Source organism: Corynebacterium lipophiloflavum DSM 44291 (assembly GCF_000159635.1).
Taxonomy (GTDB): Bacteria; Actinomycetota; Actinomycetes; order Mycobacteriales; family Mycobacteriaceae; genus Corynebacterium; species Corynebacterium lipophiloflavum.
The window spans coordinates 569,621-622,497 of sequence record NZ_GG667192.1 but is presented as its reverse complement, the minus strand read 5'-3'; the positions used below and the strand labels follow the sequence as shown (position 1 = coordinate 622,497).

The window sequence follows — 52,877 nt, the reverse complement described above, 5'->3', positions numbered from 1 at the left end:
GCACGACCCGCAGGCCAGTGCCTGCACGTACCCGCTGCGCGGCACCTGGAAGAGCACCGGCGCCCCTCGCTCCAGGGCCTTCGTTGCTGCCGCGAAAGCCACCGAGGGCAGTCGCGCCTGGCGGGCGCGGGGGTCGCGCTCGAGGGCGAAGTCCGAATCGCCGGCGGCGTGGATCAGTGGCGAACGCGTGCGCAGGGTGCTTCTCGACGCCACCAGCTCGTGCATCCACCCCGTGGACACCAGCAGCTGCGTCTCGGCGGTCCGCGAGTGGCCGCCAATGACGAGGCACGCCTTTTGCTGCGCGGCGCGGGTGGTCAGGACTTCGCGCGCGTGCACGTAAGGCGCTCGCGGGTCGACCAGCGAGTCATCGCCGTCGTGCATGAGAACGATCAGGCGCAGGTCGTTGACCGGGGCGAACGCAGCCGAGCGAGTGCCGACGACCAACCTGGCCTGGCCGTGGAGGATCGACAGGTAGCGCGAGTAGCGCGCCTGCGGGCCCTGCGCCGCCGTGAGCGTTGTCACCTGCCGCGCCCCGACGTGTTCGCGCAGGGCCGTCTCGCACGCATCGACATCACGCTGGTCGGGAACGACGATGAGTACGCCGCCGCCGGTCGCGGCGACCTTGGCGGCCAAGGCACTGACCGGGTTGGCCCACCTTTCCCCGGGCGCAATCTGCCACGCCGCGCGGGCGACGCGTCCTTCGAGGACTGCGTCCACGAACGATTGGCCGTGCTCGTAGGTACTCCAGGCCGAGAGGTCGGGCTCAGTGACCTCGCCGAGCTCATCCCAGGCGGTGGTGGTGTCGGTTTCCTCGGCCTTTGCGTGGCGGGCGGGGATGGCGGCCCGGTAGATGTCGGAGCGCACGCCCGCGTAGCGGGCGCTGAGGGCGTCGACAAGCGTGCGAAGCTCCTCGGGGGCGACGAGTTCGCCGCTGATGACGCGCTCGATGAAACGCAACTCGCCGCCGTGTTCCGACTCTGTGCTGCGATTCGTGACGATGGCGTCGACCAGCCGGCCGGCAAACCGCACGCGCACGCGCACGCCGGGCACCGCGGCGAGCGCGTCGGCCTCGGTGACAAGGTAGTCGAACTCCCTGTCCAGGTGCGCCAGCCCGAGGAGCGGAAGCACCCGCACCACCGGCAGGTCGGCGGCGCCGGGTGAGTCAGTCATGGGGCTTGATTCTAGTGTGGGTGCGCTTGGGTGCACAGCAGTGCACAGCAGTGCACAGAAGTGCACAGAATCGCCGACGCGACCTGCCGAGGCGGACTAGAGCGCGGCGCGCGCGGCCTCGGTCAGGGCGTCGACCTTGTCCAGGCGCTCCCACGGCAGGTCGATATCGGTGCGGCCGAAGTGGCCGTAGGCGGCGGTTTGCGCGTAAATCGGGCGCTTCAGGTCGAGTTCCCTGATAATCGCGTCGGGGCGCAGGTCGAAGACCTCCTGCACCGCCTGCTGAATGCTCAGATCGGTGTGGCCGTCTTCGGCCGTGCCGAAGCTCTCCACGTACAACCCGACCGGGTTGGCCCGGCCGATCGCGTACGCCACCTGTACCTCAACTCGGTCGGCGAGGCCCGCGGCGACGATGTTCTTGGCCACCCAGCGCATCGCGTAGGCTCCGGAGCGATCCACCTTTGAGGGGTCCTTGCCGGAAAACGCGCCGCCGCCGTGGCGTGCCATGCCGCCGTAGGTGTCGACGATGATCTTGCGCCCGGTCAGGCCCGCATCGCCCATCGGACCGCCGACCTCAAACGTGCCGGAGGGGTTGACCAACAGCGTCGTGTCCGAGTTGTAGAACCGCCCCAGTCCGGCGTCCTCGATGACCCACTCGACCACCTTGGTGCGCACGGCCTGTTCGAGTTCGGGGCGGAGGAACTTCGGGTCGTGCTGGGTGGAGATCACGATAGTGTCCAGGTGCACGGGGGTGTCGTCGTCGTAGGCGAAGGTGACCTGGGTCTTGCCGTCCGGGCGAAGGCCCACGACCTCGCCCATTTTGCGCACCTGCGCCAGGCGGCGGGACAGCCGGTGAGCCGTCGAGATCGGCAGCGGCATGTACTCGGGCGTTTCGTTGGTTGCGTAGCCGAACATCAGGCCCTGGTCACCGGCGCCGGATTGCTCGGATTGCTCAGTGGCGCGGTTCTCGCGGACCTCCTGGGAGTTGGTCACGCCGTGGGAAATTTCCTCCGACTGCTCGCCGATGGCGATGTTGACGCCGCAGGTACGGCCGTCGAAGCCGACCTCGGAGGAGGTAAACCCGATGCCGACGAGCTTCTCGCGGACGATTTTCGCGATGTTGGAGTACGCGTCGGTGCTGACTTCGCCGACGACATGGACCTGCCCGGTGGTCACGAGCGTCTCGACGGCGACGCGTGCGTCCGGGTCCTGGGCGAGCATGTCATCCAGGATGGCGTCGGAGATCGCGTCGCAAATCTTGTCGGGGTGGCCCTCAGTGACCGACTCGCTGGTAAAGAGGCGGTGGAAGGTCTTCTTCTGCTCGCGCTGGGTGCTGGAGGGTGTAGACAAGGCGGTCTTTCCTTTGGTTTGGGAAGTAACTCCGACCAATATAGACCAAGCTGTCTAATTTGCCAAACTACTTGTTCCCGCGCTCGATGACGTCCCACATCCGCGCCGCCACGACCTGCTTCGGCCCGTCCGGGATCTCCACCTCGGAACCGTCGGCACCCAGCAGCCAGCCGCTGTTGCGGGGCTGGCCGAACACTGCTCCCCCGGCGACGGAATTGACCATCAGCATGTCCGCCCCCTTGCGCTTGAGCTTTGCCCTGCCGTTGTCGAGCACGTTGTCGGTCTCGGCGGCGAAGCCCACGATCCTCGCCGCGGTCTGCCCAGCCTCCCGCTTGTCGACGAGCCCCCGCAGCACATCCGGATTCTCCACCAGGTCGATCCTGGAAAGCGCGTCGGAGTCGCTACCCTTCTTCAGCTTCGAGTCCGACGCGGCTTGCGGCCGGAAATCCGCGACCGCGGCGGCCATGATGATGATGTCGGCCGCAGCAGCGCGCTCGTTCATCGCGGTCTCGAGTTCGCGCGTCGAGCTCACGCGCACCACCTCGGCCCCTGGCGGGGTGTAGAGCTCGTCGGTGTCGCCGGCGACCAAGGTCACCTGAGCGCCCTTTTGCGCGGCGATTTCGGCAAGAGCGAATCCCTGCCGACCCGAGGAATGGTTGCCGATAAACCGCACCGGGTCGATGTTCTCCTGCGTCCCGCCCGCGCTGATCAGGACGCGCTGGCCCTCGAGGGCGCGGCCAAACGGACCCGTTTGCGCCACGGTGCGCGACAGCTCAGCGATCTGCGCAGGCTCCAGCATCCGCCCCGGACCGCTGTCCGCCCCGGTGAGGCGGCCGTGGGCCGGCTCGAGCACCGTGATGCCACGATCGCGCAGAGTTTTCACGTTGGCCTGGGTGGCGGGGTTTAGCCACATCTCCGTGTGCATCGCCGGGGCAAGCACGATGGGGCATGTGGCCACCAGGATGGTGGAGGTCAGCAGGTCGTCGGCGCGCCCGGCGGCGATGCGGGCCATGACGTCTGCCGTCGCCGGGGCGACGACGATGAGATCCGCCTCTTGGCCGACGCGGACGTGCTGGACCTCGTCGACACGCGTGAACACGCCGGAGTCGACCGGGTTGCCGGAGAGGGCTTCGAACGTCGCCGCGCCGACGAAGTTCAACGCGTTGTGCGTGGGCACCACCCGCACGTCGTCGCCGCCTTCCTTGAAATCCCGGATCAGGTGGCAGGCCTTATACGCGGCGATGCCGCCGGCCACACCGACGACGACGTTGCGGGGTTGTGTCATGAGTCCGAAGTCTAGCCCACAGGCAACGCACAACGAGGCCGCACCCTTGTAAAAAGGCACGGCCGCTGTGTCAGGCTCCTAGTGGCCTTCTTCGTGCTCCAAAAGACCGGTCTGGATCTCGCGCAGGGCGATCGAGAGGGGCTTTTCGCCCGCCTGGGGGGTCACCAGGGGGCCGATGAACTCGAAAACTCCCTCGTCCTGCTCCTGGTAGTAGCTGTTGATCTGGCGTGCGCGCTTCGCGGCGAAGATCACCAGCGCGTACTTCGACGACACCTTGCCCAGAAGCTCATCGATCGGGGGCGCGGTGATGCCCTCCGGGGTGTCGTAGACGAGGCTGTCGTCGCGCTGCGCGCTGTCGGCAGTGGCGGAGTCTGTCTCCGCCGTCAGGTCGTTGCTTACGTTGCTCAAAATGAACCTACTCGTTGTTGTTGTTGGGTGTGCTCAGCAGAATGTCCGCTATCGCCGACACTGCGTCGTCGACGTTGTCGTTGACCACGACACGGTCGAACTCTCCTCGAGCCTCCAGCTCCCCGCGCGCCGTAGCGAGACGGCGCTCGATGACCTCAGGCGACTCGGTGCCACGGCCCGTCAGCCGCTCGACCAAGACCTCCCACGACGGCGGCGCAAGGAACACGGTGTGCGCCTCCGGAAGCAGGGCCTTGATGTTGCGGGCGCCGACCAAGTCAACCTCGATCAACACGGGGCGACCCCCATCGAGCGCGTCGCGCACCGGGCCCGCGGGCGTACCGGAGCGCTGCAACCCGCCATGGATATCCGCCCACTCAAGCATCGCTCCGGCGTCGATGTGGCGCTGGAACTCCTCGGCGGTGACGAAGAAGTAGTCTTCGCCATCGACCTCGCCGGGGCGCGGGCCCCGGGTGGTCATGGACACCGAGAAATAGAGGTTAGGAACGTCAGTGCGCAGACGATGGACAACCGTGGACTTCCCCACTGCGGAGGGGCCGGCCAGTACGACTAGCCTGCCCCGCGGCGTCACGTCTGCCACTTTTTTACGCCTCAGAGAAGCCGAAGCGCTCCAGCAGGGCGCGACGCTGGCGCTCGCCCAGGCCACGGAGGCGACGGGTCTGAGCGATCTCGAGCTCCTCCATGATCTCGCGGGCCTTGACCTTGCCCACCTTCGGCATGGCCTCGAGAAGCGCGGAGACCTTAGTCTTGCCAATGATCTCGTCGGAGTCCGCCTTGTCCAAGACGTCCTTGAGGTTGGTGTCGCCGCGCTTGAGCGAGGCCTTGAGCTCTGCTCGCTGCTTGCGTGCCTCGGCAGCCTTTGCGAGTGCTTCCTTGCGCTGCTCATCGGTCAACTTGGGAAGGGCCACGGATTCCTCCATTTGTAGTAGTGAAAATTTTTGCTAGCGGGCCACGTGAATATTTACCCGCCGGGATTAAATCCCAACGGTGCAACTCGCTGATTCACGGCTCAGTGTAACACCGGGCCAGCTTATCGACGGTAAACGTGGCTGCATAGGCGCGTATTTTACCACGTCACCTCGACGACGCACTTAAACTACCAGGCTTTTTCACCCACGCCGAATACGGCCCCGCGTTTTCTAGCGTTTTACCAGCTCGATCGCGCGTTTGCGCAGCTCATAGACATCGGGCCCGGCGGCGAGTACGGAGCGCGACACGTTCGGGAACACCAGGTGGGCCACGCTGCCGGCAACACGGGTGACGTCGTCAAGCGTGGCGCCCTGGGCGCCCACTCCGGGCATGAGGACGGCGGCGTTGAGCCCGTCGAGACGAGGCGGGTGACCAACGGTCGCCCCCACCACGACACCAACGTGTCCCACCTCTCCCGGAACGTGTGAGCGGTTGAACTCGCCACAGGCGTCGACCATCTGCTGGGCGATGCTCACCCCGCCGACGCTCTGGGATTGGAACTGCTCGGCCTCCGGGTTGGAGTTTGCGGCCATGACGAACACGCCCTTGCCGCCCGTCCGGGCGAGGTCGAACGCGGGGGTCAACGAACCGACGCCCAGGTAGGGCGTCAGCGTCACCGCGTCTGCCTCCAGTGGCGAACCGGCGGCCAGCCACGCGTTGGCGTAGCCCTCCATGGTGGAGCCGATGTCGCCACGTTTCGCGTCTGCGACGACCACACTGTCGGACGCCCGCAGGGCCTGGAGCACCTCCTCGAGCACCGCGTAACCCGCGGAACCGAAGCGCTCGAAAAACGCCACCTGCGGCTTAACCAGTGCGACGTGGCCGGCGAAAGCCTCCACGCAGATCATGCTGAACTCGCGCAACCCCGCGGCGTCATTGCCCAGCCCCCACTGCTCAAGCAACGCGGCGTGGGGGTCGATGCCGACGCAGAGCCGCCCGAAGCGCTCGCCTGCGTCGAGGAGCTTGTCGCCGAACCCCATTTACTGCCCGCCTGCCGGGTTGTGGTCGAGCTCCTGCAGGCTCATGACGGTGACCTCGTTGTCGCGAATCGCCTCGATGCCCTGGACTGCGGCGACGACACCCTGGACCGTGGTGACCAGCGGGACGTTGTTCGCTGCGGCGGTGGCGCGGATCTCGTAACCGTCGTGGCGCGCTCCCGCGGACCCCGCCGGGGTGTTCAGGATCAGGTCGATCTCGCCGCCAGCGATGCGCTCGACGATCGAGGCGCCCTCGGCCCCGTCACGGACCTCGGAGGCCTTCAGCGCGACCTCGCAGTCGATGCCGTTGCGGCGCAGCATCGATGCCGTGCCGACGGTGGCGACGATGGTAAAGCCCATGGTGGACAGGCGTTGGATGGGGAAGATCAACGAGCGCTTGTCGCGGTTGGCCACGGAGACGAACACGGTGCCCTCTGTGGGCAGCTCGCCGAACGCGGCGGCCTCCGCCTTCGCGTACGCCACGCCGAAGGACGGGGCCAGGCCCATGACCTCGCCGGTGGACTTCATCTCCGGGCCGAGGATGGTGTCGAGCACCTCGCCGGCGGGCGTGCGGAAGCGGGTAAACGGCAGCACCGCTTCCTTTACCGCGATCGGGTGCTCCAGCGGCAGCGCCCCGCCGTCGTAGTCTGTCGGCAGCATCCCCTCGTCCTTGAGCTCGGCGATCGTTGCGCCCATCATGATGCGCGAGGCCGCCTTGGCCAGGTGAACGCCCGTGGCCTTGGACACGAACGGCACGGTGCGCGAGGCGCGAGGGTTGGCCTCGATGACGTAGAGGATGTCGTCCTTGAGCGCGAACTGGACGTTCATCAGGCCCCTCACGCCAATGCCGTGGGCGAGCGCCTCGGCGGAGCGGCGCACCTTCGCGATGTCCTCCGGGCCAATCGTCATCGGCGGCAGAGCGCACGAGGAATCGCCCGAGTGGATGCCCGCCTCCTCGATGTGCTCCATCACTCCGCCGAGGTAGACCTCGGTGCCGTCGCACAGAACGTCCACATCGATCTCGATGGCGGAGTCGAGAAAGCGGTCCACCAGCACCGGGTGATCGGGCGAAAGCTCGGTCGCGCGGTTGATGTAATCTTCCAGGCTCGCGTCGTCGTAGACGATCTCCATGCCGCGGCCGCCGAGGACGTAGGAGGGGCGCACCAACACGGGGTAACCGATGCGGTCGGCCACCTCGCGGGCCTCGGCAAACGACGTCGCCGTGCCGTAGGCCGGCGCCGGCAGAGCCGCGGCGTCAAGGACCTTGCCGAACTCCCCGCGGTCCTCGGCCAGGTCGATGGCCTCGGGTGAGGTGCCCACCACCGGCACGCCGGCGTCGGCAAGCTGCTGCGCCAAACCGAGCGGGGTCTGGCCGCCGAGCTGGACAATCACGCCAGCGACGTTGCCGGAGGCCGACTCGGCGCGGTAGATCTCCATGACGTCTTCAAAGGTCAGCGGCTCGAAGTAGAGGCGATCTGCGGTGTCGTAGTCCGTGGAGACGGTCTCCGGGTTGCAGTTGACCATCACGGTCTCGTAGCCGATGCGCGACAGCTCCAGCGCCGCGTGGACGCAGGAGTAGTCAAACTCGATGCCCTGGCCGATGCGGTTCGGGCCGGAGCCCAAGATGATGACCTTGTCTTTGCCGGAGGCCGCAATCTCGCTCTCGGCAGCCTCGTCGTACTCGTACGACGAGTAGTGGTAGGGGGTCTGGGCCTCGAACTCACCAGCGCAGGTGTCGACGGTCTTGAACACCGGGTGCACGCCCAGCGACAGGCGCAGCGAGCGAACGCCGGCCTCGCCGGCCAGCTCGGGGCGCAGCGCGGCGATCTGGGCGTCGGACAGGCCGTAGACCTTCGCCTCGCGCAGCAGCTGCTTGTCCAGCACTGGGGCGTCGATAAGCTCTTGGCGGAACTCAACGAGCGCGGCGAGCTCGGCGAGGAACCAGGGGTCGATGTGGGAGGCCTCGTGGACCTGCTCGATGCTCGCGCCGAGGCGCAGCGCCAGTTCGACGTCGTACATGCGCTTGTCCGTCGGGATGCGCAGGTCCTCGAGCACGGCATTGACATCCGTCTCGCGGCCGGGCGCGAAGTAGGAGTCCGGCCGGGTCCAAAAGCCGTTGGGCTTGTCCTCCATCGAGCGCATCACCTTGTTCAGGCCCTGGATGTAGTTGCGCCCGATGCCCATTGCTTCGCCCACGGCCTTCATGGAAGTGCCGAGGGTCTCGTCCGCGCCCGGGAACTTCTCAAACGCGAAGCGCGGCATCTTCACAATGACGTAATCCAGCGTCGGCTCGAACGCGGCCGGGGTAACACCGGTGATGTCGTTGGTGATCTCGTCGAGGGTGTAGCCAATCGCGAGCTTGGAGGCGATCTTCGCAATCGGAAAACCGGTCGCCTTCGAGGCCAGCGCCGAGGAGCGCGACACGCGTGGGTTCATCTCGATGGTGATGATGCGACCATCAATCGGGTTGACCGCGAACTGGATGTTGCAGCCGCCGGTGTCCACGCCGACCTCGCGGATGATCGCGATGCCCTGGTCGCGCATGGTCTGGTACTCGCGGTCCGTCAGGGTCAGCGCCGGGGCGGCTGTGACGGAGTCGCCGGTGTGCACGCCGAGCGCGTCGACGTTTTCGATCGACGCGATCACCACGACGTTGTCGTCGCCGTCACGCATGAGCTCGAGCTCGAATTCCTTCCAGCCCAGGATGGATTCTTCGATAAGCACGTTGGCCTCCGGAGAGGCTTCGAGCCCGCCGCCGGCGATGCGGTTAAGGTCGTCCATGGTAAACGCCAGGCCGGAACCGAGCCCGCCCATGGTAAACGACGGGCGTACCACGACCGGCAGGCCGAGCTCGGCGACGGCGTCGTGCACCTCGTCCATGGTGTGGCACACGCGTGACCGCGCGGACTCGCCGCCGATCTTGGCCACGATGTCTTTGAACTTCTGGCGGTCCTCGCCGCGCTCGATGGCGTCGATGTTCGCGCCGATGAGCTCGACGCCGTGCCTGGCCAAAATCCCAAGACGGTCGAGCTGGATCGCGGCGTTGAGCGCCGTCTGCCCGCCGAGGGTGGCCAGGATCGCATCGACGGGGTGGCCCTGCTCCGCCTCGCGGGCGAGGATTTTGTCAATGTATTCCGGCTCGATCGGCTCGACGTAGGTGTGGTCGGCGAACTCCGGGTCGGTCATGATCGTCGCCGGGTTGGAGTTGATTAGCGTGACCCTTAAGCCCTCGTCCTTGAGCACGCGGCACGCCTGGGTGCCGGAGTAGTCGAACTCGCAGGCCTGCCCAATCACGATCGGGCCGGAACCGATAACCAGGACGTGGTTGATGTCTTCTCTCTTCATGTGAGTTTTCCTCTCCTGGTTACTTCTTGTTGGGGCTGTGGTTGTCCATCAGATCGATGAACTGGTCAAACAGCGGGTTGGCGTCGTGGGGGCCTGCGGCGGATTCCGGGTGGTACTGCACCGAGTACGCCATGCCGCTTTCCAGGGCGACGCCCTCGACGGAGCCGTCGTTGAGACAGGTGTGGGTCACCAGCGCGGGGCCGAAGTCGGTGTCGAAGCTCTCCCCCGGACCCACCGGCGCCTCAAGCACGAAGCCGTGGTTCTGGCTGGTGATGTCGATCTTGCCGGTGACGTGGTTTTTGACCGGCACGTTGATGCCGCGGTGGCCGAACTTCATCTTGGTGGTGGAAAGCCCGAGCGCGCGCCCCAAGATCTGGTTGCCGAAGCAGATGCCGAACAGCGGCACGCCGGCGGAGATGACGTCGCGGGTGGCCTCCACCATGGCGTCGGCGGTCGCGGGGTCGCCCGGGCCGTTGGAGATGAAAACACCGTCGGGGTTGTACTTGGTGATGTCGCGGTACGGGGTGTTGGCGGGCACGACGATGGTCTCGATGCCGCGGTCGGCGAAGTGGCCCGGGGTGGCGGACTTGATGCCCATGTCGTAGGCGACGACGGTGTAGCGCTTCTCACCCTTGGCGGCGACGGTGTAGGGCTCGTCGGTGGAGACCTCGTCGGCGAGGTCGGCGCCGGCCATCGAGGGCTGCTCGTTAACTCGCGCGACGAGCGTATCGACGTCCGCGCGCGCGGCATCGCCGGTGAAGATTCCAGCGGCGATCGAACCGTAGATGCGCAGGTGGCGCACCACGGTGCGCGTGTCCACCCCGTAGATGCCCGCGACGGACTGCGAGGTCATTTCCTCTTCCAGGCTGCGCTCGGCGCGCCAGTTGGAAACACGCTTGGCCAGGTCGCGGATGACCAGGCCGGCGACCCAGATTTGGTTGCCGTGCGACTCGTTGTCCTCGTCGTTCCACCCGGTGTTGCCGATCTGCGGGGCGGTCATCACCACGATTTGGCGGTGGTACGACGGGTCGGTCATGGTTTCCTGGTACCCGGTCATCGCGGTGGTGAAGACCGCCTCGCCGAAGACCTCCCCGGATGCGCCGAAAGAGTAACCCCGGAAGATGTGGCCGTCGCCGAGCACGAGGACGGCTGGGATGCGTTCGTTTGTCATGGTAAAAGTCCTTAGCTCTCAGTTGCTCTCGATGCTCGAGTGGGTAACGGTGCCGCGCAGCAGCGTCAGCTCGACGCGCGCTGCGAAGTCCATGCCCTCGTAGGGGGTGTTGGACGCCTTGGAGGCCATCTCCGTCCCGCGGGCTGTCCACGCTGCCGAAGGGTTGACCAGCGCGAGGTTGGCGGGTTCGCCGACCGCAATCGGCCTGCCCTGGTCGGCGAGTTTGAGGATCTGCGCAGGGCGCTCGCTCATCACCTTGGCCACGAAGCGCCAATCGGCCAGCCCGGGCTCGACGAAGACCTGGGAGATGACGGCAAGCGAGGTCTCCAAGCCGAGCATGCCGGGCTTGGCGTGCTCGAACTCCACGCACTTGTCCTCGCTGCCGTGCGGCGCGTGGTCGGTGGCGACGACGTCGACGGTGCCGTCGAAAAGCGCCTCGCGCAGCGCGTGCGTGTCGCGCACCTCTCGCAGCGGCGGGTTCACGCGGAAGTTTCCGTCGTAGGTTTCAAGCTTCTCGTCGGTCATCAGCAGGTGGTGCGGGGTGACCTCGGCGGTGACGTTGATGCCCTGGGCTTTGGCCCAGCGCAGAAGCTCGACGGTGCCTTCGGTCGAGGCGTGGCAGATGTGCAGGCGCCCGCCGTAGTCGCGGGTCATGATCGCGTCGCGTGCCACGATGGACTCTTCCGCCACCCGCGGCCAGCCGCGCAGGCCGAGCCGTGCGCCCGTCTCACCCTCGTGAGCGCAGGCACCCTCGGTCATCCTGTGGTCCTCCGCGTGCTGGGCGAGGAGCACGTCGTAGGCCTTGGCGTACTCGATGGCGCGGCGCATCAGCTGCGGGTCGTTGACGCACTTGCCGTCGTCGGAGAACATGCGCACGTGCGAGCGGCTCATCAGCCCGATTTCGGTGAGCTGCTCGCCGCGAAGCCCCTGCGTGATCGACCCGACCGGGTATACATCGCAGGTGCCGTGGGCTTGGCCCTTGTCCCACACGGCGTCGGCGAGGAAGGGCTGATCAATCACGGGGTTGGTGTTGGCCATGGTGAACACTGCGGTAAACCCGCCGCGCGCCGCCGCGTCCGAACCGGTCGCGATGGTTTCAGTGTCCTCGCGCCCGGGCTCACGCAGGTGCACGTGCATGTCGACGAGCCCCGGCAGCAAAACCTTGCCCGCGCAGTCGTAGGTGGCATCGGCTGCGCTGACGTCCACGTCGGCGCCGAGCTGCGCGATCACGCCGTTTTCGATGAGGATGTTGACCTTGTCCTCGCCGTAGGGTCGGGCGTCTAACAGTGCGAGTGTCGTCATAGGTTTTCCTCTCCTGCCAGCAGCGTAAACAGCACCGCCATGCGGGTGTAGACGCCGTTGGTCACCTGGTCGAGAACCACGGCGTTGTCGCGCTCGGCGACGCCGAAGTTAATTTCCATCCCGCGCAGCATCGGGCCCGGGTGCATGATGATCGCGGAGTCTTTCATCGCCGCAGCGCGCGCCGCGGAGAGCCCGAACAGGGTCGCGTACTCGCGCGGCGTCGGGAAAAAACCGCCGTTCATCCGCTCCGCCTGGACGCGCAGCATCATCACCACGTCGGCGTCGGCAAGCTCGGCGTCGAAGTCGCTGCTCACGCGGGCGGGCCACGTGTCGACGCCCGCGGGAAGCAGAGTCGGCGGAGCGACGAGCACCACCTCGGCGCCGAGGATCGACAGCAGGTCGACGTTCGAACGCGCCACGCGAGAGTGCAGCACGTCGCCGACGACCAACACCTTGCGGCCTTTGACGTCGCCGATGTGTTGGCGCATCGTCACGGCGTCGAGAAGCGCCTGCGTGGGGTGCTGGTGCTGGCCGTCGCCGGCGTTGATGATGGACGTTGCCGGCAACCACTGGGTCAGCAGGTGCGGGGCACCGGAGGCGGGGTGGCGGATGATGATCGCGTCCGCTCCCACCGCCTCAACGGTCAGTGCCGTGTCCTTGAGGGATTCGCCCTTCTTCACCGAGGAGGACGATGCCGAGAGGTTGATTACATCGGCGCTCATCCACTTGCCCGCCGTCTCGAAGGATGATCGCGTGCGGGTGGAGTTTTCGTAGAAGAGCGTGAAAATCGTGCGCCCGCGAAGTGTGGGCAGCTTTTTCATCTCGCGGCCGTGCAGGGCTTCTTTAAAGCGGTCGGCCTCGTCCATGATGCCGACGATCTCGTCGCGGGAGAGGTCCTTGATGTCAATGAGGTGCTTCACTGCTTTTCCTCCCTGCTCAGAGTCACCGCGTCGGAGGCGTCGATTGGGGTCAGCGTGACGCGCACGTCCTCGCTTCTCGCCGTCGGAATGTTCTTGCCCACGTAGTCCGCGCGAATCGGCAGCTCTCTATGTCCGCGATCGACCAGCACAGCGAGCTGGATCGCCGCCGGGCGGCCGTTGTCGGCGATGGCGTCGAGTGCGGCGCGGATTGTGCGGCCGGAGAACAAGACGTCATCGACAAGGATGACGACGCCTCCGTTGATTTCGCCCGGAATGGACGTCGGCAGCAGCGCGCGGTGCGGGCGGTTGCGCAGGTCGTCGCGGTACAGCGTGACGTCTAGGCTACCCACCGGAATGGTGGTGCCGGAAAATTCCTCGACGGCTGCCGCGATACGCTCGGCCAGCGGGACGCCCCCGGATGGGATGCCGAGCAGCATAACGTTGGACGTGTCCGCGCCAATGGCGTTTTTCTCGATGATCTGGTGCGCAATGCGTGCGATCGTGCGCGCCACGTCGGAAGCGTTTAACAGCTCCGTCGCCGCGCGCGAATCTTTCTCGCTCACCGGACCTCCTTCCCCGCCTCTCTGTGCGGAATTTAAAGGATGCCGAACTTTAGGTTGTAAGTCTTCCGAGACCTGTCGCAATGCTACCAGTACCACCGCGGTTCGTTGCTAGTCACGGCGTCGGCCCTGCTGCAGCGGCCCGGAAGTGTCTACGTTGGTGTGCACACACCCTTGTCACCCGACGCTCGATCCGAGGCCCCTTATGAGCTTGAACGCTTCCCACCACGTCCCCGCACTACGCGAGCAAGTCTGGCAGTGGCACACGCGCCCCGGTGCGGTGGTGCGGCTTACTCCCCCGTTTTTGCCCATGCGACCTATCGAGCAGGCTCGCTCGCTTGCCGACGGCACCACCACCTTCGCCCTGCCAGCCCGCCAGCGCTGGGTGGCCAAGCACGTTGACACCGGCTACCGCGAGGGTGCCCAGTTCCAGGACACCGTGGTCAACCAGCCATTACGCACCACCACGCAGTGGGTGCACACCCACAGCTTCGCCGACGCCGGGGACGGCGCCACGACCGTGACTGACGACATTGACACCCGCGTGCCCCGGTTCCTGCTGGAAAAGGCGGTGGCCTACCGCCAGCATCAGCTCATCGCGGACTTTAAGTTCCTGTCCACCCTGCCCGACACCGCCCCGCTGACCGTCGCCATGACAGGGGCCAGCGGCCTTGTCGGCACCGCGTTGGCGGCGCAACTGGGTACCGCGGGGCATACGGTGGTTGCGCTGTCACGCAGCCGCGGTGAGGGTGCCGGGACGCGTCATTGGGACGTCGATAAGCCCGCGGCTAACCTGCTTTCCGGTGTTGACGCGGTGATTCACCTCGCCGGCGAGTCAATCATGGGGCGCTTTACGGAGAAGAAGAAGCGCGCGATCCTCGAATCCCGAGTCGGGCCGACGGAGAAGCTGGCGCGGCTGGCCGCGGACAGCGGGGTCAGCACGTTCGTGAGCGCCTCCGCCGTGGGCTACTACGGCTCGGACGCCGGGGGTTACGAGCACGACGAGAGTGCTCCGCGCGGCACCGGCTTCCTCGCCGAGGTGTGCGAGCAGTGGGAACGGGCCTCGCGTGTCGACGGCCTCCGCACCGTCAACATCCGCACCGGCCTGGCACTCTCCGGCGCGGGCGGGCTCCTCCCCGTGATGCGGCTGTCCGCCTCCACCGGCGCCGGCGCCCGCTTCGGCCAGGGCGAAAACTGGATGAGCTGGATTGCGCTCGACGACCTCACCGACATCTACGTGCGCTCGCTTATCGACGCCCGCTTAAGCGGCCCCGTCAACGCCACCGCGCCGCACCCGGTCACCAACGCCGAGTTCTCCGCCACTCTCACCGACATTCTGCGCCGTCCCGACATAGTGTCAATCCCGAAGTTCGGGCCCGCCGTCTTGCTCGGGCGCGAGGGTGCCGACGAGCTGGCGCTGGCAAGCCAGCGCGTCGTTCCCCGCGCCGCCACGGAGGCCGGGGCCGACTTTCGCTACCCCACGCTCGAGACCGCGCTCGCACACGAGCTCGGGCGGGAATCACTGGTGGACCAGGCCTGATGGATCGTGTGGAGGTTGGTGCGTGGGCGGTACTGTCGCGCGCTGGGGTGTCCGCGATGTGGGGGCGCCAGGTTTGGAGCGCGGCGTTTACAGTCCGCAATGCGGAGTCCCCACGACTTGAAGCGCGACCCGCAGAGTCCGCCATGCGGAGTCGCCGCAAACCAAGTCACGCCCCAAGTCGGCCCACTCAGTCCGCAATGCGGACTCACTACCAGCCAGGCTTCACCCTAAACTCGCCCGCCAAGTCCGCAATGCGGAGCCCCCCCCGGTTTGGAGCGCGGCGTTTACAATCCGCAATGCGGAGTCCCCACGACTTGAAGCGCGACCCGCAGAGTCCGCCATGCGGAGTCCCCGGGTTCAGAGCAATACGTTCAGAGTCCGCAATGCGGACTCGCCCAGACCCCGCAGCCACCTCAAACGCGGCAGCGGCTACAGCCCTACCGCTCCAGCTCGTGGCTTAATGCAGCGAGCTCTTCACCGCCGGCCATCTGCGCGGTGAGCTCCTCGAGTGTGATGTCGGCGCGCTCGGCGTTAAGCTCCTGGCGCCCCAGCTTCAAAATGGTGAAGCGGTCGCCCACCAGGTAGGCGTGGTGCGGATTGTGGGTCACCAGCACCACCGCCACCCCGCGCTCGCGGGCCGCGGCGACAAAGCGCAGCACCATGCCCGACTGCTTCACCCCCAGCGCGGCCGTCGGCTCGTCGAGGATGACAACGCGGGCGCCGAAGTGGATCGCGCGGGCGATGGCGAGGACCTGGCGCTGGCCGCCCGAGAGGTTGCCGGCCTCGACGTCGACGTCGGGAATGTTGATGCCCATCTCGCGCAGGGCGTCGTCGCAACGCGCGCGCATCTCGTCCTGCTTCAAGGTGCCAAGCATGCCGCTGTTCTCGTTGCCGAGGAAGAAGTTGCGCCACACGCTCAAGCTGTCGACGATCGCGAGGTTCTGGTACACGGTCGCGATGCCGTGGTTGATTGCGTCGCGCGGGGAGGAAAACGTGGTGGGGGTGCCGTCGAGAAGCATCTGGCCCGAGGTGGGTTGATGCAGCCCAGAAAGAATCTTGATGAGAGTCGATTTGCCCGCTCCGTTGTCACCGAGCACGCACAACACTTCGCCCTGATCAATTTCGAGGTTGACCCCGCGCAGGGCATCAAAGGCTCCGTAGGACTTGGTCACGTCCTCGAGCTGGATAATCGCCATGTCTTACCTACCTCGAATCCGTGTACCGAGCGAAGGCGGTGTTGGTGAACACCGCGAACAACAGCATCGCGCCGAGGAAGAACTTGAACCAGTCCGGGTTCCACCCAGCGTAAACAATGCCCTGGTTAGTCAGGCCGAAGATGAGCGCGCCGATAGCAGTGCCGATTGCGGTACCGCGGCCGCCGTTCATCGAACAGCCACCGATGACCGCCGCGATGATGTAGAGAAACTCGTTGCCCACGCCCTGGCCCGCCTGGATGGAGTCGAAGGCGAACAGGGTGTGCATGCCGACGAACCACGCGGCGAAAGCGACCGTCATGAACAGGATGATCTTCACCCTCGCAACAGGCACACCGGAGGCGCGCGCGGCCTCCTGGTTGCCGCCGACCGCGAAGATCCAGTTGCCAAACGTCGTCCTAAACAGTACGAACGACGCGATAGCGACGAACAGCAGCCACCACACGACGGTGATGCGGATGCTCACCCCACCGATGGAAAAGGAGCTAGCGAACACCGCCCGAGCCGAATCAAAACCCGCCATGTTGGAAATGCTCGGGGTGGCAACCTGGCCGGTCACCAGCTTGGTCACCGCCAGGTTCAGGCCCTGGAGCATGAGGAACGCAGCGAGGGTGATCAGGAAGCTGGGGATGCCCGTGCGCGTGACAAGCACGCCGTTGAGAGCACCGATGGCCAGCGAGATGCCCAGCGCAATGACCGCGCCGACCCACACGTTGAGGTGCAGGTTGTAGTTGAGCATCGTCGCCGCCAGCGCCGCGGTGGTCACCGCCACGCCGCTGGACAGGTCGAACTCGTCGCCGATCATCAGCAGGCCGACGGCCAGCGCAACAATGCCGAGCGTGGAGCTGGCGTACAGGATCGTGGCTACCGCGTCGAGTGAGCGAAACGCGGGTGCGACGAACATGAACAGCGCGAACACCAACGCCAGGCCCAGCAAGCTGGCCAGCTCGGGGCGGCGGATCAGGGCACTGACGCCGGAGTGGCGCCGGAGTCTGTCCTCGTCAGAGGCAGAGGCAGCCGTGGTTGCGGTACTCATCGCATGCCAGCCTTCGCGGCCTCCGCAATCTTGTCCACGTTGCTCGCATCGACGAAGCTGGGCCCGGTGTAGACGGGCTGGCCTCCGCCGATGGTGCCGCCGTTACGCTTGGCCAGCCAGAGCGAGTCCACGGCGAGGTAGCCCTGCAGGTAGGGCTGCTGATCGACGGCCCACTTAATGCGCCCGTCTGAGATAGCGTCGACAAGCTCGGCGTTTGTGTCGAAGGTCGCGATTTCCGCGTCCGAGCCAGCGGCTTTCACTGCGTCAATCGCGCGCATCGCCACCGGGGCCTGGAGGCCGAAGACAGTATCAATCGTGGGGTCCTGCGCAAGCTTGGACTGCATCGTGGCCTGCGCCGAGACGAGGTCCTGGCCGTTGACGTAGAGCAACTCCACTGTCCCGAAGTCGCCGAGTCCCTCCTGCACACCGGCGCAGCGCGCCTCCTGCGAAGAGTTGCCCTGCTCGTGGATGACGCACAATACGTTTTTCGCGCCCTCGTCCTTCAGGCGCTCACCCGCGGCGGTGCCGGCGACCGACTCGTCCTGGCCGAAGAAACCGCTCAGCCCGTAGTCCGCGTACTCGTTCATGCCGGCGTTGAGCCCGACGGTGGGAATGCCCGCCTCGACGGCGCGCTGCGCGGCCGGGCCGATGGCCTCGGCGTTGGGCAGGGTCACGGCGATGCCGTCCACGCCGGCGTCGATCGCAGACTGCACCAGGTTCGCCTGGTTGGGCGCCTGCGGGTCGGAGGAGTAGCGCAGCTCGATGTTGTCCTTCGCCGCCGCATCCTCCGCGCCCTTGCGCACGAGGTCCCAGAACGTGTCGCCGGGGGCGCCGTGGGAGACCATCGCGACAACGTAGCGAGGGGTATCCACGCCGCCGGCTGTTTCACCGCCAGCGGAGCTCTCCGGCGCACCACCGGTGGACGAGCACGACGCCAAAACGGCGGCTGCAGAAACGGTAACGAGAGCGGCAAAAAGTTTTCGAGTATTTATCACCCCAACATAGTGGCCGAGCGCATCTGTCCTAGTCAAATGGGGTTTTTCTTCTTGAATCGATCAAGATCGCTTGACCTGCGCAGTCACTAACCCTTTTCGCCCTAGGCAAAGTAAAGAAAAACGGCAAAGGTCATAATCGGCCACGCGAACAGTGTGAGAATGAGCGCGGGGTAGAGAAGCCAGTCGCGTCTGCTCACTGCGGTTGCTAGGCCGTACACCACGGTGACTGCAAGAAGGACCACGTACAGATACCACGACAGATTGGGATTGTGGGGGCTGTTATACGGAGTTACCACCCACACCGCAATAATCAGAAGCCACGCTACAGGCCGCCGCGATACCGTCTCCTGCGACATTCAGACCTCTTCTTCGCGGCGCGTTTCCATCACCGAGAACTTTAGCGGACCCGAGACCGCGACCCCTAGGAATGCGCGAGCCTCTCCAGCTCCACCTCGGGGTCGAAATCGGCCTCCGGCCACGACAGGCCAAGCGATTTCAGCGCGTCGTACATCAGGGTCTTGACCACGGTGCGGCAGTAGTCCTTGTTGTCGGACGGGATGCAGTACCAGGGCGCTGCGTCGGTGGAGGTGCGGGTCAGCGCGATCTGGTAGGCGGCCATGTACTGCGACCACAGGCGGCGATCATCGATGTCGCCTGGGTTGTACTTCCAGTGCTTCTCCTCATTTAGGATGCGCTCGCGCAGGTTCTCCTCCTGGAACTCGCGCGAAATGTGCGGCATGACCTTGATGATCTCCACGCCGCGCGCGGCCAGCTCGCTCTCCCACTCGACGATCGCGCCGTAGCGGCGCTCAATCTCCTCCGGCGGTGCCATCTGCTTCACGCGCTGCACCAGCACGTCCTCGTAGTGGGAGCGGTCAAACACCGCCACCATGCCAGGCTCCGGCACGTGCGGCTCGAAGCGCCACAGGAAATCGTGGGCGCGCTCCTCCTCGGTCGGCGGGCCGAACGCGTGGACGCGCACGCCTTGCAGGTCCATCGTGGAACCCACAACGTGCTTGATCAGCCCGCCCTTGCCCGAGGTGTCCATGCCCTGCAGGATCAAAAGGACGCTGCCCGCATCGCTGTTGCCCGCGCGGGCGTTGGCGAAGAGCATCTCTTGCAGGTCTTCGAGCTCGTCGTCGAAGGTATCGAAAGCCTTGTCCACCTTCTTATCGCTGTCGAGCCCCGGGGTCGCGGTCGGGTCGACGTCGGCAAGCTGGAAGTTCTCATCGACGCGGAATTGCTGCGCTTCCTCTACAGAAATCCTGGCCATGGTTTGTCCTTACTTAAGCCTTGTGCGGTTCGTCGCGCTCGATGTCCAGCGCGCGGGGCTCGGCAATCGGCGCCTCGGCGACGATCTCGCCGAGCACGTCGCTGCGCTCAGGCGACTGCTCGGCGGGCGGTGCGGACTCGGGCACGGGGAGCGTCTTGACGACGTCGTCGAGCACGGCATGGATGTACGGCGGTGCCGCGTGGCCCGCGTACTCCTCCGCCATCCCCAGCGCGTTGGAGATCGCGATTGGGGCGGCGACGTCGTCGTTGAAGAGGATCTCCCAGGCGGCGACACGCAGAATCTGCCTGTCAACGGCCGGCAGGCGACCCAACTCCCAATCCTGGGAGAGGAACTGCTCGACGGCGTCGTCGATGTCGTCAAGCTTTTCGGCAACCCCGGTGATGATCTCGCGGGTGTACTCCGCAATCGGCGCGACCGCGTTCTGCGGGTCCTGGGCCAGCTCGATGCGGTCCTCGACCACCGCGACGGGGTCGATGTCGCGCGTCTCGGCCTCGAAGAGGATATCCACGGCTCGGCGGCGCGCCCGGTACCGCGCGCCGCGGCGCTTGTAATCAGTCATTACTGGTTCACGCGCGAGAGGTACTCGCCCGTGCGCGTATCCACCTTGACCACGTTGCCGGTCTCCAAAAACAGCGGGACCTGGATCTCCGCACCGGTTTCCAGCGTCGCGGGCTTGGTGCCGCCCGTGGAGCGGTCGCCCTGCAGGCCCGGCTCGGTGTGCTCGATCTTCAGGTCGACCGAGATCGGCAGCTCCGCGAACAGTGCCTCGCCCTCGTGGAAGGACACCTGCACGCGCATGTTCTCCAGCAGGAAGCGCGACGCCTCGCCGAACTTGTCCTCCGGCAGCTCGTACTGCTCGTAGGTCTTGTCGTCCATGACAACGTAGCTGGTGCCGTCGTTGTACAGGTACGTCATGTCGCGGCGGTCCACCGTCGCGGTCTCCACCTTCACGCCGGCGTTCCAGGTCTTGTCCACGGTCTTGCCGGAGACGACATCCTTGAGCTTGGTGCGCACGAATGCGGGGCCCTTGCCCGGCTTGACGTGCTGGAACTCAATGATCTGCTGCAGCTTGTTATCAACCTTGAGCACAAGACCGTTTTTGAAATCGGCGGTAGTTGCCACGTGACGTGCCTTTCCTAGTGGTCGGGAGTGGTATGCAAACACGACAATGCTACACCACCGGCGGGGGACTTAAACAATGGTCAGCGCCTTGTCCCACTCGGTAATGACTTGCGGCGCGCCGGAGGTGATGATCAGCGTGTCCTCGATGCGTACCCCGCCCTTGCCGGGGACGTAGATGCCGGGCTCGATGGTCAGCAGCATGTTCTCCTCCAGCACGCCCTTGCCGGTCGGCGCGGCGGCGGGAGCCTCGTGGACCTCTAGACCGATGCCGTGGCCGGTGGAGTGGGTGAAGTAGTCGCCGTAACCCGCGTCCTCGATGATCTCGCGCGCCGCCTTGTCGACGTCGACAAGCGCCGTTCCCGGAGTCGCCGCATTGATGCCGGCGAGCTGGGCGCGCAGCACGATGTCGTAGATTTCGCGGGCGAAGTCTGTGGCGTGGCCGACGACGAAGGTGCGCGTCATGTCCGAGTTGAACCCGTGACGGTGCATTCCGAAGTCGATGGTGACCAGGTCGCCGTCGGCAAGCGTGCGCTCGCCGGCGCTGTAGTGCGGCATGGCGGAGTTCGGCCCGGAGGCGACAATCGTGTCGAAACTGGGCCGCTCGGCGCCGAGCAGGCGCATGCGGTACTCGAGGTCGGCGGCGATGTCGCGCTCGGTGCGACCGGCGGCGAGTTCACCGGACTCGACGAGACCCGTCAGCGCCTGAGCCGCGAGCTGCGCGGCCTCGGTCAGACCGCGCAACTCGACTCCGTCCTTGATCAGCCTGATCTGTTCGATCACCCCGCGCACGGGCACGAGTGTCACGCCCTCGGGGCACGCCTTGGTGAGACGATCGAGCATGGCGACGGAGACGTAGTCCGCCTCGAACCCCACGCGGCGGCCCTCCGGCACACCGGACAGCAGCGCCTCGGCGCAGTGGCGGGTGATCGTCGCCTCGATGTCCGGGACCTCGGCCGCGACCTGGGTGGTGTAGCGACCGTCGGTGGAGATCTCAGCTGAGAGGTCCTTGGAAATCTTCAGCGCGGCGTTGGAGCCGGAAAAACCCGCGAGGTAGCGAACGTTGACCAGGTTGGTCACCAGCATCACGTCGACACGCTGCGCGGCGAGCATACTCGCCAGTTTTCGGCGGCGGGTGGCGAAGCGGGTATCAGCAAGCGGCATGGTTCCTCCTGACAAGGTAATCGAGCGCGAGATCGTAACCGGTCGTGCCCAACCCCGCGATCACCCCGATGGCGAGCGGCGAGAGGTACGAGTGGTGGCGGAACTCCTCGCGGGAGTGGACGTTCGAGATATGGACTTCGATGAAGCCCGCGCCGTCGGCGACCTCGGCCAGCGCGTCGCGAAGCGCAACCGAGGTGTGCGTCAAGCCCCCCGGGTTGATAATGACCGGCCAGCCGCCGTCAGCGGCCTCGTGCACCCAGTCGATGAGCGCACCCTCGTGGTTGCTCTGGCGGCACTCTAGCTCCACGCCGCGCTCGGCGGCGGTGCGGCCAAGCCGCGTCACGACGTCCTCAAGTGTCTCGGAGCCGTACACGTCCGGCTGGCGCTTGCCCAACCGATTCAGGTTGGGCCCGTTGAGCACTAAAACCTTCATGAGATAGCAGAATACGCTTCGCGCATCTCCTCGACGGTTGAATCCTCGATTCGGGTGCACGAACCCAGAGAATCGAGCACGACGAAGCGCACCCGGCCGTCGCGGTTCTTCTTATCGCGCGTCATCGCCTCATACAGTTCGTCGAACGCGCCCGCCTCGTAGGTTGTGGGCAAGCAGATGCGTTCGAGGATGTTTCGGTGCATCTCCACGATGTCGTCGCCGATCAGCCCCCTGTTGCGCGCGAGGTGGGCGACGAACATCATTCCGACGGCCACGGCGTTGCCGTGGCGCCACGTGTAGTTTTCGCGCAGCTCAATCGCGTGGCCGAGGGTGTGGCCGTAATTGAGTATCTCGCGCAGGCCCGATTCCTTCAGGTCCTGGCTGACCACGGACGCCTTGACGGCCACCGAGCGCTCCACCAGCTCCGCGTAGTGGGCCTGGGGGTCGTCCATGTACAGCTCCAGGATCCGCGGATCCGCGATAAACCCGGTCTTAATCAGCTCCGCCGAGCCGGAGATGAGCTCCTCTTCCGGCAGCGTGATGAGCCGCTCAAGGTCGATAAACACCGAGTCCGGCTCGTGGAAGCTGCCCACGAGGTTCTTGCCCGCAGCGGTGTTGATCCCGGTCTTGCCCCCGACGGCGGCGTCGACCATGCCGAGCAGCGACGTAGGCACCTGAATGACCTTGATCCCGCGCATCCACGTCGCCGCCACGAAACCGGCCAGATCGGTCGCGGCGCCGCCGCCGACGCCGACAACGACGTCCTGGCGCGAAAACTTCTTCTCCCCCAACAGTGCCCACAGCCCGGAAAGAACCTCCATGGTTTTGCCGTCTTCGGCATCCGGCACGGGCGCCAGGATGCACTCGACGTTGGCGGACTCCACAGCCCGGCAGATCTCGCGCGCCACGGCCGCCAGCGGCACCTGGTGGACGATGAGCACTTTGCGCGCGCCGATCGCACCCACGCGCTCGGCGACCCCGGCGAGGTTGCTATGGCCGATGTGAACCTTGTACGGGGAAGGCCCGTTGACCTCGACTACTGCCATGTTTTCTGCTCCTTCACAGGGAATCGATGATTCCCAATACCTCGGCCACCACGCGCTGCGGCGGCCGATCGTCTGTGCGCACTCGGTGGCTGGCGACCTGACGGTACAGGTGCTCGCGCGAGGCCAGCAGGTCCCGGTAGTGCTGCGCCGGGTCGGCCGCGTTCAGCACCGGGCGCGATGTCTCGTTGGCGGTGCGGCGGATCCCTTCTTCCGCGCTGACATCGATCCACACCACAGTGTGGGCCTTCAGCAGCGTGCGGGTGGCGTCGTTAAGCACTGCTCCCCCGCCGAGGCTGACCACCCCGCCGGTCGCGAGCGCTGTGGCGACGTAACCGGCCTCGAGCTCGCGGAAGCTCTTCTCGCCGTGCTCGAGGTAGACCTCGCCGCAGGCCTTGCCCTCCCCCTGCTCGATCAGCTCGTCGGAGTCCACCAGCGGCAAGTTCAGAGCGCTCGCTAGACGACGCCCAATCGTCGACTTTCCGGCGCCCGGCGGCCCCACCAACACCACGCGCGGGCGCGAGTGCACCACTGCAGCCGCCGCAGCTACAGCGCTTTGCGGATCATTCATCCGAACCTCCAATACCCGGGAAAGCCAGACGCTTCGAAACATAGTCATTGTACGAGACAACGTTGGCTTTGACCTCCGAAAGACTGTCGCCGCCGAACTTCTCGGTCACAGCGCGCGCGAGCACGAGCGCCACCATCGCCTCGGCGACAACTCCCCCCGCGGGTACGGCGCAGACATCGGAGCGCTGGTGGATGCCCGTCGCCGCCTCGCCGGTCGCCATGTCGACGGTGCGCAGAGCGCGCGGCACCGTGGAGATCGGCTTCATCGCAGCGCGCACCCGCAGCTGCTCGCCGTTGGTCATGCCCCCTTCTAGCCCGCCGGCGCGGTTTGTCAGGCGGCGCACCCCGTCGTCGTCGCGGACCATCTCGTCGTGGGCCACGGAACCCCGGCGGCGCGCCTCCTCGAAACCGTCGCCGACCTCGACGCCCTTGACCGACTGGATGCCCATCAGCGCCGCGGCGAGCTGTGCGTCTAAGCGCGCGTCGCCCGAGATGTGGGAACCCAGGCCGATCGGCAGGCCGTCGACGGCGACCTCCACGATGCCGCCGAGGGTGTCGCCGTCCTTCTTCGCCGCCTCAATGCGCGCCACCATGTCTTCCTCGGCGGCCTTGTCGAATGCGCGCACGGGCGAGGCGTCGACGGCCTCAATGTCGGCGGGCGTGGGCGCGGGTCCGGTGTACGGCGCGGACTCCCCGATGGAGATGACGTGGGAGACGATTCCCACGCCGAGGACCTCGCGCAGGAACGAGCGCGCGACGGCACCCGCGGCGACGCGCGCCGCCGTCTCCCGCGCCGAGGAGCGCTCGAGGATCGGACGCGCGTGCGCGTGGCGGTACTTAACCATGCCTGCGAAGTCCGCGTGGCCGGGACGCGGCCTGGTCAGCTGCGCACCGCGGCCCGAGCTCATCGCTTTGGCCACTTCGGGGTCATCCATGTCCACCGGCTCCGGGGACATAATCGTCGTCCACTTCGGCCACTCGGTGTTGCCGATCTGGATGGCGATCGGGCTGCCGATGCTCAGCCCGTGCACCACACCCGTGAGAAGGGTCAGCTCATCGGCTTCAAACTTCATGCGTGCCCCGCGGCCGTAACCAAGCCGGCGGCGCGCGAGCTGATGGCCGATCTCCTCCTTGGTCACGGGCACGCCGGCAGGCATGTTCTCGATCATGGCGACAAGCGCCTGGCCATGGGATTCCCCAGCTGTGGTCCAACGAAGCATGCGCAACATTGTGTCACAGGTCGCCTTGCGCCAGCGCATATAGGCCTACCAGCCAGGCCGCCGCGAGCATCGACGGCCCGTGAGCGAGGCGGCGCCTGCGCGTTATACCCGCCGCGACCAGCGTAAACAGGCTCGCGGCCAGGAGCGCGGCGAGCACTGCGCCGACACCCGCGAGCAGTGCGCAGGCCACGCCCAGCGGGACCGCCAGTTTCACATCCCCTCCACCCACGCCGGGCCCGGCAACGAGGTACGCAGACGGCCAGAGCAAACCCCACAGCGCGCACGGGTTCACCCAGCACGCGCCCAAGGCAACAATCACACCCGGCAGCGTCAGCCAATCCGGCAGGCGCAGCCTCGTATGATCGAAATACGCCAACGCCACGCTCCACCCCAGCGCCGCGGCCCCCCACAACAACATGGGGCTAACGCTAGAGCATCGCTCGGCCTAGCGCCCGTGGTGGAAAAGTGCCTCGCGCATCGCCTCACGCGGCGCGGCAACGCCGGTGAACTGCTCGAACTGGCTGAAAGACTGCTCGGCAAGCATGACCAGCCCGCCCACTGACGTGTACCCGTTGGCCGCCGCGGCCGTCGCCAGCGGCGTGGGCCACGGCTTGTAAATCACGTCCACCACGGGCGCATGCGCGAGCCGCCCCGCGTAGTCCGTCAACACGTGCGCGGGGACCGTGGAGACGATCACGTCCGCCTCGACCGCGAGCGCGGTGATGTCCGCATCAAAGGAGGCGAAGCGCACCTCAGCGTCCCTGACCAACGGGCGCACCTCGGCGCTGCGGTCGCTGCGGTTGAGCACCGTCAGGTGCCGCACTCCCCGTTCACCGAGCGCCCACAGCGCCGGGCGCGCCGTCCCGCCGGCGCCGATGACCAGCGAGGAGGCAATCGGGGCATCGCCAAGCAGGGCGGAAAGCGCACCAACGATGCCCTCGCAGTCGGTGTTGTCCGCGCGCCACCCACCGTCGATACGCGTGAGCGTGTTGGCCGAGCCGATCGCCGCTGCGCGCTGCGTGGCCTCGGTGGCGAACTCGAGAGCGGCGAACTTCGCCGGCATCGTCACCGAGAAGCCGCGAAACGACTCGTCCGCACCACCGACGATGGCCGGCAGCTCATCGGCTGTGCATTCAATGCGCGAGTACTGCCAATCATCAAGACCCGCCGCGGCATAGCCGGCGTTGTGCAGAACCGGCGACAGCGAGTGCTCGATCGGCGAGCCGAGCACGGCCGCGCGATGGTTGACGTCCATTAGCGCTGCGAATCCAAAATGCCGGACTCATACGCGCGCTGCGTGTCCTCGAGGTGCTGCTCGAAGGTGTCGTTGAACACCGTCGTGCCGTCGGAGTCGATGGTGACGAAGAACAGCCAGTTGCCCTCGGCGGGGTTCTCCATCGCGGTGATCGCCTCCAGCGAGGGCGAAGCGATCGGGGTCTCCGGCAGGCCGTCCATCGCGTAGGTGTTCCACGGGGTGACGCGCTGGCGCGCCGAATCGCCCGTGGCGACCTCGACCGTGGGCAGGTCGTAATTGACGGTGGAGTCGAACTCCAGACGCATCGGCGCTGCCAGCCGATTGAGGATCACGCGCGCGACCTTGTCAAACTCGCCCGCCGGAGCCTCACGCTCGACCAACGACGCCGCAATAAGCAGCTCGTAGGGGGTCAGGCCAATCGACTCCGCGCGAGAGACGATGTCGGTGGAGTCGTACAGGTCCGCCGAGCGGGAAATCAGGTCGGTGAGGATTGTCTCGGCGTCGGCGCCCGGATCGATGATGTACTCTCCAGGGGCGACCAGACCCTCGAGGCGCTTCGGGTCACCGGCGCGCGCGGTGACTGTTTCGACGGCCCACTCAGGCACACCGAGGTCAGCGGGGTTCGTGTTCGCCGCGACCTGCTGGAGCTTCTCGACGGTCACACAGTCCTGCGTCGGAGTGTCCCCGCACGAAACCTGCTGGATCTGCGAGTAGATCCCCTGGCGGGTTTGCCCGCCGACGACGTTGATGTCCATCAGCGTCGCCCCGCCGTTGACCTGCAGTGGTGTGATCCTGTTCGCCGGGTCGAGCAGGGCGGCTACTGCTGCCTCAGCGCTCATGCCCGACTGCAGGCGGTAGAAACCGGGCTGGATGTTGTGGGACTCCGGGTGCGCCATCGCCGCGGATTGGAACGCGGAGTTCGACTTCACAACCCCCTTCTCCTCCAGCTGGGGCCCGAGCGCGGACACACTCGATCCCTCGGCGATCTCCACGACCTGCTCTTCACCGGTTCCTTCGCCCTGGAAGTCCCCGCCGCCGGCCGAGCGCGCCAGGCCGATCCACGCGATAAGGCCCACGATGAGCAAAATGGATGCGACGATGACGGCTACGCCGAGGGTGCGCTGCCGGGCGATTCGTCCAGTTGTCATGGGTGAGTCTCCTTGAGAGTAGTTAGTCGGCCATCGAGCCACGATTGCAAGATCTCCACCGCCGCAGCTTGGTCGATCACCTTGCGGCCCGCTTTCGCGCTGACCCCGGACGCGCGAAGCGCGTGCGTGGCGGCCACAGTGGTGAGGCGCTCGTCGCCCATCCTCACCGGGACGCCGCAACGTGCGCGAAGGCGCGCCGCAATGTCTTCGGCGTGCTTGACGCTTTTCGAACCGTTGCCCTTGAGGTCACGGGGCAGACCGACGACGACCTCGACGGCCCCGTAAAAACCAATCAGCTCAACGAGGCGGTCGACGTCCGCCCCGTCGTCATCTCCGAAATTAGTCACACGGTCCACGGTTTCAACGGGCATAGCCAGGCGTGCGTCGCGGTCGGAGACGGCGACACCGATGCGAACGGTCCCGACATCGAGCCCGATGCGTCGGCCGTTGCCCGGGTCATCCACCCCTGGTGTGTCGGGGAGCACCTTCATAGCCTGTCCTCGCTCGTGATAGTAACGTGTCCGATTTGTTATCTTACGGTACGAGAACTCAAGCCTGTGCCAGGTGATCCCTAACTGCGCTGAAGCCGGCCGAAAGCCCTTCCGGATTCGAGCCCGAGCCCTGCGCCAGATCCGGCTTGCCGCCGCCCTTGCCGTCAACGTAGCCGCCGATGAGCTTGACCAGGTCACCGGCCTTGACACCTGCTTCGACCGCGGGCTTTGTAACTGCCACGGCGAAGGGCACCTTGCCGTCAACACTGGAGGCGAGCACGACCACACCAGGGCGCGCGCCGAGGCGCTCGCGCACGTCGGACGCCATGGTGCGCAGGTCACCGGCGCCGAGCCCGTCGGGGAGCTTGACCGACACCAGCGAGAACTTCGCGACCTGCTGCGCCTGCTCGACGTACTGCGCGGTGTGGCTGGAGAGCTGCTGTCGGCGCATCGCCGCGAGCTCCTTCTCCGCGGCGCGCAGGCGATCGGTCAGCTGCGCGATGCGGTCCGGCAGCTGCTCGGTCGGCGTTTTCAGCTCTGCTGCCAGACCCGATGCCAAGGCGGCCTCGCGGGAGAAGTAACGGAAGGATTCCAAGCCCGAGTACGCCTCAATGCGTCGCGCCCCGGAACCAACAGAGGATTCGCCCAGAACCGCCACGGGCCCGATCTGGGAAGAGTGATCGACGTGCGTGCCGCCGCACAGTTCGATGGAGAACGGCCCGCCAATTTCTACGACGCGCACGACATCGCCGTAGTTCTCACCGAACAACGCCATCGCACCCATCGCCTTGGCTTCCTCGAGCGAGGTTTCAATGGTGTTGACAGCGAAGTCGGCGTCGACCGCCTGGTTGGTGATCGTCGCGATCTCGCGCAGCTGCTCGTCGCTGAGCTGCTCGGTGTAGTTAAAGTCAAAGCGCAGGTAACCCGGCTTGTTCAGGGATCCGGCCTGCACCGCGGTGGGGCCGAGCACCTGGCGCAGCGCCGCGTGGATGAGGTGGGTGGCGGTGTGCGCCTGGCGCGCGCCGTGGCGCCACGAGCTATCCACCTCGGTGGTCACGCCCTGGCCCAGGTCAAGTCCGCCGTTTTGCACGGTGGCCTTGTGGATCCACAGCTTCTTGCCCACCTTCTGCACGTCGGTGACGTTGAGCACGGTATCGCCGACGACGATGCGGCCACGATCACCCATCTGCCCGCCCGACTCGGCGTACATCGGGGTGACGTCGAGAATGACCTCGACCTCATCGCCCTGGGAGACCTCGGTGACCTTCTCGCCGTCGCGCACGAGGCCGATGACGGTGCCGTCGTGGGCCAGCTCGCTGAAGCCGACGAACTCGGTCGGGTGGGAATCAACCCACTCGCGGTACAGCGACTCATCGAGGTTGCCCTGCTTCTTCGCCTTGTTGTCGGCCTTGGCGCGCTCGCGCTGCAGCGCCATCTCCCGGTTGAACTCGTCCATGTCCACCTCGAGACCGGACTCGCGCGCCATCTCCAGCGTCAAGTCGATGGGGAAGCCGTAGGTGTCGTGCAGCTCGAAGGCTTGGGCTCCCGGCAGCGTGCCGGCCCCGGCAGCCTTCACCGATGCCGCGGCCTCCTCGAAGCGGTGCGTGCCGGACTCCAGCGTCTTCATAAACGCGCGCTCCTCGGCCACGGCGACGCGCACGATGCGCTCCCGGTTGTCGGCGATCTCGGGGAACGACGGGGTCATGGTGTCCATGATCGTGTTCATGAACGGCTCCAGCACCGGCGCGGTGGCGCCGAGCAGGCGCGCTGAGCGCACGATGCGGCGCAGCAGGCGGCGCAGAATGTAGCCGCGCCCCTCGTTGGATGGGGTGACTCCGTCCAGGATGATCATCATCGCGGTGCGCGAGTGGTCGGCGATGACGCGGAAGCGGACGTCGTCACGCGTGTTGCCCGCGTTGTAGCGCGCGCCGGTGAGCTCGATCGCGGCGTCGATCACTGGGCGCAGCAGGTCCGTCTCGTAGACGTTGTCCACGCCCTGCAGGATGCAGGCGACGCGCTCGACGCCCATGCCGGTGTCGATGTTCTTCTTCGGCAGCTCGCCGATGATCTCGAAGCCCTTCTTGTCGCCCTCGCCGCGGATCGACTCCATGAACACGAGGTTCCAGATCTCCAAATAGCGCGTGTCGTCGGCGATGGGACCGCCCTCTTTGCCGTGCTCGGGGCCGCGGTCGTAGTAGATCTCGGAGCATGGGCCGCAGGGACCGGGCACGCCCATGGACCAGAAGTTGTCCTCCATTCCCATGCGCTGGATGCGCTCGGCGGGCACGCCGATCGTGTTCTCCCAGATGCCGGCGGCTTCGTCGTCGTCAAGGTAGACGGTGACCCACAACCGCTGCGGGTCGAGCCCGTAGCCGCCCTCGGAGACCGGGTTGGTCAGAAGCGCCCAGGCGTGCTTGATCGCGCCTTCCTTGAAGTACTGGCCGAAGGAGAAGTTGCCCGCCATCTGGAAAAACGTGTTGTGGCGGGTGGTGATACCCACCTCCTCGATGTCGAGGGTGCGCACGCACTTCTGGATGGATGTCGCGGTGCCGGAGGCAAATGGCGGTGTTTGCTGGCCCAGGAAGTAGGGCTTAAACGGCACCATGCCCGCGTTGACGAACAGCAGCGTCGGGTCGTCCAAGATCAGCGAGGCACTCGGCACCGGCTCGTGTCCGGCGTTGATGAAGTGCTGGGTGAAACGCTCTCGGATCTCATGGGTCTGCACGGGCGGTATCCTTTAACAAGTGGAGGGGTTCTAAATCGCGAACCACTTTACCCGCGCAGGTGCCCTCGTCGGCGATCGACCGCGTGGCGGGGCGCTAGCTGCCGCGCACCATTCGCCGCAGCCGGCCCAAGTATTCCCTGATCCGCTTCTCCGCGCCGTGGCCAGCCGGGGCGTAGTAGACGGCGTCGTCGAGACCCTCCGGAATGTAGCGCTGCTGAACCACCCCACGCTCATCGTCGTGCGGGTAGACGTAGCCCACGGCGTTTCCCATCGCCTCCGCATTCTTGTAGTGCCCGTCACGCAGGTGCGCGGGGACCGGGCCAGCTTTGCCCTTAGCGACGTCCGCCTGAGCGCGGTTGATCGCCTCGTAGACGGCATTGCTCTTCGGCGCCGTGGCAAGGTGGATCGTCGCCTGCGCCAGGGCCAGTCGCCCTTCCGGCATCCCGATGAACTGCACGGCCTGCGCCGCAGCCGCCGCCGTCTGCAACGCGGTCGGATCCGCCATGCCGATGTCCTCCGAGGCGTGGATGACCAGGCGGCGCGCGATGAAGCGAGGGTCCTCCCCCGCCTCGATCATCCGCGCCAGGTAATGCAGGGCCGCATCAACGTCCGAGCCACGGATTGACTTGATAAACGCAGAAATGACATCGTAGTGCTGGTCGCCGTCGCGGTCGTAGCGCACAATGGCGCGGTTGACGTTGTCGCGCACCACCTCGACGGTGATCGCGCCGTTGTCATCGACTGCTTCGGCGGCGGCTTCGAGGTAGGTCAGGGCGCGGCGCGCGTCGCCGCCGGCGAGCAACACGAGCTGCTCGCGGGCGGCCGGCTCGAGCGTCTTGTCCCCGCCCACGCCGCGCTCGTCAACCATGGCACGGTCGATCACGTCGCCGATGTCCTCGGGCTCCAGCGAGCGCAGCTGCAGCAGCAGCGAGCGCGACAGCAGCGGCGCCACGACGCTAAACGACGGGTTTTCCGTCGTCGCGGCAACGAGCAGAACGGTGCGGTTTTCCACTGCGGCGAGCAGGGCGTCCTGCTGCGTTTTGGAAAAACGGTGCACCTCGTCGATAAACAGCACGGTCTTCTCACCTCGCGTGAGGTCGCGGCGAGCCTGCGCGATCACTTCCCGCACGTCCTTGACCCCGGACGACAGCGCCGAAAGACCCACGAAGTTCTGCCCCATCGTTGACGCGATCAGCGAGGCGATGGTGGTCTTTCCCGTCCCGGGCGGGCCGTAAAGGATAACGGACGCCGCGCCGGAGCCCTCGACGAGCCGGCGCAGCGGCTTGCCCTCGCCCAGCACGTGGTCCTGGCCGACGACGTCGCTTAGGCTCTGCGGGCGCATCCGCGCGGCGAGCGGGGCGGACTCCCCTACGGCGAACAGGCTGGAGCCGCGGTTGCCCGCCGCGCGGGCGGCCAGATCGTTGCCGAACAGTCCTTCCTCCACGCCACTACCCCTAGCTCAGCCTGCGCGCCACCGCGTGCGCGAACTCGGAGATGACCTTGTGCGCGGGGTCGGACCCTGCGCCGGAATAGCGCGCGAGCGCCTCGAAGGTCTCGTAGAGGTCGCGGCGCACGAGCTGCTCGTCGGCGGTAAACGGGCCCTGGTACGCGGGCCGCAGCAGATCCCCGCTGACCTCGAACTCCTCGAGGTGCACGGCGGCGCCCACGTCGACGCCCGCGGCCTGGAAATCGGCGGTGATCCTCTCGTCCTGCTCCCACACCTCGCTGTGGGCGTTGACGTTGAGCACGGAGACACTGGACAGCGCCCAGGCGATCAGCGCAGCGGTGATCCGTGCGTGCAGCGTTTCGGGCTGCTCCACCTCCGGCCACAGCCCGCTGACCTCGCGCACCCACGTCTCGGTGAACACGTGGGCCTCCTCGTCGGTGATCGGGTCGGTGGAGATGTAGTTGGGAAAGCCCGCGATGACGGAGGCGAGGTCGAACGTGACATCGCGGAAACCCGCCCACTCGTAATCGAGGAACTGGATTGTCTCGGCGTAGATCACGTTGTCAGGCGCGAGGTCGAAGGGGGTAAACGCGCGGTTGCCGCCCTTGAGCAGGCGGTAGCTGACGTTCTCGGCCACGGCCTTGACCTCGTCCGGGACTTCGATGCCAGCCTGCTCCATCATCTCCAGCCCGAGCCGGATGCGGTGGAACAGCAGCCGGTCGCGAAGGTTCTGCACGCCCTCGGCACCGCTGTGGGCGCGGGTCAGGCGGGTAAAGAGCACATTGAACGCGTCTTCCTTGTCGGCTGTGCCGGCGTGCATCCTGCCCAGTGCCGAGCCGAAGGAACGCAGCACGTTGACCCGCTCTTCAGCGGTGGACTCCGCGAGCAGGCTGTCCAGGGTGTCGCCGTCGCCTGAGTCGGTGATGATAATGATGCGCTGGTCAACGTCGTAGCCCAGAAGCACGGGGCCCGGCCGCACTTCTTCGCTTAACGACGTCGTGAACTGGTACGCGACGACCTCCCGCAAGTAGGCGGCGTCCTCGAGTGGGTCCCCCACCAATGGCGAGTACTTCACTACCACGGAGCGGTGCTGCAGGAAGGGGTTTGAGGCCACCTTCGCCCGGTACACGCCCGCGATGCCCGAGCCGGGCAGGCGGGTGGCGTCGACAAGCTCCTGCGCCCCGCCAAAGCGGCGGGTCAGGATGCCCTCAGCAGCGGGGATGACGTCGCTTTGCTCCATGCGTCGGCTCCTTAGTTGGGGGCGCCCGAATCAGCCGGGGCGTCGGCCTTCTTCGGTTTGAAATCGACACCGGTTTCCTTGCGCTGTGCCGTCGGAATCGGCGCGGGCGCATCGGTCAGCGGGTCGACGCCGCCGCCGGACTTCGGGAAGGCGATGACGTCGCGGATGGAGTCGAACCCTCCGAGCAGCGAGACAATGCGGTCCCAGCCAAACGCGATGCCGCCGTGCGGCGGGGCACCGAAGGCGAAGGCCTCGAGTAGGAAGCCGAACTTCTCCTGGGTCTCTTCCCCGGTAATGCCCATGACCTTGAACACGCGCTCCTGGACGTCGCGCTGGTGGATACGGATCGAGCCGCCGCCGATCTCGTTGCCGTTGCAGACGATGTCGTAGGCGTACGCCAACGCCTCGCCGGGCTCGGAGTCAAAGGACTCCAGGTACTCCGGCTTGGGGGAGGTAAATGCGTGGTGCACGGCGGTCCACTTGGAGTGGCCCAGCGCGACGTCGCCCGACGCGGTGGCGTCTGCGGAGGGCTCGAACATCGGCGCGTCGACGACCCAGGTAAACGCCCAGTCGCCTTCCTTGATCAGGTCGAGCTTACGCGCGATCTCACCGCGGGCGGCGCCGAGCAGAGCGCGGGAGCTCTTGGTGTCGCCGGCGGCGAAAAAGATGCAGTCGCCCGGCTTCGCGCCGACGTGCTGCGCAATCGACGCCTTCTCCGCGTCGGTGATGTTCTTGGCCACCGGGCCGGACAGCTCGCCGTCCTTCTGGACCAGGATGTATGCCAGGCCCTTTGCACCGCGCTGCTTTGCCCACTCCTGCCAGGCGTCGAGCTGGCGGCGTGGCTGAGACGCCCCGCCTTCCATGACCACGGCGCCGACGTACTCGTTTTGGAACACGCGGAACGGGGTGTCCTTGAAGAACTCCGTGCAGTCCACCAGCTCGATACCGAAGCGCAGGTCGGGCTTGTCGGAGCCGTACTTCTCCATCGCCTCGGCGTACGTCATTCGCGGGATCGGGGTGGAGATTTCCACGCCGATGAGCTTCCACAGCTCGACGAGGATCTCCTCGGCCAGCTCGATGATGTCGTCCTGGTCGACAAAGCTCGCCTCGATGTCGAGCTGGGTGAATTCCGGCTGGCGGTCGGCGCGGAAGTCCTCGTCGCGGTAGCATCGCGCGATCTGGAAGTAGCGCTCCATGCCGGCCACCATGAGCAGCTGCTTGAACAGCTGCGGCGACTGCGGCAGCGCGTACCAGGAGCCGGGGCGCAGGCGCGCCGGCACGAGGAAGTCGCGCGCGCCCTCGGGCGTGGAGCGGGTCAGCGTCGGGGTTTCAATCTCGGTGAAGTCGTGGCGGCTGAGCACCTCGCGGGCGGCGCGGTTGGCGTCGGAACGCAGGCGCAGCGCGGCGGCTTGGCGCTCGCGGCGCAGGTCAAGGTAGCGGTACTTCAGGCGGGTTTCCTCGCCGACCTCGTTGGAGGAGAAGTCCTCAACCTGGAACGGCAGCGCTGCGGACTTGTTCAGCACCTCGAGCTCGACCGCGTTGACCTCGATCTCGCCCGAGGCAAGGTTCGGGTTTGCCGAACCCTCCGGGCGCGGCTCGACCACGCCGGTGACCTTGATGCAGTACTCGCTGCGCAGGTCGTGCGCCGCCTCGGCGACCTCGGACTCGCGGAACACCACCTGCGCGAGACCGGAGCGGTCGCGCAGGTCGATGAAGATAACGCCTCCGTGGTCGCGGCGGCGCGAGACCCACCCGGTGAGCGTTACGGTCTGGCCATCGAGTTCTTTGCGGAGGTCTCCGGCGAGGTGGGTGCGCAGCACTATCTTTTTCCACGTCCTTCTAGTCACGGGGGTGTTGCCATATTTTTTCAAAGTGGGCCTGATGTGCCGGCCCTGTACGCGGCAACGCTTAGCGGGCTTCTACTCTACTCCTTCCCCGCGCGCGGCACCGGCGTTGGCCCTCCGAGCCACGTGACTGGCTGCCACGCGCGCGAGTTGGGCCGGTAGATGTGCGCGTTCGCTGTCAGGGTTTGGCAAAATTGCTGCCATGACTTTCAAAGACAGCTACCGTCGCTCCGGAAACCGTGCGACCACAGCCTCCGGCGGCGGCCGTGGCGCCGCACCCATGGTGATCGGCGGTGGCGGCCTGGGCACCCTGCTGCTCATTGGCCTGTTCCTGCTCCTCGGCGGCGGAGGCGGTGGAGGCGGCGGTCAGATTCCGCTCCCGCTGGCCGAGCCGAACCAGGTCACCGATGGCGGGGCTACAACCTCGACCACTGCAACGCCGCAGGTGCAGCGAACGAGTACGCCGATTGCCGCCTGGAGGCGACGGCCGTGTCCGTCGACAACGTGTGGCAGGACATCCTTCCCGCCGAAGCCGGCATCGAGTACACCCAGCCGGGCCTGACCTTGTTCCAAAACACCGTCAACTCCGGCTGCGGCATGGCCTCGGCGCAGACAGGCCCGTTCTACTGCCCGCGGACACCACCGCGTACTTCGACGTGAGTTTCTTCAACCAGCTTGAGCAGCTCGGCGGCACGGACGCGCCTCTCGCCCAGATGTACGTTGTCGCTCACGAGTTCGGCCACCACATCCAGCAGCTTGAGGGCACCCTGGGCATGAGCAACTACAACCAGCCCGGCGAGGATTCGGCGGCCGTGGCCATTGAGCTACAGGCTGATTGCTACGCGGGCCTGTGGGCGTCGCACGCCGACAAGGGCGAGGATGCCCTGCTGGAGCCGTTTACCCGGGAGCAGATCACCGCGGCAATCCAAACCGCCCGCGCCGTGGGCGACGACAACATCCAGAAGCGTTCCGGCGGCGAGGTCAACCCCGACGAGTGGACTCACGGCTCCTCGCAGCAGCGCGAGGAGGCGTTCCTGCGCGGCTACCAGGACGGCCACATGCGCTCCTGCGACTATCTGGACCGCGGCGTATATTCCTAAACCATGGCGGAAAATCGTGGGGCGGCATTTTTAGCGGCGTTCAACGACATCGAGGCGTACCTGCGCGATGTGTTGAATGCAAAAAAGTCGGACGGATTCTCCTGGATGGCCAACCTTGCGGCCAAGAAGGGTTTGATCTCTCGCGAGTACGCCGCGGACTTAAAAGAGTTCGCGGAGCTGCGAAACGCGATCAGCCACGGCGAGTACCGGGATTTCAAGCCGATTGCGGAGCCTCTGCCGGAGACGGTCGCGGACATCGAGCGCATCCGCGACGTGCTGCTGCGCCCCGCGCTGGCGATTAGTGTCCTCGGCGCGCAGCAGGTGGTCACCTTCGCGCCTGACGACGACATCCACTCGCCACTGACAACCCTGCGCGAGAGCAAGATCTCGCAGTTCCCCATCTACGACGGCACTAAGTACGTCGGCCTGCTCACCACCAACGCCATCGCGCGGTGGGTCGCCGCCGACCTCAGCGCGGATGACAAACTCGACGCGATAACGGTCGCCGAGGCGCTGCACTACTCCGAGAGCCAGGACCAGGCGGTCTTCCTCCCGCGCACCGCGACCCCGCTGAGCGCACTCAACGCGCTGACCACACCGCTTGACGACGGCACCCTGCCCCGCGCCGCGATCTTCACCGAGGCGGGCAACGACACCCAGAAACCCCTGGCCGTCGCCACGGCTTCGGATATCCCGAGCCTGCTCAAGGCCGTCTAGCCCCCCGATGGAATCGGTGATACGTCACCATTGTTGCGTTAGGATAGAAGCAACAACACTTTCCAAGGAAGAGGCTCACCCTTGCAGTTCGGAATTTTCACCATCGGCGACGTCACCACCGACCCCACCACGGGAACAACCCCCACGGAAAAGGAGCGCATCGACGCCATGACGGCGATTGCCGTTAGAGCCGACGAGCTCGGGCTCGATGTCTTCGCCACCGGCCAGCACCACAACCCGCCGTTCGTCCCCTCTGCGCCGACTACCCACCTCGCCCACATCGGCGCGAAGACGAAGAACATCCAGCTGTCAACCGCGACCACGCTCATCACCACCACGGACCCGGTGCGTATCGCCGAGGATTACTCCTTCCTGCAGAACCTCGTCGACGGGCGCATGGACCTGATGATGGGCCGCGGCAACACCGGGCCGGTCTACCCCTGGTTTGGCAAAGACATCCGCCAGGGCATCCCGCTCGCGGTGGAAAACTACCACCTGCTGCGCCGACTGTGGCGCGAACCTGTGGTGAACTGGCAGGGCCAGTTCCGCACTCCCCTGCAGGGCTTCACCGCCACCCCGGCTCCGCTTGAGGGCGTAGCGCCGTTCGTCTGGCACGGTTCGATCCGCTCCCCGCAGATCGCCGAGCAGGCCGCCTACTACGGCGACGGCTTCTTCCACAACAACATTTTCTGGAACAAGGAGCACACCGCCTCCATGGTTGACCTGTACCGCCGCCGCTATGAGGCGCACGGCCACGGCAGCGCGGACCAGGCGATCGTCGGCCTCGGCGGGCAGGTCTACATCGCCGACTCCGAGGAACAGGCGAAAAAGGAGTTCCGCCCCTACTTCGACAACGCCCCCGTCTACGGCCACGGCCCCTCGCTGGAGGAGTTCACCGAGCTGACCCCGCTGACGGTGGGCACGCCGGAGATGATTATTGAGCGCACGATGCAGTTCGCGGACTGGGTGGGCGACTACCAGCGCCAGCTCTTCCTCATCGACCACGCCGGTTTACCGCTGGAGGTCGTGTTGAGCCAGCTCGAGCGCCTTGCCACCGAGGTCGTTCCGGAGCTGCGCCGCCGCATGGAGGCGCGCCGCCCAGACCATGTGCCGTCAGACCCGCCGACGTTTGACACCCTGCTGGCCGCGAAGCGCGAAGGCCTCTCCCTGCCGCACTTCGAGGTCAACCCGGGCAACGACGGGGAGGCGAATTAATGAAGCGCCTGATTGTTCTTTCCGCTGGCTTATCGACGCCCTCCACAACGCGCCAGGTGGCCGACACGATTGCTAATGCGGTGTCCTCGGCCGTCGGCGGGCGGGGCGAGAAGCTCGAGGTGACCACCATCGAGCTGCGCGAGCTTACGGGGGATCTGGCCCAGCACACCTCGACGGGCATGTCCACCCCGCGCCTCGACGAGGTCAAGACACAGCTCAGCGAGGCCGACGGCCTGGTCGCCGTGACCCCGGTGTTCAAGGCGAGCTACACGGGGCTGTTCAAGATGTTTTTCGACGTGCTGGACACCGACGCCCTCAACGGAATGCCGACGATTATCGCCGCGACCGCGGGCACGGCGCGCCACTCGCTGGTGACTGAGTACGCGATGCGCCCGCTGCTGACCTACATGCGCGCCGTCGTGGTTCCCACCTCGCTGTTCGCCGCCACTGATGATTTCGGCGGGCCGGAGGGCGCGGACTTTAACAAGCGCGTCGCCCGCGCCGCCGCCGAGCTGGCCCGGCTCATCGTCGCCACCGAGGGCTCCGTTGGCGGGCTCGCCGGCGCGGTGACGGACTCGAGCGCGGACGTCCCACCGCGCAAACGCAAGGCGGGTGTGGATGTGACCGATGATTTCATACCTTTTTCCGAGCTGCTGCGGGGCCACCGTGGCGAATAGTTCAGTGAGGTAGCATCTGTTTTATGTCGCAAAATACTGTCAGCGTCGTTGACCTGTTCAGCATCGGCATTGGGCCGTCGTCAAGCCATACCGTTGGCCCGATGCGCGCGGCGATGGCCTTCGTCGACAACCTCGGCGAGCTGCCCCCGCGCGTGGCCGTCGAGCTGCGCGGTTCGCTGGCCGCCACGGGTGTGGGGCACGGGACCGACCGCGCGGTCCTGCTCGGCCTTGTCGGCTACACCCCGACGACCACCACCCCCGACATCGACCCGGTGCCCGGAGTGGCAATCCCCGAGTCCGGCACCATCTCCGGGCCGGCGGGCAGCGTCGACTACGAGGTGACGTTTAACCCCAAGCCGGTCGCACAGCACCCCAACTGCCTGATTTTCGACGCCTGGGACGCCGAGGGCAACCGCATCACCACGCGCAAGGAGTACTACTCCGTCGGTGGCGGGTTCATCCTCGACCGCGCGGGCATGGAGGCGCACCGAAACCGCGCCGGGGTGTCCATAGAGCAGCCCGACGACACAATTCCCTTCGAGTTCCACTCTGGTGAGGAGCTGCTGAACCTGTGCCGCGACAACGGGTTGAGCATCGCGGAGGTGATGCGCGCCAACGAGGAGGCGCTGCACGGCTGGTACACGGTCAGCGCACACCTCGATGCCGTGTGGAACGTGATGCAGGAATGCGTCGCCAACGGGCTCAAAGCCGAGGGGGTTTTGCCCGGCGGGCTCAACGTCACCCGCCGCGCCCCGCGTCTGTACCGCCTGTTCACCGCCGAGTACGAGGAATCCACGGCCCGCGGGCTTGACGCGATGGAGTGGGTCAACCTTTTCGCCCTGGCCGTCAACGAGGAAAACGCCGCCCACGGCCAGGTGGTCACGGCGCCGACTAACGGAGCCGCGGGCATCATCCCCGCCGTGATGCACTACTGCCGCGATTTCATGGAGGACTTCACCGACGAGCGGGCCCGCGAGTTCCTGCTCACCGCCGGTGCGATCGGCGCGATTATCAAGACCAACGCGTCGATCTCGGGCGCGGAGGTCGGCTGCCAGGGCGAGGTCGGCTCCGCCTCCGCGATGGCCGCGGCGGGCATGTGCGCCATTTTGGGCGGCACGGCCGAGCAGGTCGAAAACGCCGCTGAGATCGCGCTTGAGCACAACCTGGGGCTGACCTGCGACCCGGTCGGCGGGCTCGTGCAGGTGCCCTGCATCGAGCGCAACGCCATCGGCGGGGTCAAGGCAATCAACGCCGCGCGTTTGGCCAAGCTTGGCGACGGCACGAACATCGTCACCCTCGACGACGTCGTGGAAACCATGGCCGCCACCGGCCGCGACATGATGACCAAGTACAAGGAGACGTCGATGGGCGGGCTCGCCGTTCAGCTCGGGCTTCCCGTCAACATCACCGAGTGCTAGCCACCGCCGCGATCACGGCCTGGGCGTCAAGCGCCACCGAGGTCTGGCTGTGCTCCGCGAGGTTCTTCACCGCGACCTCGCTCGCCTCCAGCTCGTTGTCGCCGAGCACGAGCGCGAACTTCGCGCCCGCCCGGTCGGCGCCCTTCATCGCGCCCTTGAGCCCGCGCCCACCGTAGGACATGTCGGCGGAGATCCCGGCGGCGCGGAGGTCGTCGATAAGCAAGCTCATGCGTTTGCTCGCCTCCTCGCCCATTGCCACTCCGAACACGTCGACGCGGCGCTCGACGCCGTCAAGGGTGACGCCCTCCGCCTCGAGTGCGAGCACGGTGCGGTCGACGCCGAGGCCGAAGCCGATGCCGGAGAGGTCCTGGCCGCCGATTTGGGCCATGAGGCCGTCGTAACGCCCGCCGCCGCCGATACCGGACTGCGCGCCGAGGCCGTCGTGGACAAACTCGAAGGTGGTCTTTGTGTAGTAGTCCAGCCCGCGCACCATGCGCGGATTGATCACGTAGTCCACGCCCATCGCGTCGAGGGTGGCGGTCACCGTGTCAAAGTGCGCGCGCGCTTCGTCCGAGAGGTGGTCGATCATCAGCGGGGCATCCGCGGTCATCGCCTTGACCTCGGGGCGCTTGTCGTCGAGCACGCGCAGCGGGTTGATCTCCGCGCGCCGGCGCGTTTCCTCATCCAGGTCGAGGGAGAACAGGAACTTCTGCAGCTTCTCGCGGTAGGCGGGCCGGCAAGTATTGTCGCCCAGGCTTGTCAGCTCGAGGCGGAAGCCCGTCAGGCCGACGGCGCGGTAGCAGCGGTCGGCCAGGGCGATGATTTCGGCGTCGAGAAGCGGGTCGTCGACGCCGATGGCCTCCACGCCCACCTGCTGCAGCTGGCGGTAGCGGCCCGCCTGGGGGCGCTCGTAGCGGAAGAACGGGCCATAGTAGTTGAGCTTGACCGGCAGGTAGCCGCGATCCAGGTTGTGCTCGATCACCGCGCGCATCACCCCGGCCGTGCCCTCCGGGCGCAGCGTGACGCTGCGGTCGCCGCGGTCGGCGAAGGTGTACATCTCCTTTGAGACCACATCGGTCGATTCCCCGACGCCGCGGGCGAAAAGCGTGGTGTCCTCGAAAACCGGCAGCTCGATGTGCTGGTAGCCGGCAAGCCGCGCTTGGCGCGCGAACTCGTCACGCACCGCGATAAACGTCGCCGAGGCCGGCGGGACGTAGTCGGGCACGCCCTTTGGGGCGGACAGGGCCTTGAAAGTGCTGTTTTCGCTCACGGGTGCAAAGTCTAGTCAGCGCCCCTGGTTCGCCGCCCGCAGGTAGGGGTTGGTGGCGCGTTCGTGCGCCATTGTGGTCGTCGGGCCGTGGCCGGGAAGAAGTGGCAGGCGGTCCTCGATCTCCCACACGGGCCCGCGCAGGCTAGCCTGCATCGCCTCCTCGTCCGAGTACGGCAGGTCGGTGCGCCCGATCGAGCCCTGGAAAATCACGTCGCCGGCGAGCACGAAGTCGTCGTGGATCCACAGCGCGCTGCCCGGCGAGTGGCCCGGGGCGTGCCGGACGGTGAAGTCCATGCCGGCGAGGGTGACTTGTTTGCCGCCGGTGACCTCGGTGAGGTTGGCAATCGGCTCCATGTTGTCGATGTCGAAGGGCACGCGCAGCCACTCGGTGGCCACCGCCCCGTCGAGCATGAAGGCGTCGTCGGTGTGAATGAACGTTTCCACTCCAAAGATGCCTGCGTCGCGAATGTGGTCGATGTGGCCGTGGGTCAAGATGATTGCGACCACGGTGAGGTTTTCTGCCGCGCAGAACTTCTCCACGCGCGCATGCGCCCCGTAGCTCGGGTCGACGACCACTGCCTCACCCGTGTCCTCGTTGGAGACGATGTAGCAGTTGGTCTGCAGCGGACCGGCCGCGAATCCGGTGATCTGCACGTGTTTACTACCCGTTGCTTCCGCTCAAGGCGGCCTCGGCGGCGTCGTAATCCGGCTCGTTGGTGATCTCGCTGACAAGCTCGGTGTAGACGACGTTGTGCTCGGCGTCGGTGACGATCACCGCGCGGGCGAGCAGCCCCTCAAGCGGGGAGCCCTCGAGGCGCAGGCCTAAGTCCTCGCCGAAGGGTGAGCGAAACTCCGAAGCCGCGATGACCTTGTCAATGCCCTCTGCGGCGCAGAAGCGCTGCTGGGCGAACGGCAGGTCGTGGGAGATGCACAGCACCTCGGTGTTGTCGGCACCTGCCGCCAGCTTGTTGAAGGCGCGCACCGATGCCGCGCACACCCCGGTGTCGAGGGAGGGGAAGATGTTGAGCACGAGGCGCTCGCCCGCGAAGTCGGTTGCGGTCACGGGGTTCAAATCGCCGCCGACGAGCTCGAAGTCCGGCAGCTTCTGCCCCACTGCGGGCAGATCGCCGGAGGTCGTGGTCTGGTCATTTTTAAAGGTTACGGTAGCCATATCCACCAGCGTAGTGGTCTGTGGTGGGTACTGCCACGGCGCTGCTAAGCTGAAACACCGCACATCTTAGAAGGCAAGCGAGTCAATGGAGGAAGCCATCGTGTCCCAGGCGCCCAATAATGAACAGCGTGGCAAGGAAGCGTTGCGCGACCTTGAAAAGGAGTTGGGGGCCCGCGACCGTAAGGAAAAGACCAAGCCGTGGGCTGTTGCCGCGGCCTCGCTGGCTGTCCTCGCCGCCATCGGCGGAGGCATCTACTTCCTGGCCAACCAGGGCTCAGACGAGAGCGTGACCGCCTCCGGTGAGCAGACTACCGCCGCTGAGTCCACCGCCGAGACGACCGAGCCGGAGCCGATCCAGGCCGAGCCGCTGTCGCTTACGCGCTCTACCCCGCTGCCCGCCACCGTGAGCTGCTCGTACGAGGAGCAGGAGGGACAGAAGGACAACTTCGTCGGCGTGCCCCCGAGCGACAGCGTCTCCACTGAGGGCACCGTCACCGTGACCCTGGAGACCTCTGCCGGCCCGATCGGCATGGAGCTGGACCGCTCCGTCTCCCCCTGCACGGTCAACGCCGTCGAGTACTTGGCCGGCGAGGGTTACTACGACGACACCGTGTGCCACCGCCTGACCACAGGCGAGGGCCTCAAGGTCCTACAGTGCGGCGACCCGACGGGCACCGGCTCGGGCGGGCCCGGCTTCCAGTTCCCCAACGAGTACCCCACCGACGAGGCGTTAGAGACGATCGACACCTCCCAGATCCCGGAGGGCGTGCCGGCGGAGCAGGCCGAGCAGTACAAGGGAATGCTCTTGCAGCAGCAGCAACCAGTTAAGTACGAGCGCGGCACCATCGCGATGGCGAACGCAGGCCTGGACACCAACGGCTCGCAGTTCTTCCTCAACTACGGCGATTCCTCGCTTCCGCCGGCCTACACCTACTTCGGCCGCATTGACGACGCCGGCCTGGCCACCCTCGACGAAGTTGCCGCCCGCGGCACCGCCGACGGCCAGCCCGACGGCGCGCCGAAGGACGAGGTCCGCATCACCTCCGCCACGGTGAGCTAGGCGCTTGTCGACGCCCCACCCAACGCCCCCGGCCACCCGCCAATTGACGCCACGATAGACCAGAGGTGAACTTTCGGAGAACACGGTTCGGGGGCCTTGCGCACCCTGATTGGTGCGACTAGGTTCATACCCTGTACATGTCATGTCTGGTAGATGGGAAAAACCATGAAGCTCCGTAACAGCCTCCTCGCAGTCGCTACCGCAACCGCACTCGTCTCCGGCGGCGTTGCCGCACCGGCTTTCGCTGCGGAACCTGGTAACACAGGGCCCGCAACGGAAACCGGCTCTTCCATCGTCGAGCGCTTCCAGGGCTCTTCCAATAACGAATCCGAGAAGGAGGACACCGACAGTGGCTCCTCCGACTCCGACCTCACCAAGGCCAAGAACTGGATCGGCGTGGTCACCGCCATCATCGGCCTGCTCGGCGCCGTCATCACCTTCGCCTCCAAGAACCTCGGTCTGACCCTCCCGAAGCTCGGCTAGGTCCCCGCTTCCACCGCCCGCTTCCCTCATACAAAGGGGGCCGGGCGGTTTTTGCATCTCTCCCCCCTGTGCGGCGGTGCTAGGCCGTGACGCGGTAGATGTCGAACACGCCCTCGATGTTGCGCACGTGCTTCATGATCGAGCCGAGCTGCTTGGTGTCCGAGACGGCCATGGTAAAGCGCACGGTGGCGACGTTGTCGCTACCCAGCTGCGATGTCAGCATCATGATGGGAAGCTTCTGCTCCGAGAGCACCCCCGTGATCTCGGCGAGCAGACCCTGCCGATCCAGAGCCTCGACCTGCAGCGTCGCCTGAGACGCCGCGCCCGGGGCGGAGGATGCGGCCCACGAGACGTCGATAAGCCGCTCCGGCTCTTCCTTCAACTTGGCCGCGTTCGTGCAGTCCGCGCGGTGCACGGACACGCCCGCGCCACGGGTGACAAAGCCGAAAATCTGATCACCCGGCACAGGCTGGCAGCACTTCGCCAACTTGGCCAGCATGTCCGGGCTGCCCTCGACGAGCACGCCCGCGCCGTTGGCCACCGCCTTGGAGCGCACCAGCTCCGACATCGGGGTGCGCGCGGCCAGTGTGTCCACGGCGTCTTCCTCGTCGCCGAACACGTCGGTGAGCATGCGCGCGACATGCTGGGCGGACACCGTGCCCGCGCCGATCGCGGTATAGAGGGCATCCACGTCCTGGTAGTGCAGCCTTTGGGAAATCTGTCGCATCGTGTCGGCGGTGAACAGCCGGTGCATGGGAAGCCCGCCACGCTGCACCTCTGCAGCCAGGGCGTCACGGCCGGCCTCCAGGTGCTCCTCGCGGCGCTCCTTGGCAAACCACTGCCTGATCTTCGTCCTCGCCCGCGGCGAGACCACGAAATCCTGCCAGTCGCGCGACGGCCCGGCGTTTTCGTCCTTGGAGGTGAAAATCTCCACCCTGTCGCCGGACACGAGCTCCGATTCAAGCGCGACAAGCTTGCCGTTAACCTTCGCACCGATGCAGCGATGCCCCACCTCCGTGTGCACCGCGTAGGCGAAGTCCACCGGCGTCGATCCGGCGGGCAGGTTAACCACGTCGCCCTTGGGGGTGAACGCGAAGATCTGCTGGGCGGTGAGGTCGTAGCGCAATGAGTCGAGAAACTCGTTCGGGTCAGCGGCTTCCTTCTGCCAGTCCAGCAGCTGGCGCATCCACGCCATCTGGTCCACCTCGGCCTGGTCGCCCTTATGCGAGCCCTTCGTCTCCTTGTAGCGCCAGTGCGCCGCCACGCCGAACTCGGCGTTGTAGTGCATCTCGTGGGTGCGCACCTGCACCTCCAGCGGGCGGCCGCTGTCCGTCATCACCGTGGTGTGCAGCGACTGGTACACCCCGAAGCGCGGGTTGGAGATGTAGTCCTTGAACCGGCCCGGCATCACGGAGTACAGCGAGTGCACCACGCCGATCGCCGCGTAGCAGTCGTGGACGTTGTCCACCAGCACACGGATGCCCACCAGGTCGAAGATCTCGTCGAACTCGTGCCCGCGCACCACCATCTTCTGGTAAATCGACCAGTAGTGCTTCGGCCGGCCCATCACCTCGGCACTGATGCTGCTCGCCTTGAGCTCCGCCTCGAGCTGCGCCTTGATCTCGCCCAGCGCCCGGTCGCGCGAGGGAGCGCGATCGGCAACGAGCCTGACAATCTCCTCGTATTTCTTCGGGTACAAAATCGCGAACGCGAGGTCCTCGAGCTCCCACTTCACCGTGGCCATGCCCAGGCGGTGCGCCAGCGGCGCGATGACATCGAGGGTTTCCTTGGCCTTCTTCGCCTGCTTCTCCGGCGGCAAAAAGCGCATCGTGCGCATGTTGTGCAGCCGGTCTGCAACCTTGATCACCAACACGCGCGGGTCCTCGGCCATGGCAACGATCATCTTGCGGATCGTTTCAGCCTCCGCGGCCGCTCCGAGGGCAACCTTGTCCAGCTTGGTCACACCGTCGACAAGCTTGGCCACCTCGGGGCCGAAGTCGGCGGAGAGATCGGCGAGTGAGTACTCCGTGTCCTCCACCGTGTCGTGTAGCAGCGCGGCGACCAGGGTGGTGGTGTCCATGCCGATTTCGCCACAGATCGTCGCCACCGCCAGAGGGTGCGTGATGTAGGGGTCACCGGACTTGCGCGTGACCCCCTCGTGCAGGCGCTCGGCCACGTCGTAGGCGCGGTTGAGCACCTCGGCGCTGGCCTTCGGGTGGTATCGGCGGTGGATGGACATCAGCGGGTCAAGCACCGGGTTAACCCGGGCCCGGCCGCCGGTCAAGGAGCGCGCCAGACGCGCCGAGACGCTGCGCACGCTCGAGCCCGAACGCTTCTGCGTTTTCTCCGTCGCCATCACGGGCCCCTCTCTTGCGGTCTACCGCCTGATGGAATCTCTAGTTGTTGTGCTCGAGCACAACCAGGGGGGCGTCGCCAAGCCTGTCGCGCCCGCCTAAGCCGTCGACTTCAAGCACTACTGCGTATCCTACGACGCTACCACCGGCGCGTTCGATCAGCTCAGTCGCCGCGACCAGCGTGCCGCCGGTGGCGAGGACGTCGTCGACAAGCACCACTTTTTTGCCCGCAAAGTCAATCCCCTCAGCCGGGACCTCCAGTGCCGCGGAGCTGTACTCCGTGGTGTACTCCTCGGTGATCACCGGCGGCGGCAACTTGCCCTTCTTGCGGATGGCCAGGATGCCGATGCCGAGCTCGTAGGCCACGGCCGAACCGATGAGGAAGCCGCGCGCGTCGAGCCCGCCGATCATGTCCGCGCCGAACTCGCGGCTGGCCTGCGCAAGTTCGCGGATGACGACGTTGAGCGCGGCGCCGTCGGCAAGCACGGGAGTCAAATCCTCGAACAGTACTCCGGGCTCGGGAAAGTCCGGCACCTTGCGGATGCGGTGCGCGAGCGCCTCGCGCGCGCTGCTGTACGGGGTTATCGTGGAGTCAGTGTGCACGGTTGGTCCTCGCTTCATCTGCTTAGGTGGCCTGCGGGGCCGCATCGCCGACGGATGCCGGGCGCAGCTGCCACCGATCCATGTTCCAACCGATACCGGTTGGGCCTGTGTACACAATAACGTTAGACAGCTTCCGGTCCACGGCAAACGAACGCGGCTGCGCCGCCAGCGGCAGGCTGGGCAGTTCATCCCACAGCTCCGTCTCGCGCTTGCGCATCGCGTCGAGGTCGGCCGCGCGGGTGCTGGGAATCGTGTACTCGGTCTGCGGGTTGACGGGCCGCAGCATCGCATCAATGGTGCCCTCGACCACGACATCTTCTCCCCACTCGCCGACATCCACGCGACCAAGATCGCGCAGGGTCGCGCCCGCGCCTGTCGCCGCCGTGACGTCAATGACGCTAATGCCGGCCGGTTCGCATGTGGCGCGGATGGAATCGACCATCGACGCCATGCGTGGCGACACGTGCGCGTACCCGACGCGCAGCTCCAACCCGCCCGCCGCGCTCGCGGCTGCGATGTCCACGCCGCCGCGGGGTGCGACAATGTCGTCGAAACGCGGCGCCAACGGGTCATTGTTTGGAACGACGTGGGTGAGCACCGACGGGACCTCCACGCCAGCCGCCCCGCTCGAGGCGGCGGCCACCGCGTTCGGGTCGGCGCACCTGGCCAACGCCTGCCGGTTGGCGGGAAACGACCATGGCCCAGCCGTTTCGAACGTCAGCGACTCGGTGAGAGTGCCCACGAGGGAGGTCACGTCGAGCTCGTTGCCCTCGGCATTGATGTCCAGCCACTCCGGGTTCGGCTCAGCAAGGTCAGCCACGCGCAGGTTGCCCGTGCCGTTGAGCTGCGCCGAGGCGGCCGTGCCCGGCCACACCACGATCTCATCCGTCAGCGGGGCGTCGCCGTAGTAGCGCTCGTTGGCCACCAGGGAGACCTGCCCCGCCTCGCCGACGCTGTCAACGGTGTAGGGCCCGAAGGAGACGTGCATCGCCGGATCAAAGTTCGCCAGATCGAAGCCACTTCGCCACACCTCGGCAACGGGGCGCAGCGTGGCGGCGTCCCCCTCGTCCAACTGAGCACTAAGCCCTGCCACGTCGGTGCCGAGCTTCGCCGCCACCGCGTGCGCGGGCACGACCGTGCCGGGGCCGAACAGCTCTCGCCACTGCGCACCGTGCCCGGGCGCGAACACCACGTCGAAGGTCTTTGCGCCTGGTTCGCAGTCGAGGCGCTCTACCTCCTCGAACAGCGGCATGTGGGAGCCGAACAGGGCGGGGTTTTTCCCCGCGGTAAAAGCAAGCAGGTAGTCGGTGCAGGTCACCGGCTCCCCGTCGGAGAACACCGCTTCATCCGACAGTGTGTATTCCACGATGCGCTGCGCACCCGGCAACGCCTGGGTGCGCACTAGGTCGGTGTTGGGGATCATCTGCCCGCTCGGGCCCACGACAAACACACCCGGGTAGAGGCGGGCGGAGAGCATTTGCGCGAACTCGGATGCCCCGACATCGGTGCCGGCGTTAGTTGTCGACAGGTTCACGGGCACCTGGTAGGAGAACTCAGACGTTGTCGATTCGTCGCTCGCTCCCGGTGCACCGCTGGAGCACGACGCGACAAGGCCGGCGCCGAGCACGGCGGATGCACACAGGCTCAGCGCCCGTGAGAAAGTGGGGCGATCCACGAACAAAAATCCTTCCCTATTTTAAAGGCTCTAGCGTGCATTGGGGCGCCAGGTAAAGCTAGTCGCAGGGGCGTGCGGCTCGGTAGGTTGCGGCGCGACGACGGTGCGCTTGCGCGTCGCCGCCTCTTCGTGGCGCACCTCCGGCTGGAGTGCCTCGGCATCGGCGTCGCCGTTGCGGAACGCCTCGACCGCCGCGGCATGCTCCTTGTGCTTGTCCTGCCGGTTGACCAGAGAGACCAGAATCGGGGTGGCGAGGAACAGCGAGGAAAAGATACCCTCGATAACGCCAATCAGCTGGATCAACGCGAGGTCGCGCAGAGTACCGATGCCCATCATCCACACCGCGACCACCATGAGCGAAATAATCGGAAGTGCCGAGATCACCGAGGTCGAAATCGAGCGCATCACCGTCTGATTCACTGCCAGGTTTGCCTCTTCCGCGTACGTGGATCGGCGCGAATCGAGCACCCCGGCGGTATTCTCTCGGACCTTGTCAAAGACGATGACGGTGTCGTAGATGGAGAAGGTCAGCACGGTGAGCAGGCCGATGATCATTGCTGGGGTGATCTCGAGGCCGAACAGAGCGTAGGTGCCCAGGATGAGCACGCCGTCGACAAGCAGGGCCGCCATCGCCGCGACCGCCATCTCGCGCTTGAGCCGCAGCGCGACGTACGCCGCGGCGGCGAGCAGGAACACACCCATCGCCAGCAGCATCCGGTTGGTAATGGTCGATCCCCACGACTCGGAGACTGTGGAGTCGCCGATCGCATCAGGGCTGGCGTTGCCCTCGGCGTCGAGAGGCTGGTGCTGCTCGAAAATCGCCTGGCGGGCCTGGTCGATCTGCTGCTGCGTCAAGTGTTCGGAGTTGATCTCCAGGGTGCGCGCGTCGCCCGCGCCGACGATCTGCGTTAGCTCCGGGGTCACCCCGGTGGCGTCGATAAATGTGGTTTCGACCTCCTCGGCGACGAGGTCGCCGGCGGGCATCGACAGCTTGGTGCCGCCCTCGAAGTCGATGCCCAGGTTGAACCCGCGCACAAGCATCGCCGCGAGCGCGACAACGACGAGCGCGAGCGTGATGCCGTACCACAGTTTCGAGCGGCCGATGAAGTCGATTGCGCCCTCGCCCGTGTACAGCCTGTCGTAGCGGCTGCGCGTGACACCTGCGTCCGCGGAGTTTTCCGCCGGGGACTGGAACGTGAGTTTGGAGCTACCCATGACTTACTTCTCCTCGGTTTCAGTGCTAGGTGCGGTGCCCGTGGCGCCGGCAGAGGTGCGCTCCCGCTCCACGAGGCTGTAAATCTTGCCCATGCCGTTGACCGCCGGACGCGACCAGAAGCGCGAGCGCGACGCCAGGATCATCAGCGGTGCCGTGACCAGGAAGGTCACCAGCAGGTCCACCACCGTTGTCAGGCCCATGGTAAAGGCGAAGCCCTTCACGTCGCCGACGGCGAGGAAGTAGATCACCACGGCGCCGATCAGGGTGACGATGTTGCCTGTCACGATCGTCTCCTTCGCGCGGTCCCAGCCCGTCGCCGTTGCCGAGCGGAAGGTGCGGCCCTTGCGCAGCTCGTCCTTGACGCGCTCGTAGATGACCACGAAGGAGTCGGCGGTGGTGCCGATACCGATGATCAGACCGGCCACGCCCGACAGGTCGAGCGAGTAACCGATCCAGCGTCCGAGCAGTACCAGCAGGCCGTAGACCACGGCGCCCGCGAGCACGAGGGTGGCCAGGGAGATCAGGCCGAAGAGGCGGTAGTAAGCGAAGACGAACACGGCCACGAGAAGCAGGCCGACGATTCCGGCGATCAGGCCCGCCTTCAGCGAGGCCGCGCCTAACGACGGCGGCACCGTCGTCGCCGTACCACCCGGCTCACCGTCTTCGCCCACGAACGACAGCGGCAACGCGCCGTAGCGCAGGTTGTTCGCCAGCGATGTCGCCTCCTCCTGGGTGAACGACCCGGTGATCGAGGTCGCGGAACCCACCGGCGTCGCGCCCTGGATAACGGGGGCGGAAATGACCTGCGAGTCCAGGGTGATAGCGACCTGCTGGCCGATCATGTCCGAGGTCAGCTGCGCCCACGCCTGGGAACCGTTGGGGTTGCCGTCCTGGCTGAACGCGAAGCTGATCTCCATCTGGCTCGTCTGCGGGTTGAATCCGCCGGTGATCGGGCGGGAGGTATCAATCTCGTTGCCCGTTAACCGCGGCCCGTTCGGGTCACCCTGCCCCAGCAGGGGTGCCTCACCCAAAAGCAGCGGTTGCATGCTCGTGGCATCGCAGGCCACCAGCGGCTGCGCGAGATCGTCGGAGCCTGTCAACGGGTCGGTTTGCTGCGTGGTGCACACCGTGCTCATCAAAGCGAGGGAAGCGAACTGCTGCGTCGGGTCCGCAGACTGGCGGGTGCTGCGCAGCATCTCGGCCGTTTCTGTGCGACGCTCGGCGGACTCGATCGGGCCGGACGGGTCTTCGAGCGGCTCCGAGGTCACCTCGAGCGAGCCCTCCTCGGTGCCGAGCTGCGTGGCGACGGAGTCCAGGGTGGTCTGGGCATCCTCCTTCGGCACAATCCCGTAGGCGACCCAGTCGTCGGCGGTCTGCACGAGCACGTCGCCCACCGCGGTCGGGTCCGGCGCCGGGCTCTGGATCACCGGGCGAAACGCCAATTGCGAGGTTTGTCCGAGGTTGCGCACCGCCGAGGTGTCATCCCCGGCGGCGGTGATCACCAGCGTGTTGCCGTCGACGACCACGCTGGCGCCGCTGACACCCCATGCCGTTGACGCGCTGCTCGATGATGTTGCGGGCATCGGCAAGCTGCTCCGGCGTGGGGTCCTCGCCCTGGGGCACGAGAGTCACGCGCGTGCCACCCTGCAGGTCAATGCCGAGCTTCGGTGTCGCCGACCTGTCGCCGGTGAAGAAAACAAGCGCGTAGATCGCGACGATGATCAGCAGAAATAGGGCGAGTGCCTGTGCGGGCCACGTCCTTTTCGCTCGCACGTCCGCGGAACGCCGGTTGTGTGAGGACACGTGTCGTATCTCCTCTGCTTCGGATAATGTCGTTGGCTTTCCGCACCAGCACCGGAGGCGAAAGCGCGTGGCCGGAAAGCGCCCACCGCATCATGCTACGTTATCGTTCCCCGTACAAAAGGCCCGCCCCCGCATGTCGCGGGAGCGGGTCTTTAGGCTCGGAGTGTTGCAGCATGTGGCTGACGCGCGTCTACTGCTCATCGGGCAGCTGTTGGGGGTGGTCGTCGGCAAGCGGGGTGGCTGGCTCGACGCGTCGCATCACGCCCGCGCGCTCCATCGTGACCACAGTGCCGGGAGCGAGCTCGACCTCGAGGGTGTCCTCACCGGTGGAGACAACCGTGCCGTGGAAACCGGAGACGTTGACCACCCGGTCGCCGGGGACGATCGACGCCTGGAGTTGCTCGACCTGCGCCTGACGCTTGCGCTGGCCGCGCATCATCAGAAACGTCGGCAGCATGAACAACGCGAGGACCAGCAGAAGAAAGATAAGTTCCATGGGCCCCATTGTGTCATAACCCCATCCGGGGGCCGTGGCGGGCTCTAGAGCAAGTTGAGCTGCCCCGGCGCTTCCGGCGGCGGGGTCACTCCCACGTGGTGCCAGGCCGCGGCGGTGGCGACGCGGCCGCGGCCGGTGCGCGACATCAAGCCGGCGCGCACCAGGTAGGGCTCACAGACTTCCTCCACCGTGCCGGGCTCCTCCCCCACGGCAATCGCCAGCGTGCTCACGCCAACCGGTCCGCCGCCGTGTCCGCGAATGAGGGAGTTGAGCACCGCGCGGTCGAGCCTGTCCAGGCCGAGCTCGTCGACGTCGAACACCTCCAGCGCGGCGCGGGCCGCGGCGACGTCGACACGCCCGTCGCCGTGC

47 protein-coding genes and 2 pseudogenes are annotated in these 52,877 nt (G+C 66.3%); 8 read left to right on the top strand and 41 right to left on the bottom strand.

Annotation, left to right across the window (positions count from 1 at the left end; genetic code table 11):
• The 12 genes from HMPREF0298_RS12435 to pyrR form a co-directional block, all read right to left on the bottom strand.
• On the bottom strand, positions 1–1,170 hold a 1,170-nt coding region (locus tag HMPREF0298_RS12435; protein WP_006840248.1), incomplete at its 3' end, for a primosomal protein N' family DNA-binding protein.
• 96 nt (positions 1,171–1,266) lie between these two features.
• Positions 1,267–2,517: a methionine adenosyltransferase gene (metK, locus tag HMPREF0298_RS06080; protein ID WP_006840247.1), complete on the bottom strand. Its 1,251-nt coding sequence runs from the start codon at positions 2,515–2,517 to the stop codon at positions 1,267–1,269.
• A gap of 67 nt (positions 2,518–2,584) precedes the next feature.
• On the bottom strand, positions 2,585–3,802 hold the full coding sequence (coaBC, locus tag HMPREF0298_RS06075) for a bifunctional phosphopantothenoylcysteine decarboxylase/phosphopantothenate--cysteine ligase CoaBC (RefSeq protein ID WP_006840246.1): 1,218 nt from the start codon (positions 3,800–3,802) through the stop codon (positions 2,585–2,587).
• 78 nt (positions 3,803–3,880) lie between these two features.
• On the bottom strand, positions 3,881–4,210 hold the full coding sequence (gene rpoZ / locus HMPREF0298_RS06070) for a DNA-directed RNA polymerase subunit omega (protein ID WP_006840245.1): 330 nt from the start codon (positions 4,208–4,210) through the stop codon (positions 3,881–3,883).
• A 7-nt stretch (positions 4,211–4,217) separates the two neighbouring features.
• Complete coding sequence (gmk, locus tag HMPREF0298_RS06065; RefSeq protein ID WP_040422577.1) at positions 4,218–4,808, bottom strand: guanylate kinase; 591 nt, start codon at positions 4,806–4,808, stop codon at positions 4,218–4,220.
• Positions 4,809–4,812: 4 nt separating this feature from the next.
• Positions 4,813–5,136, bottom strand: a complete 324-nt coding sequence (gene mihF / locus HMPREF0298_RS12185) for an integration host factor, actinobacterial type (RefSeq protein WP_040422753.1) — start codon at positions 5,134–5,136, stop codon at positions 4,813–4,815.
• A gap of 231 nt (positions 5,137–5,367) precedes the next feature.
• Positions 5,368–6,177, bottom strand: coding sequence for an orotidine-5'-phosphate decarboxylase (pyrF, locus tag HMPREF0298_RS06055; RefSeq protein WP_006840242.1), 810 nt, complete (start codon positions 6,175–6,177; stop codon positions 5,368–5,370).
• Positions 6,178–9,519: a carbamoyl-phosphate synthase large subunit gene (gene carB, locus HMPREF0298_RS06050; RefSeq protein WP_006840241.1), complete on the bottom strand. Its 3,342-nt coding sequence runs from the start codon at positions 9,517–9,519 to the stop codon at positions 6,178–6,180. It abuts the gene before it with no gap.
• Between the two features lie 19 nt (positions 9,520–9,538).
• Complete coding sequence (carA, locus tag HMPREF0298_RS06045) at positions 9,539–10,690, bottom strand: glutamine-hydrolyzing carbamoyl-phosphate synthase small subunit (protein WP_006840240.1); 1,152 nt, start codon at positions 10,688–10,690, stop codon at positions 9,539–9,541.
• Between the two features lie 18 nt (positions 10,691–10,708).
• On the bottom strand, positions 10,709–11,992 hold the full coding sequence (locus HMPREF0298_RS06040) for a dihydroorotase (RefSeq protein ID WP_006840239.1): 1,284 nt from the start codon (positions 11,990–11,992) through the stop codon (positions 10,709–10,711).
• Positions 11,989–12,912, bottom strand: a complete 924-nt coding sequence (locus HMPREF0298_RS06035; RefSeq protein WP_006840238.1) for an aspartate carbamoyltransferase catalytic subunit — start codon at positions 12,910–12,912, stop codon at positions 11,989–11,991. Before HMPREF0298_RS06035 ends, HMPREF0298_RS06040 begins: the two co-directional genes overlap by 4 nt.
• Positions 12,909–13,475, bottom strand: coding sequence for a bifunctional pyr operon transcriptional regulator/uracil phosphoribosyltransferase PyrR (gene pyrR / locus HMPREF0298_RS06030; protein ID WP_006840237.1), 567 nt, complete (start codon positions 13,473–13,475; stop codon positions 12,909–12,911). The genes HMPREF0298_RS06035 and pyrR overlap by 4 nt, the downstream gene beginning before the upstream one ends.
• A gap of 202 nt (positions 13,476–13,677) precedes the next feature.
• Here pyrR and HMPREF0298_RS06025 point away from each other — a divergent pair, with 202 nt between their 5' ends.
• On the top strand, positions 13,678–15,012 hold the full coding sequence (locus HMPREF0298_RS06025) for a TIGR01777 family oxidoreductase (protein ID WP_006840236.1): 1,335 nt from the start codon (positions 13,678–13,680) through the stop codon (positions 15,010–15,012).
• 437 nt (positions 15,013–15,449) lie between these two features.
• On the opposite strand, the gene HMPREF0298_RS06020 is transcribed toward HMPREF0298_RS06025, so the two are convergent.
• The 19 genes from HMPREF0298_RS06020 to aspS form a co-directional block, all read right to left on the bottom strand.
• Positions 15,450–16,208 carry an ATP-binding cassette domain-containing protein gene (locus HMPREF0298_RS06020; protein ID WP_006840235.1) on the bottom strand — a complete coding sequence of 253 codons (759 nt, stop codon included), beginning with the start codon at positions 16,206–16,208 and terminating at the stop codon, positions 15,450–15,452.
• A gap of 7 nt (positions 16,209–16,215) precedes the next feature.
• Positions 16,216–17,262, bottom strand: coding sequence for an ABC transporter permease (locus tag HMPREF0298_RS06015; protein ID WP_006840234.1), 1,047 nt, complete (start codon positions 17,260–17,262; stop codon positions 16,216–16,218).
• The gene (locus tag HMPREF0298_RS06010) at positions 17,259–18,254 is read right to left on the bottom strand and encodes a sugar ABC transporter substrate-binding protein (protein WP_483459004.1); all 996 of its coding nucleotides are present in this window, start codon (positions 18,252–18,254) and stop codon (positions 17,259–17,261) included. The genes HMPREF0298_RS06015 and HMPREF0298_RS06010 overlap by 4 nt, the downstream gene beginning before the upstream one ends.
• Before the next feature lie 424 nt (positions 18,255–18,678).
• Positions 18,679–19,530 carry a PPK2 family polyphosphate kinase gene (locus HMPREF0298_RS06000; protein ID WP_006840231.1) on the bottom strand — a complete coding sequence of 284 codons (852 nt, stop codon included), beginning with the start codon at positions 19,528–19,530 and terminating at the stop codon, positions 18,679–18,681.
• Positions 19,531–19,543: 13 nt separating this feature from the next.
• The gene (nusB, locus tag HMPREF0298_RS05995) at positions 19,544–20,110 is read right to left on the bottom strand and encodes a transcription antitermination factor NusB (protein WP_006840230.1); all 567 of its coding nucleotides are present in this window, start codon (positions 20,108–20,110) and stop codon (positions 19,544–19,546) included.
• On the bottom strand, positions 20,110–20,673 hold the full coding sequence (efp, locus tag HMPREF0298_RS05990) for an elongation factor P (RefSeq protein WP_006840229.1): 564 nt from the start codon (positions 20,671–20,673) through the stop codon (positions 20,110–20,112). Before efp ends, nusB begins: the two co-directional genes overlap by 1 nt.
• 69 nt (positions 20,674–20,742) lie before the next feature.
• Positions 20,743–21,834, bottom strand: coding sequence for an aminopeptidase P family protein (locus HMPREF0298_RS05985; protein ID WP_006840228.1), 1,092 nt, complete (start codon positions 21,832–21,834; stop codon positions 20,743–20,745).
• On the bottom strand, positions 21,821–22,267 hold the full coding sequence (gene aroQ, locus HMPREF0298_RS05980) for a type II 3-dehydroquinate dehydratase (protein WP_006840227.1): 447 nt from the start codon (positions 22,265–22,267) through the stop codon (positions 21,821–21,823). Before aroQ ends, HMPREF0298_RS05985 begins: the two co-directional genes overlap by 14 nt.
• Positions 22,264–23,313, bottom strand: coding sequence for a 3-dehydroquinate synthase (gene aroB / locus HMPREF0298_RS05975; RefSeq protein WP_006840226.1), 1,050 nt, complete (start codon positions 23,311–23,313; stop codon positions 22,264–22,266). The genes aroQ and aroB overlap by 4 nt, the downstream gene beginning before the upstream one ends.
• Positions 23,314–23,326: 13 nt before the next feature.
• The gene (locus HMPREF0298_RS05970; protein WP_050758320.1) at positions 23,327–23,881 is read right to left on the bottom strand and encodes a shikimate kinase; all 555 of its coding nucleotides are present in this window, start codon (positions 23,879–23,881) and stop codon (positions 23,327–23,329) included.
• Positions 23,874–25,100, bottom strand: coding sequence for a chorismate synthase (gene aroC / locus HMPREF0298_RS05965; protein ID WP_040422750.1), 1,227 nt, complete (start codon positions 25,098–25,100; stop codon positions 23,874–23,876). The genes HMPREF0298_RS05970 and aroC overlap by 8 nt, the downstream gene beginning before the upstream one ends.
• Positions 25,101–25,113: 13 nt before the next feature.
• Positions 25,114–25,518: a prepilin peptidase gene (locus tag HMPREF0298_RS05960; RefSeq protein WP_006840223.1), complete on the bottom strand. Its 405-nt coding sequence runs from the start codon at positions 25,516–25,518 to the stop codon at positions 25,114–25,116.
• 27 nt (positions 25,519–25,545) lie between these two features.
• Positions 25,546–26,355 (bottom strand): shikimate dehydrogenase, encoded by an 810-nt coding sequence (locus tag HMPREF0298_RS05955; RefSeq protein ID WP_006840222.1) that lies wholly within the window; start codon positions 26,353–26,355, stop codon positions 25,546–25,548.
• Entirely contained in the window at positions 26,355–27,503 is a 1,149-nt protein-coding gene (gene mltG, locus HMPREF0298_RS05950; protein WP_006840221.1) for an endolytic transglycosylase MltG, read from the bottom strand. Before mltG ends, HMPREF0298_RS05955 begins: the two co-directional genes overlap by 1 nt.
• Positions 27,500–27,994 (bottom strand): Holliday junction resolvase RuvX, encoded by a 495-nt coding sequence (gene ruvX / locus HMPREF0298_RS05945; protein ID WP_006840220.1) that lies wholly within the window; start codon positions 27,992–27,994, stop codon positions 27,500–27,502. The genes mltG and ruvX overlap by 4 nt, the downstream gene beginning before the upstream one ends.
• 58 nt (positions 27,995–28,052) lie before the next feature.
• Positions 28,053–30,719, bottom strand: a complete 2,667-nt coding sequence (alaS, locus tag HMPREF0298_RS05940) for an alanine--tRNA ligase (protein WP_006840219.1) — start codon at positions 30,717–30,719, stop codon at positions 28,053–28,055.
• 94 nt (positions 30,720–30,813) lie between these two features.
• Positions 30,814–32,136, bottom strand: a complete 1,323-nt coding sequence (locus HMPREF0298_RS05935) for a replication-associated recombination protein A (RefSeq protein WP_040422748.1) — start codon at positions 32,134–32,136, stop codon at positions 30,814–30,816.
• Positions 32,137–32,173: 37 nt separating this feature from the next.
• A complete protein-coding gene (locus HMPREF0298_RS05930; protein WP_006840217.1) occupies positions 32,174–33,406 on the bottom strand; it encodes a phosphotransferase in 1,233 nt (410 codons plus the stop codon).
• Between the two features lie 11 nt (positions 33,407–33,417).
• Positions 33,418–35,226 carry an aspartate--tRNA ligase gene (gene aspS, locus HMPREF0298_RS05925; RefSeq protein WP_006840216.1) on the bottom strand — a complete coding sequence of 603 codons (1,809 nt, stop codon included), beginning with the start codon at positions 35,224–35,226 and terminating at the stop codon, positions 33,418–33,420.
• Between the two features lie 226 nt (positions 35,227–35,452).
• On the opposite strand from aspS, the pseudogene ypfJ reads away from it, so the two are divergent.
• From ypfJ to HMPREF0298_RS05900, 5 genes and pseudogenes are all read left to right on the top strand, one after another.
• Positions 35,453–36,350, top strand: a pseudogene (gene ypfJ / locus HMPREF0298_RS05920) (KPN_02809 family neutral zinc metallopeptidase).
• A 3-nt stretch (positions 36,351–36,353) separates the two neighbouring features.
• A complete protein-coding gene (locus HMPREF0298_RS05915; RefSeq protein WP_006840212.1) occupies positions 36,354–37,067 on the top strand; it encodes a CBS domain-containing protein in 714 nt (237 codons plus the stop codon).
• An 81-nt stretch (positions 37,068–37,148) separates the two neighbouring features.
• Positions 37,149–38,282 (top strand): LLM class flavin-dependent oxidoreductase, encoded by a 1,134-nt coding sequence (locus HMPREF0298_RS05910; protein WP_006840211.1) that lies wholly within the window; start codon positions 37,149–37,151, stop codon positions 38,280–38,282.
• A complete protein-coding gene (locus tag HMPREF0298_RS05905; protein WP_006840210.1) occupies positions 38,282–38,959 on the top strand; it encodes an FMN reductase in 678 nt (225 codons plus the stop codon). Before HMPREF0298_RS05910 ends, HMPREF0298_RS05905 begins: the two co-directional genes overlap by 1 nt.
• A gap of 23 nt (positions 38,960–38,982) precedes the next feature.
• On the top strand, positions 38,983–40,377 hold the full coding sequence (locus tag HMPREF0298_RS05900; protein WP_006840209.1) for an L-serine ammonia-lyase: 1,395 nt from the start codon (positions 38,983–38,985) through the stop codon (positions 40,375–40,377).
• On the opposite strand, the gene hisS is transcribed toward HMPREF0298_RS05900, so the two are convergent.
• The 3 genes from hisS to tpx are packed head-to-tail and all read right to left on the bottom strand — an operon-like array spanning position 40,364 to position 42,818.
• Complete coding sequence (hisS, locus tag HMPREF0298_RS05895) at positions 40,364–41,647, bottom strand: histidine--tRNA ligase (RefSeq protein ID WP_006840208.1); 1,284 nt, start codon at positions 41,645–41,647, stop codon at positions 40,364–40,366. The genes HMPREF0298_RS05900 and hisS overlap by 14 nt on opposite strands.
• Positions 41,648–41,662: 15 nt before the next feature.
• Positions 41,663–42,301, bottom strand: coding sequence for an MBL fold metallo-hydrolase (locus HMPREF0298_RS05890; RefSeq protein ID WP_006840207.1), 639 nt, complete (start codon positions 42,299–42,301; stop codon positions 41,663–41,665).
• Between the two features lie 7 nt (positions 42,302–42,308).
• Positions 42,309–42,818 carry a thiol peroxidase gene (tpx, locus tag HMPREF0298_RS05885; RefSeq protein WP_006840206.1) on the bottom strand — a complete coding sequence of 170 codons (510 nt, stop codon included), beginning with the start codon at positions 42,816–42,818 and terminating at the stop codon, positions 42,309–42,311.
• A gap of 85 nt (positions 42,819–42,903) precedes the next feature.
• Here tpx and HMPREF0298_RS05880 point away from each other — a divergent pair, with 85 nt between their 5' ends.
• Together HMPREF0298_RS05880 and HMPREF0298_RS05875 are read left to right on the top strand one after the other, a co-directional pair.
• On the top strand, positions 42,904–43,878 hold the full coding sequence (locus tag HMPREF0298_RS05880) for a peptidylprolyl isomerase (RefSeq protein ID WP_006840205.1): 975 nt from the start codon (positions 42,904–42,906) through the stop codon (positions 43,876–43,878).
• 165 nt (positions 43,879–44,043) lie between these two features.
• Positions 44,044–44,361 (top strand): hypothetical protein, encoded by a 318-nt coding sequence (locus tag HMPREF0298_RS05875; RefSeq protein WP_040422747.1) that lies wholly within the window; start codon positions 44,044–44,046, stop codon positions 44,359–44,361.
• 79 nt (positions 44,362–44,440) lie between these two features.
• Here the strand turns inward: HMPREF0298_RS05875 and HMPREF0298_RS05870 are convergent, their stop codons facing one another.
• The 7 genes and pseudogenes from HMPREF0298_RS05870 to HMPREF0298_RS05840 form a co-directional block, all read right to left on the bottom strand.
• The gene (locus HMPREF0298_RS05870; RefSeq protein WP_006840203.1) at positions 44,441–46,717 is read right to left on the bottom strand and encodes a RelA/SpoT family protein; all 2,277 of its coding nucleotides are present in this window, start codon (positions 46,715–46,717) and stop codon (positions 44,441–44,443) included.
• Positions 46,718–46,757: 40 nt separating this feature from the next.
• Complete coding sequence (locus HMPREF0298_RS05865; protein ID WP_006840202.1) at positions 46,758–47,336, bottom strand: adenine phosphoribosyltransferase; 579 nt, start codon at positions 47,334–47,336, stop codon at positions 46,758–46,760.
• A 4-nt stretch (positions 47,337–47,340) separates the two neighbouring features.
• Entirely contained in the window at positions 47,341–48,993 is a 1,653-nt protein-coding gene (locus HMPREF0298_RS05860) for an ABC transporter substrate-binding protein (RefSeq protein ID WP_245527448.1), read from the bottom strand.
• 30 nt (positions 48,994–49,023) lie between these two features.
• Positions 49,024–50,208 (bottom strand): protein translocase subunit SecF, encoded by a 1,185-nt coding sequence (gene secF, locus HMPREF0298_RS05855; protein WP_006840200.1) that lies wholly within the window; start codon positions 50,206–50,208, stop codon positions 49,024–49,026.
• 3 nt (positions 50,209–50,211) lie between these two features.
• A pseudogene (secD, locus tag HMPREF0298_RS05850) lies at positions 50,212–52,012 on the bottom strand (protein translocase subunit SecD).
• Between the two features lie 190 nt (positions 52,013–52,202).
• Positions 52,203–52,508 (bottom strand): preprotein translocase subunit YajC, encoded by a 306-nt coding sequence (yajC, locus tag HMPREF0298_RS05845; protein WP_157464386.1) that lies wholly within the window; start codon positions 52,506–52,508, stop codon positions 52,203–52,205.
• Between the two features lie 44 nt (positions 52,509–52,552).
• On the bottom strand, positions 52,553–52,877 hold a 325-nt coding region (locus HMPREF0298_RS05840), incomplete at its 5' end, for a Holliday junction DNA helicase RuvB C-terminal domain-containing protein (protein ID WP_006840196.1).

Coding starts and splice junctions, on each gene's coding strand:
- ruvX (WP_006840220.1), bottom strand. CDS start 27,994: ATGAAGGTGCTCCCCGACACACCAGGGGTGGATGACCCGGGCAACGGC.
- HMPREF0298_RS05930 (WP_006840217.1), bottom strand. CDS start 33,406: ATGGAGCAAAGCGACGTCATCCCCGCTGCTGAGGGCATCCTGACCCGC.
- HMPREF0298_RS05985 (WP_006840228.1), bottom strand. CDS start 21,834: ATGCCGCTTGCTGATACCCGCTTCGCCACCCGCCGCCGAAAACTGGCG.
- nusB (WP_006840230.1), bottom strand. CDS start 20,110: ATGACTGATTACAAGCGCCGCGGCGCGCGGTACCGGGCGCGCCGCCGA.
- HMPREF0298_RS05915 (WP_006840212.1), top strand. CDS start 36,354: ATGGCGGAAAATCGTGGGGCGGCATTTTTAGCGGCGTTCAACGACATC.
- HMPREF0298_RS06025 (WP_006840236.1), top strand. CDS start 13,678: ATGAGCTTGAACGCTTCCCACCACGTCCCCGCACTACGCGAGCAAGTC.
- mltG (WP_006840221.1), bottom strand. CDS start 27,503: ATGACAACTGGACGAATCGCCCGGCAGCGCACCCTCGGCGTAGCCGTC.
- HMPREF0298_RS05955 (WP_006840222.1), bottom strand. CDS start 26,355: ATGGACGTCAACCATCGCGCGGCCGTGCTCGGCTCGCCGATCGAGCAC.
- HMPREF0298_RS05870 (WP_006840203.1), bottom strand. CDS start 46,717: ATGGCGACGGAGAAAACGCAGAAGCGTTCGGGCTCGAGCGTGCGCAGC.
- HMPREF0298_RS06000 (WP_006840231.1), bottom strand. CDS start 19,530: ATGGCCAGGATTTCTGTAGAGGAAGCGCAGCAATTCCGCGTCGATGAG.
- HMPREF0298_RS05960 (WP_006840223.1), bottom strand. CDS start 25,518: ATGTTGTTGTGGGGGGCCGCGGCGCTGGGGTGGAGCGTGGCGTTGGCG.
- HMPREF0298_RS06015 (WP_006840234.1), bottom strand. CDS start 17,262: ATGAGTACCGCAACCACGGCTGCCTCTGCCTCTGACGAGGACAGACTC.
- HMPREF0298_RS05905 (WP_006840210.1), top strand. CDS start 38,282: ATGAAGCGCCTGATTGTTCTTTCCGCTGGCTTATCGACGCCCTCCACA.
- HMPREF0298_RS05900 (WP_006840209.1), top strand. CDS start 38,983: ATGTCGCAAAATACTGTCAGCGTCGTTGACCTGTTCAGCATCGGCATT.
- HMPREF0298_RS05875 (WP_040422747.1), top strand. CDS start 44,044: ATGAAGCTCCGTAACAGCCTCCTCGCAGTCGCTACCGCAACCGCACTC.
- HMPREF0298_RS05880 (WP_006840205.1), top strand. CDS start 42,904: ATGGAGGAAGCCATCGTGTCCCAGGCGCCCAATAATGAACAGCGTGGC.
- carA (WP_006840240.1), bottom strand. CDS start 10,690: ATGACAAACGAACGCATCCCAGCCGTCCTCGTGCTCGGCGACGGCCAC.
- HMPREF0298_RS05970 (WP_050758320.1), bottom strand. CDS start 23,881: ATGAATGATCCGCAAAGCGCTGTAGCTGCGGCGGCTGCAGTGGTGCAC.
- pyrF (WP_006840242.1), bottom strand. CDS start 6,177: ATGGGGTTCGGCGACAAGCTCCTCGACGCAGGCGAGCGCTTCGGGCGG.
- aroQ (WP_006840227.1), bottom strand. CDS start 22,267: ATGAAGGTTTTAGTGCTCAACGGGCCCAACCTGAATCGGTTGGGCAAG.
- tpx (WP_006840206.1), bottom strand. CDS start 42,818: ATGGCTACCGTAACCTTTAAAAATGACCAGACCACGACCTCCGGCGAT.
- carB (WP_006840241.1), bottom strand. CDS start 9,519: ATGAAGAGAGAAGACATCAACCACGTCCTGGTTATCGGTTCCGGCCCG.
- secF (WP_006840200.1), bottom strand. CDS start 50,208: ATGGGTAGCTCCAAACTCACGTTCCAGTCCCCGGCGGAAAACTCCGCG.
- HMPREF0298_RS06020 (WP_006840235.1), bottom strand. CDS start 16,208: ATGGCGATTATCCAGCTCGAGGACGTGACCAAGTCCTACGGAGCCTTT.
- yajC (WP_157464386.1), bottom strand. CDS start 52,508: ATGGAACTTATCTTTCTTCTGCTGGTCCTCGCGTTGTTCATGCTGCCG.
- coaBC (WP_006840246.1), bottom strand. CDS start 3,802: ATGACACAACCCCGCAACGTCGTCGTCGGTGTGGCCGGCGGCATCGCC.
- HMPREF0298_RS05865 (WP_006840202.1), bottom strand. CDS start 47,336: ATGAAGCGAGGACCAACCGTGCACACTGACTCCACGATAACCCCGTAC.
- aroC (WP_040422750.1), bottom strand. CDS start 25,100: ATGCTTCGTTGGACCACAGCTGGGGAATCCCATGGCCAGGCGCTTGTC.
- aroB (WP_006840226.1), bottom strand. CDS start 23,313: ATGGCAGTAGTCGAGGTCAACGGGCCTTCCCCGTACAAGGTTCACATC.
- HMPREF0298_RS06040 (WP_006840239.1), bottom strand. CDS start 11,992: ATGACGACACTCGCACTGTTAGACGCCCGACCCTACGGCGAGGACAAG.